At 70.0% G+C, this 57,671-nt stretch carries 48 protein-coding genes (2 of these 48 only partly in view); 16 read left to right on the forward strand and 32 right to left on the reverse strand.

Going from position 1 to position 57,671, the window contains the following annotated elements; translation table 11 throughout:
- Window positions 1-720: the 3' portion of a DUF4097 family beta strand repeat protein gene (locus IPL89_08315; protein MBK9063184.1), read on the forward strand. 180 nt of this gene lie to the left of the window's left edge; only the last 720 of its 900 coding nucleotides appear in the window; its start codon lies beyond the left edge, outside the window; the stop codon is at window positions 718-720.
- A 16-nt stretch (window positions 721-736) separates the two neighbouring features.
- On the opposite strand, the gene IPL89_08320 is transcribed toward IPL89_08315, so the two are convergent.
- On the reverse strand, window positions 737-1,510 hold the full coding sequence (locus tag IPL89_08320; GenBank protein ID MBK9063185.1) for an ABC transporter substrate-binding protein: 774 nt from the start codon (window positions 1,508-1,510) through the stop codon (window positions 737-739).
- A gap of 79 nt (window positions 1,511-1,589) precedes the next feature.
- Between IPL89_08320 and IPL89_08325 the strand changes: the two genes are divergently transcribed.
- Genes IPL89_08325 through IPL89_08340 form a run of 4 tightly spaced genes read left to right on the forward strand, consistent with a single transcriptional unit; the run spans window position 1,590 to window position 5,259 of the window.
- A complete protein-coding gene (locus IPL89_08325) occupies window positions 1,590-3,461 on the forward strand; it encodes a 2-oxoacid:acceptor oxidoreductase subunit alpha (GenBank protein MBK9063186.1) in 1,872 nt (623 codons plus the stop codon).
- A gap of 4 nt (window positions 3,462-3,465) precedes the next feature.
- Window positions 3,466-4,494 (forward strand): 2-oxoacid:ferredoxin oxidoreductase subunit beta, encoded by a 1,029-nt coding sequence (locus IPL89_08330; GenBank protein ID MBK9063187.1) that lies wholly within the window; start codon window positions 3,466-3,468, stop codon window positions 4,492-4,494.
- Window positions 4,491-4,844 (forward strand): hypothetical protein, encoded by a 354-nt coding sequence (locus tag IPL89_08335; protein MBK9063188.1) that lies wholly within the window; start codon window positions 4,491-4,493, stop codon window positions 4,842-4,844. Before IPL89_08330 ends, IPL89_08335 begins: the two co-directional genes overlap by 4 nt.
- A gap of 16 nt (window positions 4,845-4,860) precedes the next feature.
- The gene (locus IPL89_08340; GenBank protein ID MBK9063189.1) at window positions 4,861-5,259 is read left to right on the forward strand and encodes a DUF488 family protein; all 399 of its coding nucleotides are present in this window, start codon (window positions 4,861-4,863) and stop codon (window positions 5,257-5,259) included.
- Here IPL89_08340 and IPL89_08345 read toward each other — a convergent pair.
- The 3 genes from IPL89_08345 to IPL89_08355 all read right to left on the reverse strand — a co-directional run bounded on the left by IPL89_08345 (window position 5,256) and on the right by IPL89_08355 (window position 8,766).
- Window positions 5,256-7,253, reverse strand: coding sequence for a hypothetical protein (locus IPL89_08345; GenBank protein ID MBK9063190.1), 1,998 nt, complete (start codon window positions 7,251-7,253; stop codon window positions 5,256-5,258). The two genes, IPL89_08340 and IPL89_08345, sit on opposite strands and share 4 nt — an antisense overlap.
- Window positions 7,254-7,348: 95 nt before the next feature.
- Window positions 7,349-8,227, reverse strand: coding sequence for a pirin family protein (locus IPL89_08350; protein ID MBK9063191.1), 879 nt, complete (start codon window positions 8,225-8,227; stop codon window positions 7,349-7,351).
- A gap of 29 nt (window positions 8,228-8,256) precedes the next feature.
- Window positions 8,257-8,766: a DoxX family protein gene (locus IPL89_08355; GenBank protein ID MBK9063192.1), complete on the reverse strand. Its 510-nt coding sequence runs from the start codon at window positions 8,764-8,766 to the stop codon at window positions 8,257-8,259.
- 126 nt (window positions 8,767-8,892) lie between these two features.
- Between IPL89_08355 and IPL89_08360 the strand changes: the two genes are divergently transcribed.
- Window positions 8,893-9,255 (forward strand): helix-turn-helix transcriptional regulator, encoded by a 363-nt coding sequence (locus tag IPL89_08360; GenBank protein ID MBK9063193.1) that lies wholly within the window; start codon window positions 8,893-8,895, stop codon window positions 9,253-9,255.
- Window positions 9,256-9,269: 14 nt separating this feature from the next.
- On the opposite strand, the gene IPL89_08365 is transcribed toward IPL89_08360, so the two are convergent.
- Genes IPL89_08365 through IPL89_08400 form a run of 8 tightly spaced genes read right to left on the reverse strand, consistent with a single transcriptional unit; the run spans window position 9,270 to window position 22,254 of the window.
- A complete protein-coding gene (locus IPL89_08365; GenBank protein ID MBK9063194.1) occupies window positions 9,270-11,945 on the reverse strand; it encodes a protein kinase in 2,676 nt (891 codons plus the stop codon).
- A 47-nt stretch (window positions 11,946-11,992) separates the two neighbouring features.
- Window positions 11,993-12,166, reverse strand: coding sequence for a hypothetical protein (locus IPL89_08370; GenBank protein ID MBK9063195.1), 174 nt, complete (start codon window positions 12,164-12,166; stop codon window positions 11,993-11,995).
- A 29-nt stretch (window positions 12,167-12,195) separates the two neighbouring features.
- A complete protein-coding gene (locus IPL89_08375; GenBank protein MBK9063196.1) occupies window positions 12,196-14,751 on the reverse strand; it encodes a DUF3516 domain-containing protein in 2,556 nt (851 codons plus the stop codon).
- Window positions 14,752-14,755: 4 nt separating this feature from the next.
- Entirely contained in the window at window positions 14,756-16,090 is a 1,335-nt protein-coding gene (locus IPL89_08380) for a pyridoxamine 5'-phosphate oxidase family protein (protein ID MBK9063197.1), read from the reverse strand.
- 26 nt (window positions 16,091-16,116) lie between these two features.
- Window positions 16,117-19,800, reverse strand: coding sequence for a multifunctional oxoglutarate decarboxylase/oxoglutarate dehydrogenase thiamine pyrophosphate-binding subunit/dihydrolipoyllysine-residue succinyltransferase subunit (locus IPL89_08385; protein MBK9063198.1), 3,684 nt, complete (start codon window positions 19,798-19,800; stop codon window positions 16,117-16,119).
- A gap of 31 nt (window positions 19,801-19,831) precedes the next feature.
- Entirely contained in the window at window positions 19,832-20,836 is a 1,005-nt protein-coding gene (locus tag IPL89_08390; protein MBK9063199.1) for an ABC transporter permease, read from the reverse strand.
- Window positions 20,837-20,855: 19 nt separating this feature from the next.
- Entirely contained in the window at window positions 20,856-21,590 is a 735-nt protein-coding gene (locus IPL89_08395; protein MBK9063200.1) for an ABC transporter ATP-binding protein, read from the reverse strand.
- A gap of 40 nt (window positions 21,591-21,630) precedes the next feature.
- Window positions 21,631-22,254 carry a hypothetical protein gene (locus IPL89_08400; GenBank protein ID MBK9063201.1) on the reverse strand — a complete coding sequence of 208 codons (624 nt, stop codon included), beginning with the start codon at window positions 22,252-22,254 and terminating at the stop codon, window positions 21,631-21,633.
- Between the two features lie 51 nt (window positions 22,255-22,305).
- Between IPL89_08400 and IPL89_08405 the strand changes: the two genes are divergently transcribed.
- From IPL89_08405 to IPL89_08425, 5 genes are read left to right on the forward strand one after another with little or no spacing between them, the layout of a single operon-like run.
- Window positions 22,306-23,139, forward strand: a complete 834-nt coding sequence (locus IPL89_08405; GenBank protein ID MBK9063202.1) for a hypothetical protein — start codon at window positions 22,306-22,308, stop codon at window positions 23,137-23,139.
- Window positions 23,136-23,996 (forward strand): hypothetical protein, encoded by an 861-nt coding sequence (locus tag IPL89_08410; protein MBK9063203.1) that lies wholly within the window; start codon window positions 23,136-23,138, stop codon window positions 23,994-23,996. Before IPL89_08405 ends, IPL89_08410 begins: the two co-directional genes overlap by 4 nt.
- Complete coding sequence (locus IPL89_08415; GenBank protein MBK9063204.1) at window positions 23,993-24,769, forward strand: SDR family oxidoreductase; 777 nt, start codon at window positions 23,993-23,995, stop codon at window positions 24,767-24,769. The genes IPL89_08410 and IPL89_08415 overlap by 4 nt, the downstream gene beginning before the upstream one ends.
- A gap of 48 nt (window positions 24,770-24,817) precedes the next feature.
- Window positions 24,818-25,225, forward strand: a complete 408-nt coding sequence (locus tag IPL89_08420) for a hypothetical protein (GenBank protein ID MBK9063205.1) — start codon at window positions 24,818-24,820, stop codon at window positions 25,223-25,225.
- An 18-nt stretch (window positions 25,226-25,243) separates the two neighbouring features.
- Window positions 25,244-26,980: a VWA domain-containing protein gene (locus tag IPL89_08425; protein ID MBK9063206.1), complete on the forward strand. Its 1,737-nt coding sequence runs from the start codon at window positions 25,244-25,246 to the stop codon at window positions 26,978-26,980.
- 29 nt (window positions 26,981-27,009) lie between these two features.
- Here IPL89_08425 and IPL89_08430 read toward each other — a convergent pair whose 3' ends face one another.
- Entirely contained in the window at window positions 27,010-27,480 is a 471-nt protein-coding gene (locus IPL89_08430; protein ID MBK9063207.1) for a hypothetical protein, read from the reverse strand.
- Window positions 27,477-27,767, reverse strand: coding sequence for a DUF2277 domain-containing protein (locus IPL89_08435; GenBank protein ID MBK9063208.1), 291 nt, complete (start codon window positions 27,765-27,767; stop codon window positions 27,477-27,479). The genes IPL89_08430 and IPL89_08435 overlap by 4 nt, the downstream gene beginning before the upstream one ends.
- A gap of 81 nt (window positions 27,768-27,848) precedes the next feature.
- Between IPL89_08435 and IPL89_08440 the strand changes: the two genes are divergently transcribed.
- The gene (locus tag IPL89_08440) at window positions 27,849-28,706 is read left to right on the forward strand and encodes a DUF1003 domain-containing protein (GenBank protein MBK9063209.1); all 858 of its coding nucleotides are present in this window, start codon (window positions 27,849-27,851) and stop codon (window positions 28,704-28,706) included.
- Here IPL89_08440 and IPL89_08445 read toward each other — a convergent pair.
- The 13 genes from IPL89_08445 to IPL89_08505 form a co-directional block, all read right to left on the reverse strand.
- A complete protein-coding gene (locus tag IPL89_08445) occupies window positions 28,703-29,308 on the reverse strand; it encodes a GNAT family N-acetyltransferase (GenBank protein ID MBK9063210.1) in 606 nt (201 codons plus the stop codon). The two genes, IPL89_08440 and IPL89_08445, sit on opposite strands and share 4 nt — an antisense overlap.
- The gene (locus tag IPL89_08450; protein ID MBK9063211.1) at window positions 29,305-29,907 is read right to left on the reverse strand and encodes a DUF2238 domain-containing protein; all 603 of its coding nucleotides are present in this window, start codon (window positions 29,905-29,907) and stop codon (window positions 29,305-29,307) included. Before IPL89_08450 ends, IPL89_08445 begins: the two co-directional genes overlap by 4 nt.
- Window positions 29,908-29,975: 68 nt before the next feature.
- Window positions 29,976-30,335, reverse strand: a complete 360-nt coding sequence (locus IPL89_08455) for a DUF3617 family protein (protein ID MBK9063212.1) — start codon at window positions 30,333-30,335, stop codon at window positions 29,976-29,978.
- 107 nt (window positions 30,336-30,442) lie between these two features.
- Entirely contained in the window at window positions 30,443-31,123 is a 681-nt protein-coding gene (locus tag IPL89_08460; GenBank protein MBK9063213.1) for an NADH-quinone oxidoreductase subunit I, read from the reverse strand.
- A complete protein-coding gene (locus IPL89_08465) occupies window positions 31,123-32,457 on the reverse strand; it encodes an NADH-quinone oxidoreductase subunit D (GenBank protein ID MBK9063214.1) in 1,335 nt (444 codons plus the stop codon). Before IPL89_08465 ends, IPL89_08460 begins: the two co-directional genes overlap by 1 nt.
- 398 nt (window positions 32,458-32,855) lie before the next feature.
- Window positions 32,856-33,596: an NADH-quinone oxidoreductase subunit B gene (locus tag IPL89_08470; protein ID MBK9063215.1), complete on the reverse strand. Its 741-nt coding sequence runs from the start codon at window positions 33,594-33,596 to the stop codon at window positions 32,856-32,858.
- Between the two features lie 89 nt (window positions 33,597-33,685).
- A complete protein-coding gene (locus tag IPL89_08475) occupies window positions 33,686-36,418 on the reverse strand; it encodes a hypothetical protein (protein MBK9063216.1) in 2,733 nt (910 codons plus the stop codon).
- A gap of 67 nt (window positions 36,419-36,485) precedes the next feature.
- The gene (locus tag IPL89_08480) at window positions 36,486-39,323 is read right to left on the reverse strand and encodes a tail fiber domain-containing protein (protein ID MBK9063217.1); all 2,838 of its coding nucleotides are present in this window, start codon (window positions 39,321-39,323) and stop codon (window positions 36,486-36,488) included.
- A 45-nt stretch (window positions 39,324-39,368) separates the two neighbouring features.
- Window positions 39,369-41,987: a GAF domain-containing sensor histidine kinase gene (locus IPL89_08485; GenBank protein MBK9063218.1), complete on the reverse strand. Its 2,619-nt coding sequence runs from the start codon at window positions 41,985-41,987 to the stop codon at window positions 39,369-39,371.
- A gap of 15 nt (window positions 41,988-42,002) precedes the next feature.
- A complete protein-coding gene (locus IPL89_08490) occupies window positions 42,003-43,229 on the reverse strand; it encodes an ABC transporter permease (GenBank protein MBK9063219.1) in 1,227 nt (408 codons plus the stop codon).
- Window positions 43,226-43,909: an ABC transporter ATP-binding protein gene (locus IPL89_08495; GenBank protein MBK9063220.1), complete on the reverse strand. Its 684-nt coding sequence runs from the start codon at window positions 43,907-43,909 to the stop codon at window positions 43,226-43,228. Before IPL89_08495 ends, IPL89_08490 begins: the two co-directional genes overlap by 4 nt.
- A gap of 62 nt (window positions 43,910-43,971) precedes the next feature.
- Window positions 43,972-45,339, reverse strand: coding sequence for an efflux RND transporter periplasmic adaptor subunit (locus IPL89_08500; GenBank protein MBK9063221.1), 1,368 nt, complete (start codon window positions 45,337-45,339; stop codon window positions 43,972-43,974).
- Between the two features lie 55 nt (window positions 45,340-45,394).
- Window positions 45,395-46,438 carry a hypothetical protein gene (locus tag IPL89_08505; protein MBK9063222.1) on the reverse strand — a complete coding sequence of 348 codons (1,044 nt, stop codon included), beginning with the start codon at window positions 46,436-46,438 and terminating at the stop codon, window positions 45,395-45,397.
- A gap of 38 nt (window positions 46,439-46,476) precedes the next feature.
- Here IPL89_08505 and IPL89_08510 point away from each other — a divergent pair, with 38 nt between their 5' ends.
- Window positions 46,477-47,760 (forward strand): insulinase family protein, encoded by a 1,284-nt coding sequence (locus tag IPL89_08510; GenBank protein ID MBK9063223.1) that lies wholly within the window; start codon window positions 46,477-46,479, stop codon window positions 47,758-47,760.
- Entirely contained in the window at window positions 47,757-49,118 is a 1,362-nt protein-coding gene (locus IPL89_08515; GenBank protein MBK9063224.1) for an insulinase family protein, read from the forward strand. Before IPL89_08510 ends, IPL89_08515 begins: the two co-directional genes overlap by 4 nt.
- A gap of 7 nt (window positions 49,119-49,125) precedes the next feature.
- Here the strand turns inward: IPL89_08515 and IPL89_08520 are convergent, their stop codons facing one another.
- The 5 genes from IPL89_08520 to asnS all read right to left on the reverse strand — a co-directional run bounded on the left by IPL89_08520 (window position 49,126) and on the right by asnS (window position 55,240).
- Entirely contained in the window at window positions 49,126-50,019 is an 894-nt protein-coding gene (locus IPL89_08520) for a hypothetical protein (protein ID MBK9063225.1), read from the reverse strand.
- The gene (locus tag IPL89_08525; protein MBK9063226.1) at window positions 50,016-50,963 is read right to left on the reverse strand and encodes a bifunctional riboflavin kinase/FAD synthetase; all 948 of its coding nucleotides are present in this window, start codon (window positions 50,961-50,963) and stop codon (window positions 50,016-50,018) included. The genes IPL89_08520 and IPL89_08525 overlap by 4 nt, the downstream gene beginning before the upstream one ends.
- A 12-nt stretch (window positions 50,964-50,975) precedes the next feature.
- Window positions 50,976-52,340 carry a 30S ribosomal protein S12 methylthiotransferase RimO gene (rimO, locus tag IPL89_08530; protein MBK9063227.1) on the reverse strand — a complete coding sequence of 455 codons (1,365 nt, stop codon included), beginning with the start codon at window positions 52,338-52,340 and terminating at the stop codon, window positions 50,976-50,978.
- A 115-nt stretch (window positions 52,341-52,455) separates the two neighbouring features.
- On the reverse strand, window positions 52,456-53,586 hold the full coding sequence (locus IPL89_08535) for a hypothetical protein (protein MBK9063228.1): 1,131 nt from the start codon (window positions 53,584-53,586) through the stop codon (window positions 52,456-52,458).
- 25 nt (window positions 53,587-53,611) lie between these two features.
- Window positions 53,612-55,240, reverse strand: coding sequence for an asparagine--tRNA ligase (gene asnS, locus IPL89_08540; GenBank protein ID MBK9063229.1), 1,629 nt, complete (start codon window positions 55,238-55,240; stop codon window positions 53,612-53,614).
- On the opposite strand from asnS, the gene IPL89_08545 reads away from it, so the two are divergent.
- Window positions 55,239-56,387, forward strand: coding sequence for an acyl-CoA dehydrogenase family protein (locus IPL89_08545; GenBank protein ID MBK9063230.1), 1,149 nt, complete (start codon window positions 55,239-55,241; stop codon window positions 56,385-56,387). The two genes, asnS and IPL89_08545, sit on opposite strands and share 2 nt — an antisense overlap.
- A gap of 40 nt (window positions 56,388-56,427) precedes the next feature.
- On the forward strand, window positions 56,428-57,671 hold the 5' portion of the coding sequence (locus tag IPL89_08550) for a DUF4388 domain-containing protein (GenBank protein MBK9063231.1). Its footprint extends 97 nt past the window's final position; the window shows 1,244 of its 1,341 coding nt (coding positions 1-1,244); the start codon lies at window positions 56,428-56,430; its stop codon lies off the right edge, out of view.

A 57,671-nucleotide genomic window follows, 5' to 3' on the forward strand; every position in this document is an offset into this window, starting at 1 on the left:
CTCTCCCGGGCGGAAGCGAAGGGACTCGTCCTCGAGGGGTCCCGGCACGGCGGCGTGACGGTGCGCGGCGGCGACGCCAACACCTTCACCGTGACGGCGTGCAAGGCCGCCGCCGGCGCCGACGAAGCCTCGGCCGGGGCCGTCCTCTCGAAGATCGCGCTGCGCTCCTCGGGAGGCCGCATCACGCTCGAGGGCCCCCCGGGCGAGAGCTGGAACGGGTTTCTCGTCGTGACCGCCCCCCGCGACGCCGACTTCTCGGTCGAGGCTTCGAACGGTCCCGTTTCCCTCTCGAACCTCTCCGGGACGCTGGCCGTGACGACCGCGAACGGTCCCGTCTCCCTCGCGGGCCTCACGGGCGTCGTCACCGTAGACGCCGCGAACGGCCCCGTCTCGCTCAAGAACTCCTCGGGCGACGTGAAGATCCACGCCGTCAACGGCCCGCTCACGATCGCCCTCGCGGGCACGCGCTGGGAAGGCAAGGGCCTCGACGCCGACGCGAAGAACGGCCCGCTCACGCTGAAGGTCCCCGACGACTTCGCGTCCGGCGTGAGGGTCGAGACGTCCAGCCACGCGCCGTTCTCCTGCCGCGCCGCGGCGTGCGGCTCGGCTCGCCGCGAGGACGGGAACCGCACGCGCCTCGTCGAGTTCGGCGGGGACGCCTCGATCCGCCTCACGTCCTCGAACGGCCCCGTGTCGATCGTCGGCCCGAACCGCTCCTAGAGTCCGACGGCCGGCGTCACGCGGGGCGGCTCGAGAGCTGGCGCGCGAGCCGCCCCGCGGCGGCGAGGCCCCGAAGCGTGCGGACGCCGTGCCAGCAGAAGTCGTCGCCGGAGACGGGGACGACGTGACAGGCCGCCGGCAGGCGCTCGCGCCAGAACGCCACGTCCTTCCCGGCGAACGGATACGGCTCGTCGGGGAGGATCACGACGTCGGGGCGCGAGAGCAGGATCGCGTTCTCCGACGCCACCGGATAGTCGTGGACGTCGGTGTTCGAGGATTCTTCGAGTGAAAGGGAGCCTCCGACCCGGCGAAGCAGGTCCGCCACGTACGTGCGCGGCCCGACCGTCATCCAGGGGTCCTTCCAGATGAGATAGACGAAGCGAAAGCGCAATCCCGTGAGCCGCGCCTCCTCCTCGGCGCTCTCCAGCGCCTCTTCCACCTTCAAAGAAATCTTCTCCGATTCCTCTCTCTTCCCGACGACGCCCCCGAAGTGCCGCAGAAGGCCCGGAATCTCCGCGACCGTCCGCGGATGCGACACGTCCACGGCGAACTCGCGGCGGAGCGCCTCGACGTCCTCCGCGCGGTTCTCTTCCGCGTTGCAGAAGACGAGATCGGGCCTCGCGGCGCGGATGGCCGCGAAATCCGGGTTCTTCGTTCCGCCCACGCGCGGGACGTCCCTCAGCGCCTCTTTCGGGTGGATGCAGTAGCGCGTCGCCCCGACGAGGTCGCCGGCCGCCCCGAACGCCGCGAGGCTCTCCGTGATCGACGGGCAGAGGGACACAAGGCGCACGAACCCAGATTCTTCCACGCCCGGCCTCCGGCGGGTAACATCCCCCGGCCGCGGCCGGTCCGCGGGAGGAGTTTCGTCCATGTCCAGCGTCCTGACCGAGACCACCGCCGGGGCAGGTTCGTCCTCCGGCGTCGTCGTCAACGACTTCTCTTTGCAGGTTGCCACTGCGAACGGGTCCGGCTCGCAGACGGCGAACAGCGTCCTGATGCGCTCCATCTTTCAGATGGGCGTCCCGGTGTCCGGCAAGAACCTCTTTCCGTCGAACATCCAGGGCCTGCCGACGTGGTTCACGATCCGCGCGAGCAGGCACGGCTACATCGGCCGCAAGCGCGAGATCGACGTCCTCGTCTGCATGAACCCCGAGACGGCCGAGGAAGACGTCCGCGAGGCGCGGGCGGGCACGCACGTCGTCTACGAGAAGAAGCTCGGCCTCGAGAACCCGGGGAAGAAGCGCGACGACGTCACGTATTACCCCGTGCCGTTCGCCGAGCTCGTCGTGAAGATCACGGCGGCCCCCGAGCACGCGAAGCTCCGCAAGCTCATCGTGAACATGATCTACGTGGGCGTCGTCGCGGACCTCATGGGGATCGACCCCGCCGAGTCCGAGATCGCCATCGCCAAGCAGCTCAAGGGCAAGAAGAAGGCGATCGACCTCAACGTCTCGGCCGTGAAGCTCGGCCTCGACTACGCGGCCGCGAACTTCCCGGTCAAGATCCCCTACCGCGTCGAGCGCATGGACGCCACGAAGGGCAAGATCATCGTCGAGGGAAACGCGGCCGCCGCGCTCGGCTGCGTGTTCGCGGGCGCGACGGTGTGCGCGTGGTACCCGATCACGCCGTCCTCCTCTCTCTGCGAGTCCTTCATCGACTTCTGCGACGACCTCCGTGTCGACCCCGCGACCGGGAAGAAGAACGTCGCCGTCATCCAGGCCGAGGACGAGATCGCTTCGATCGGCATGGTCCTCGGCGCCGGCTGGGCGGGCGCGCGCGCGTTCACGTCCACGTCGGGCCCCGGCATCTCGCTGATGTCGGAGATCATCGGGCTCGGGTACTACACCGAGATCCCCGCGGTGATTTTCGACGTCCAGCGCGTCGGCCCTTCGACGGGGCTGCCGACCCGGACGATGCAGGGAGACATCCTGCTCTGCTACTTCAACTCCCACGGCGACGCCAAGCACCCCGTGCTCTTCCCGGCCTCGCCCGAGGAGTGCTTCTCGATGGCCGGCGAGGCCTTCGACCTCGCCGAGCGGCTCCAGACGCCGGTCTTCGTCCTGACGGACCTCGACCTCGGCATGAACAACTGGATGTCGGACGCGTTCCCCTATCCCACGGCGCCGCTCGACCGCGGCAAGGTCCTCGACGCCGCGGCGATCGAGAAGGTCAAGGACACGTGGGGACGCTACAAGGACGTGGACGGCGACGCGATCCCGTACCGCACGCTGCCCGGGACGAACTCCCCGGCCGGCGCGTTCTTCACGCGCGGCTCGGGACACAACGAGAAAGCGCAGTACTCCGAGAAGGCCGTCGACTACGTCAACAACGTCGACCGCCTCTCGCGCAAGTTCGACACCGCGCGGACGCTCGTGCCGAAGCCGGAGATCCAGGACCGCCCCGGCGCCGTGGCTGGCGTCCTCGCCTACGGCACGTCGCACTACGGCACCGCCGAGGGACGCGACAAGCTGGCCGCCGAGTTCGGCGTGCCCCTCGACTACTGCCGCCTCCGGGCGCTGCCCGTCGGCCCCGAGACGGCCGCGTGGATCCGGCGCCACGAGCGCATCTACGTCGTCGAGCAGAACCGCGACAGCCAGCTCGTGACGATCCTCCGCGACGAGTTCCCCGAGATCGCGGCGCGCTTCGTCCCGATCCGCCAGTACAACGGCCTCCCGCTCGACGCGACGACCGTCGTCGAGGGCGTCCTCTCGGACCGCAAGACGTCCGGGAAGAAGGGTTGAAAAGATGAGTGCCATTCCGAAGACGAACCGCCTCGGCCTGCCGAAGGCCGAGTACGAGGGCGGCAAGTCCACGCTCTGCCTCGGCTGCGGGCACGACGTCATCACGAAGCAGGTCATCAACGCCTTCTACGAGATGGGCGTCCCGCCCTACCAGGTCGCGAAGTTCTCCGGCATCGGATGCTCCTCGAAGACGCCCGCGTACTTCCTGAACCGCGCCTGGGGCTTCAACGGCGTCCACGGCCGCATGCCGTCGGCCGCGACGGGCGCGCTCGTCGCGAACCCCGAGCTCGTCGGCATCGGCGTCTCCGGCGACGGCGACACGGCCTCGATCGGCATTGGCCAGTTCGTCCACCTCGTGCGGCGCAACCTGCCGCTCGTCTACATCGTCGAGGACAACGGCGTCTACGGCCTCACGAAGGGCCAGTTCTCCGCGACGGCCGACGTGGGCGCCACACGCAAGAAGGGCGACGTGAACGAGTTCGTCCCGATCGATCTGTGCTCGCTCGCGATCGAGCTCGGCGGCACGTTCGTCGCGCGCTCGTTCTCCGGCGACATGAAGCAGCTCCAGACGATCCTCGAGGCCGCGATCGCCCACAAGGGCACGTCCATCATCGACGTCATCTCACCCTGCGTGACGTTCAACGACCACGAGGGCTCGACGAAGAGCTACAAGTACGCCAAGGAGCACGAGACGCCCGTCCACGACGTCGGCTTCGTCCCGTACTTCGAGGACACGCTCGCCGAGATCCCCGCGGGCGACACGAAGGACGTGGCCTTCCCCGACGGCAGCGTCCTGCGCTTCCGCGGCGTCGGCCGGGACTACGACCCGACCGACAAGGAGAAGGCGCTCCGGTCGATCCACGAGAGCCACGGCAAGCAGGAGATCCTCACGGGCATCCTGTACCTGAATCCCGCCAAGCCCGGGTTCTCGGAGGTCCTCGGCGCCACCGGCAAGTCGCTCGTGAACCTGCCGCTCGACGTCGTCAGACCCAGCCGCGAGGCCCTCGATCGGGTCATGGAGTCCATGCGATGAACGCGGCAACGACGAGCATCCGCGTCTTCGGGGTCTACCTCGTCATCCTCGGCGCCGCCCTCATCGTGGCGCCGAACGCCGTGCTCGCTCCCTTCGGAGTCCCGCCGACGTCCGAGGTCTGGGTCCGCGTGGTGGGCGTCCTCGCGACCGCCCTCGGCTTCTACTACGGCCACGCAGCGCGTTGCGGGCTCGTCCCGTTCTACCGGGCCACGATCGTCGCGCGCGCCTTCGTCTTCGTCTGCTTCGGCGCGTTCGTCCTCCTCGGCTTCGCGCCGCCGGCCCTCGCCCTGTTCGGCGCCGTGGACCTCGCGGGAGCGGCCTGGACGGCCGCGGCCCTCAAGAAGGGCTGAGCCCGGCGGCGGCGCCATGCCGATCCGGATCGTCAGGCTCGGCAGCCCACGCAGCCCCGGCGAGGGGCTGCGGATCGGCACCGTGCGCCGCCCGCCGCGCGGAGTGCCGAAGGCGGACTTTGCGAAGCGCGACTTCTACGACGTCTGGCTGCCGAACCTCGCGCCCAGCGAGGAGCTCCTGAAGGCGGGTCAGGCCGCGCAGGATGACGCGGCCCGATGGAAGGCGTTCGTCCGGCGCTACCGCGGCGAGATGAAACAGCCCGACGCCAGCCGCGTCCTCGATCTCCTCGCCGCGCTCTCGCACCAAACGAGCTTCTCGGTCGGCTGCTACTGCCCCGACGAGAGCCGCTGCCACCGGTCGGTGCTTCGCGAGCTGCTGGAAGCGCGGGGCGCCGATTTCGCCGCAGCCGGCTAGTCCTTCTTCTCCTTCTTGTCCTTGTCCTGCTTCGGCTCGTCCTTCTGTACCGACTTCTGCCCGTTCTTCGGCGCCTCGTTCCCGCGAGCCGGAGCGACGTTCCGCTCCTGCTTCACCTCGGGCTTCGCCTCATGCTTTGGCTCGGGTCTCGGCTCGGGCCGCACGGGCGCTGCCTCGTGCGCGATCGGGTCGGGCCCGGGCTCCACGACGCGTCGTGGCGGGCGGCTGAACGGCTGAGCCTGGGGCCGCGGCGCAGGCGCGGCCTGAGCGGCCTGAGCGGCCGGGGGAGGCGGCGGAGCCAGAGGCGCCGGCTGCGGCTGAGCCACGGGGCGGGCCTGAGGCGCCGGTTTCTCGCTCTCGACGCGCACGGGCGCCCTCTCCTGGGGCTTTGCCTGCGGTTTCGCCTCGGGCATCGCGAGCTCCCGCGAGCGCGCGCGGATCGGATCCGGGGGCGGCGCGCCCTCGGCGTCCTTGCGGGGCGCGAGCTGGACCTTGCGGTCCGGCAACACGACGGGACGGACTGCGACCGCCGGTCGCGCGGCCGCGCCCGGCTGAGCGGCGAGGCGGGAGGCGGACTCGGGAGTCAGCGGGGCCCCGCGGCCCTCGCGGATGGCCTCGACCTTCCTGTCGAACGCAGGCGGAGCCGCCGGCGGCGCGAGGCGGACGGCGACCGGGCGCGCGAGGACCGCATCGGGCGGGCGCTGGGCCGCGACCGTCGTCGACCGGAGCGATTCCCGGGTCGGGAGGACCGGCAGTGGCCCCTGCACGACGGGCGCGCTCTGGAGCTGTCGCACGATGGCGGCGTCGCGCACCACGACCGTCTGCGCAGGGCGGGAGCTGACGAAGGCGGAGCGCTCCATGACCGTCGCATACGCGCGGTTCGTGTAAACGACGTTCCGGGACACCGGGCTGCTCGGCTGACGGCCCCACCACGGGCGGAACGGATCGCGCGGCCCGAGGGGGAACCAGCCGACGTACCCTCCCCCACCCCCGCCCACACTCACGGTCAGGGACCAGCCCGGTCCGCCGCCCACGAACGCGACGAGGGCCGGTGCGTAGGCCACGTGGCGCACGTTCGGGGCCACCGGCACCCAGCACCAGCGCCTCGAGACGACGACCCATCGGCCGTAGTGATACGGCGCCCAGCCCCACGGCTCGGACGACACCCACGTCCAGCCCCACGGGTCCTGCCAGATCCAGTGCCCCACTCGGTAGGGGGTCCAGCCCGCGGCGACGGAGCGGGGCCTCCAGACGCGGCCGTACTGCGGCACGGAGTCCCAGTCGCCGTAGGCGTCGAGGTCCTCGGCGCCGAGGACGTCGTGGCTCGTGTAATCGTACGAAACGACTTCGTGCCGGCGCAGCTCGCGTGAGGTCACCCAGCGGTCCCACGAGTCGGCGAACGGAATCGCGACGACGTCGTACTCGGGGTCGTCGATCCCGGTCACGATCATCTCCTCGCCGGTGCGGAGCGACACCTCGCCGCCGGCAGCCGACACCCGGGCCTCCCCGAGCCGGACCGCGAAGCGCGTGTTGCCGGCCGCGTCGACGTAGACGCGGTAGAGGCCCGGGCGCTCGAGCGAGATGGCCGCGTTCGGCGTGTCGATCTCGAACTCGTCCTCGTCGTCCATCGAGATGACGCGGAAGCTCGCGGTGCCCTGCGAGACCGAGTACTGCTGGACGTCTTCCGTCAGGTTCAACGCGGTCAGGTCCGTGCGCGGCGCCACGAACGCCCTGAAGCCCGGGGCCTGGAGCTCGAGGCGCCCCGACGCGCCCGTCCACACCCGGTCGCCGATCGTCATCGGCACGTTGACCGCGAGCGGCTGCCAGCTGCCGGGATCGTCGCCCCGCTGCAGGGACCCCTCGCCCTGCACGAACGCGACGCGCGCGACGGTCTGGCGGAAGTCGCCCTGTGCGCGGGCCGCCGGAGCGGCGGCAATTGTGGCGAAGAGGGCGGAAAGAATTACAGCGAAGCCACGGGGGCTCGAGTGTTTCATCACATGCCTCTCGTTTCGGGCCCCTTGAGCGGGACCTTCACGAGCGGAAGAGCAAGCGACGTACCACGCGCGGGGGCCGGCCCGCGCGCGCCTTCTCAGCCGAGGTGCCCCATGAGCCCGCTGCGGTAGTCCGCGATCGCCTGCCGGATCTCGTTCTCGGTGTTCATGACGAACGGCCCATAGCCGACAACCGGCTCGTCGATCGGCGCTCCCGAGAGGAGCAGGATCGTGGAGTCCGCCGCGGCCTCGATCGAGAGCGTCTCGCCGTCACGTGCGAGAACCGCAAGCCCGCCCTCGTCCACCGACTTCTCGCCGTTGACGCGCCCGCCGCCGTGCAGGAAGAGGAGGGCCGTGGACTGGCCCGCCGGAACGTTCAGCTTCGCGGTCTTCCCGGCCCGGAGCCTCAGGTCCCACAGCTCGATCGGCGTGAACGTCCGCGCGGGGCCCTTCGCCTTCTCGAACTCGCCCGCGATCACGCGCACGGATCCGGCATCGCCCGGGAGGGTGACGACGGGAGTCCGGCTGCCGACGACGTCCTGATAGCCGGGCGGCGCCTTCTTGAACTTCGCGGGCAGGTTCACCCAGAGCTGCACCATCTCGAGCGTGCCACCCTTCTTCGTGAACTCCTTCCCGTGCATCTCCTCGTGGACGATGCCCGAGGCGGCGGTCATCCACTGGACGTCGCCGGGCCCGATCGAGCCCTTGTGCCCCGCCGAGTCGCGATGGTCGATCTCGCCCTGATAGGCGATCGTGACGGTCTCGAAGCCGCGGTGCGGGTGCTCCCCCACGCCGCGCGGGGCGAGGGCCGGCTTGAATTCCGCCGGAGCCGCGTAGTCGAGAAGGATGAACGGACTGAGGTATGGGGCGGAGTCGTACGAGAACATCGAGCTGACGGGGAATCCGTCCCCGACCCAGTGCTTCGGCGGCGCCTGCTCGATCCCGAGAACGCCTTTCGAACGATTCAGTGTCGCCATGGAGAAAATCCTTTCCGGGAGAGACCTGTTTACGCCGCGACCGGAGCCGGGGCGGGTTTGTGCCTGAGGGCCAGGTTGCCGGCGCCGCCGAGGATACCGGCGACGAGGACGGCCCAGCTGACGACCGGGGTCCAGTAATTCGAGAGGCCGAGGAGTGCGTCGAGAGAGTAGCTTCCGGGCCCGGTGAGGGCGAGCGCCGCGCCGCCGATGCCGTAAAGAAGGGGCATCTCGATCCCGTTCGACGCCGCGAAGAGGCCGTTCGCCCCGTGAACGCTGACCGCGGCCACGACCATGACGGAGACCATGAGGGCCGGGCCGACGGGCCCGAGGAGGCCCAGCGCGATCAGAAGTCCGCTCCCCATCTCGGTGGTCGCGGCGGCGGCCGCGAAGACGCGCCCGGGGCGGAACCCGAGTCCCTCGAAGAAGCCGCCGGTGCCGGCCAGGCCGTGACCGCCGAACCACCCGAAGAGTTTCTGGGCGCCGTGAGCGGCCATGAGAGAGCCCAGAACGATTCGAAGGACGAGAATTCCTGAGTCCATGTGTCGATCTCCTTTCCGGGGCCGAGGTCCCCGGCGAGAAGAACTATATTAAGTATAGTGACTACTTGTCAAGTAGCTGCTTGTCATTCGGGCGGCGGCCGGGGTATCCTCCTGTCCGTGAGACAGATGCGAGGCTCCCGCGCCCCCGACCTGGCCCTTTGCGGCCGGTATCACCGGGCGATCGAGCTGGTCGGACGCCGCTGGACGGGCGCGATCGTCTACCTGCTGCTCCGCTCCCGCTGCCACTTCGCGACGCTGCGCGACGCCATCCCGGACATCACGGACCGGATGCTGAGCGAGCGGCTGAAGGAGCTGGAAGAGGAGAAGATCGTCGAGCGCACGGTCGTCCCGGCAACCCCGGTCCGCGTCGAGTACGCGCTGACGAAAAAGGGCCGCGATCTGGCCTCCGCGATCGACGCGATGGCCGCCTGGGCCGAGCGCTGGGTCGAGCCCGAGACGCGCCGCGCGCCGCACCGCTCTTCGCGGTAAGCGATCGGCGCCCGCTACTTCCCCGCCACCAGCTTCTGAAAGCTCGGGTTCTGGCGCAGCGCGTCCCAGCGCGGGTCGAGCTTCAGGAGGGGAGCCGAGATCCAGGACGGGTGCGACAACAGGAACTCGAGCTCCCGGGTCGCGGCTTCCTGATTCCCCACCATCGCCTGGATGCGCGCCATGTCTTCTACCCTGCTCACGCCCCGGAAGGCGTCGCGTGTCGGAGGCATCAGCTCGACGCCGCGTTCACCCGCCCGAACGGCCTCGGCGTTCTGGCCGAGCCCGGCGAGGGCGATTCCGAGCGAGGAGTGGAGGCGTCCATCCTCCGGAGTCTCCTTGACCTTCGCCCGCAGAACGCCCGCGGCTTCGGCATACGCGGCTCGGGCCGCGTCGCGCCGGCCCATGTCGTCGAGGACCTCGGCGCGGAGCAGCGAGACGGGGATGTACTGCAGCTGATCCGTAATGGCCTCTCGCCTGGTCGCGTCGAGACGACGTTGAGCCCGTTCCCAATCCCTTCTGCAGATCGCAATTCGCACGGACATGGAGTCCAGTCGGCCGCCCGGATCCTGAAGGCCGGCGACCCGGGCCGCCGCCTCGAGGGCACGATCGGCCGCAGCGACGTCGCCGCGCCAGAGCAGCTGCGTCAGGGCCGCGTAGAAGTAGCCGTCCGCGTAGCCGGGGTTCAGCGACGCCGACGCTTCGAGGCTCCGAGCGGCCTCGGCGTACTTGCGCGCGAGGATCTGGGTTTCGCCGAGGTTGAAGTAGAAGGTGCCGTTCCCGGGATCGAGATCGATCCCCTTGCGGATACCGGCCTCCGCATCCTCCATCTTGCCCTGTCGTCGATGGACGGCGCCGATGACGAACTGCACGGCGGCGTCGTTCGGCCGGAGCGCGAGGGCCTTCTTGAAGTCCACGAGGGCGGCCTCGTAGTCGAGCAGCACCTGGTACTTGTAGGAGCCGTACGCCATGTGCGTCTCGGCGGAGTCGGGTCGCAGGGCGACGGCCCGCTCTGCTTCGGTTCGGGCCCGTTCGAGCTCCGACGGCCTCCGGTCGTAGAAGAGCCAGTAATTGATGATCCGCGCCCTGGCGAGAAGGGAGAGCGCCTCGGCGAACTGCGGGTCCCGTTCGACCGCGGCTTCGGCGAGCTTGATCTGCTCGGCGAGGACGGACGCCTCCTGCCGGCGCCTCTCCAGCGCGAGCGCTCGCAGGTAGAAGTCGTAGGCCGCGAGATCGCGGGTGGGCGCCTCGTGCGGGGCGGCCGCATCGGCGGGCGTGAGCGCCAGGTCGAGCGCCCGGACGACGCCGCTGGCCACCTCGGTCTGGATGGCGAAGACGTCCGCCAGCTGGCGGTCGTAGCGGTCGGTCCAGAGATGCGTGTCGTCGGAAACCCGGATGAGCTGGGGGGTGATGCGGACCCGGCCCGTGCCGCCGCCGCTCCTGTCCCATCGGACCGAACCTTCGAGGACGTAGCCCACGCCAAGGTCCTTCCCGATCTGCTCGACCGTCTTCCCTTTCCGGTCGTACTGCGTGGCCGTCGTGCGGGAGAGGACCGCGAGATTGCGGACGCCGGCAAGCCGGCTCGTGATCTCCTCCGTCATTCCGCTGGCGAAGTAAGCATCCTCGGGAGAGCCGAGATTCTCGAACGGCAGGACCACGATGCGTTTGGGGCCGGCGGCCGCCGGCGCGGACTTGTTCGAACGGCGAAGAAGAAGAATTCCTGCGAATGCGAGGAGCGCGACGGCGGCCACGGCGACAACCGCCATCGTCTTGCCGGATGGCGGCGTTGGTGCCTTTGCCCCGCCGGCCGCCGTCGTCGCACCCGACGCCTCCGACAGCGCGAACATGACGTCCTTCGCGGACTGGAAACGGTCGTTCCTCTCCTTCTCCAGGCAGTGCTTCACCACGTGGTCGAGGGCGGGCGGGATGTTGCGGCCGGACTCCGAGAGCTCCGGCGGCTCTTCCTTCAGGATCGCCGACATCGTGTCGGCGGGCGTCTCCCTCTTGAACGCTCTCTTCCCCGAAAGCAGCTCGTAGAGGATCGCCCCGAACGAGAAGACGTCCGACCTGTGGTCGACCGGCAGGCCGCGCACCTGCTCGGGCGACATGTACCCCACCGTCCCCATCACGACGCCCGGCTCGGTGTGCCGGGACTCCGTCGGCGCGTTCGATTTCTCGCCGCCCGGACCCTCTTCCGTCCTCTTGGCAAGACCGAAGTCGAGGATCTTCAGGTGGCCGTCTTTCGAGACGAAGAGGTTCTCGGGCTTCAGGTCGCGGTGGACGATGCCCTTCTCGTGAGCGGCGGACAGGCCTTTGGCGATTTGGAGGGCGTAGTCGACCGCCTGCTTCGGTGGGACCGGGCCGGAGTCGAGCTTCTCGCGCAGCGTCGCGCCTTCGAGAAGCTCCATGACGAGGATGTGGCGGGACGAGGACGAGGGAGAAGGACCGGGAATTTCTTCGAATGAATAGAGAACGGCGATGTTTGGATGGTTGAGGCTCGCCAGCGAGCGCGCCTCCCGCTCGAACCGGGCCCTGCTCTCTTCGCCTTCCAGGAACTCTTCAGGCAGCACCTTCAGGGCGACTGGCCTGTCGATGCGCGTGTCCCTCGCCCGGTAGACCTCCCCCATCCCGCCAGCACCGATGGGCGAGAGGATCTCGTAGGCGCCGAGACGGGTGCCTGCCTGGATCGTCACGAAACCCCCGGGTGATTCTATTGGTCGGGCGAGGCCGCCCGGATCAGTCAGCGCCGGCCGCGAATCGCGGCCTGGACGCTCTGGGCGCTTCGAACCGCGTTGTTGCGGGCCTTGCTCGCCGCCGAGGCGCGCTTCGAGTCGCGGGCCGACCGAGCGCGGAAGTACCAGATCCCGAGGGCGCCGAGAACGAGGACGAGGCCGAGGAGAAACGGAGTAGACACGGGCACCACCTGACGCAGGATAGGCCCTTTCACGTTCCGATGCGCCGGATCCGCAGGATCGGGCCGTCGGGCGCCGCCGCGTCCGTCAGGTCGATCTCCGCGAAGACCGCCCACGTGTGGTCGCTCTTCGGGTCGAGAAGCGTCTGCGCGACTTCCCACTTTCTCGAACCGGCAGACTTCAACTTCGTCAGGTGGTGAAGGCGGGCCTCGGCGCCCGAGAGCAGCTCTCCGTATTCCTCGAAGAACGGCGCGAGCGCCGCCTCGAACCGCGCGGCGTCCCAGGAGTCCGAGGCGTCCGCGCACACGCGCTCAGCAGCTTCTTCCCAGTCCTTCCGCGCGAGCGCACGCACGAGGAGCTGCGCCTCCGCGCGGACGCGCGCCGCGAAGACGCGAGGGTTCGCGAGGAGCTCCGTGATCCAGGAAGCCTCCGCCTTCTTCGCCGGCGCGGCCGGCGCGGCCCGCTCCGCGAGGAGGAGCTCTGGATGGCGCATCCGCTCCCATTCCTCGAGGAGACTCGCGTCGGTCTCCCCCACGAGCGACCGGAAGAAGCCCAGAACGTCCCACACCGTGTCGGTCTTCGCGGGCTCCGGCACGGTCTGGTCGAGCGTCCGGTAGAGCTGGGACAGGTAACGGAGAAGAACGCCCTCGCTGCGCTCGAGGCCGTAGCTCTTCACGTAGTCCGAGAAGCCGGAGAAGGTCTCGAACATCTCGCGTCCGATCGACTTCGGGCTCACGTCCGAGCCCGCGGTCCACGGATGAGCGGCGCGGAACGCGTTGAAGGAGGCGTACAGAAAGTCCGCCAGAGGTTTCGGGTGCGTGACCTCTTCGAGGCGCTCCATGCGCTCCTCGTACGGGACGCCCTCTTCCTTCAGCTCGGCCACGAGGCGGCCCTTCGCCCGGTCCACCTGCCGCCGCAGGATCACGTCCGGGTCCTCGAGGATCGATTCGACGACGCTCAGCACGTCGATCGCATACGTCGGGGAGGCGGCATCGAGCTCCTCGAGCGCCGAGAGCGCGAAGAGCGAGAGCGCCTGGTGGAGCGAGAAGTCGAACTGGAGGTCCCGGGCGACCGCGACCCGGTACGGCCGCTCGCCCGTCAGGACGAGGATTCCCGCCCGGTAGAGCGAGCGCACGAGAACGGCCGCCTGCTTCACGAGGCGGCGCTTGACGCCCTCGTCCTCGTGACAGCGCGCGACGAGGTCCCGGAGCGACGCGAAATTGCGGGCCGGCGCTTCGGCCTCATCCCGCTGCAGGAGCGACAGCACCATCCCGTGCGTGAGCCGGAAACGGGAGACGAGCGTCTCGGGCGGCCGCGAGATCAGCTTCTGGAACGTCTCGACCGTCCACGAGACCTCGCCCTTGGGCGGCCCCTTGACCGTGCGCGCTTTCTTCCCCGAGGCTTCGGACTTCCTTTCGGCCTGCCGCTTCTCGACGATGTGTTCGGGGGCCTGCGCGACCACGCTGCCCTGCGTGTCGAACCCGCGCCGCCCCGCGCGCCCGGCGATCTGCTTGAAGTCGCGGACGGAGAGGAGACCCACCTTCGTCCCGTCGTACTTAGCGAGCTTCGTGAAGAGGACGGTCCGGATCGGGATGTTCACGCCGACGCCCAGCGTGTCGGTCCCGCAGACGACGTGGAGGAGGCCCTTCTGGGCCAGCTGCTCGACGAGAAGGCGGTATTTCGGGAGGAGGCCGGCATGGTGGACGCCGATCCCGAACGACAGGAACCTCCGGAACTCCTTGCCGTAAGGCGTCGCGAGGCGGACGCCCGCGGCGATCTTCCGGATCTCGTCGCGCTCCTCCTTCGTCCCGATCTTCACGCTCGTGAGGGACTGCGCAAGCTCGGCGCACTCCCTCTGCGTGAAGTTCACGACGTAGATCGGGCTCTTCTTCGCGGCGAGAAGCTCCTCGATCGTCTCGTGGAGCGGCGTCTCGCGGTACTCCCAGTCGAGCGGGACGGGACGCTCGTCGGACGTCACGTGCGCGACCTCGCGGCCCGTGTCGCGCTGGAGACGCTCGGCGATTGCGCGTGTGTCGCCGAGCGTCGCGGACATGAGGAGGAACTGCGTGGACGGCAGGACGAGAAGCGGCACCTGCCAGGCCACGCCCCGCTCCTTGTCGGCGTAGTAGTGAAACTCGTCCATCACGACGTACGGGACGTCGAGCGCCGGGCCCAGCCGCAGCGCCATGTTCGACAGGACCTCGGCCGTGCAGCAGACGACGCTCGCGTCGGGGTTGATGCTCGCGTCCCCCGTCCGCATCCCGACGTTTTCGGGCCCGAGGTCGTTGCAGAGCGAGAAGAACTTCTCGCTCGCGAGCGCCTTGATCGGGCTCGTGTAGACGGACATCTTCCCCTCGCAGGCCGCCTTGAAGTGCAGGCCCAGGGCGACGAGCGATTTTCCGGACCCGGTCGGCGTTCCGAGGATGACGTGCTTGCCCGCCATGATCTCCAGAAGCGCCTCTTCCTGCGCCGGGTAGAGCGTCAGGCCCGTGGAGGAGACCCACTCGAGGAAGAGGCCGAGGATCTCGTCGGGATCGCTCGTCCCGCGCGGCGGGATCCGGTCCGCGAGCGGCGCGACGTCCGGCATCCGGTCAGGGCGTCTTCGCGGAGAATTCGACGGAGACCGGCCGCCACGTCTTCGGGTCGTTCACGAGCCCGTGCGCCTGGCTGACGACCTCCAGACGCTTCGGGACGAACTTGAAGAGCGCGAAGTCCGCGCCGCGGGACTTGTCCTTGTAGAACGGCCCCCAGTCGTCCTTCCAGTGAAGGGCCTTGACTTCAGGGTCCGCGACGAGACTCGCGGTCCCGACAAGCGTGACGTAAGCCGGAAGAGATGCTTCGAAGAACTGAAGAGTGGCCCGCGGGTCTCGCGCGAGGTCGGCCACCTTGCGTGTCGCGGGGTTCGTCGCGATCCACACCGTGAAGTCCTCGTCCGGCCCAAGTGCATCCACGACGCGTGACTGAGGCTGGCCGTCGGGGCCGATCGTGACGAGCGTCGCGTAGCGGGCCTTCAGCGCGATCTCCCGCGCGGCCTTCAGGACCGCCTTGGGTTCGGCCACCGGCATCGGCGCGGCAGGAGATGCGGCGACGGCGGCCGGAAGCGCCGTCGCGAGCGCGGCCGCCTCGGCCGGGCAGTCGCGATCGGGCACGGCGTTCTTCGCGCGCACCGCGGCGAGCTCCTTCTTCGCGGCGGCGAGATCGGCGAGGAACGCCGCGTCCGCGTGGAGCCGCGCGACGGTCGCGGCGCCGAGAATGCGCCCCTCGTTGACGTCCGCCTGCCAGTGGACGTTGCACACGACGCGGCTCTGCCCGAACGCACGGCCGCGCTCGACGACCGCCTCGGCGCGGTCCGGCGCGACCTCGGCGAGGACGAGAGCCCAGGCCCACCCGGCGGCGGCGTGGCCGGAGGGATACGACCCCTGCTTCGCGAGGTCCTTCTCGTCGGCGGGGGTGCACGTCGGCTCGCCGTTCACGAGGAAGGGCCGCTTCCTCATGTACTTGTTCTTGGCGGCGCCCGTCGAGTACCCCGCGTCGGAGAGGACGCGCCGGAGGAGAACGTAGAGGTGCGGCGTGTCCTGCTCCGTGATCGGCGCGCCGACGGCGCACGCGAGAGAGCCGGCCGCGCCCGGGAACGTGAGGTTCGCGTCCTCGGTCGCCTGCGCGAAGCGCGGCGTTCCGCGCAACGCACGGCCCGCGCGATTCGCCTCTTCGTCGGCCGAGAGTGCGCCCGAGCCGGGCGCAGGCGGCGGCGGGACGAGCGCGAGGCTGTCGGGGACCTCTTCCTTCGTCAGGTAGCCCGCGATCGAGCCGGGCCAGAGCTGCGGGACCGTCCCGCGCGCCTCGGGCGGCGGCGGCGCCGTCGCGCATCCGGCGGCGAGAGCGAGACAGACGAGGAGGGCGGGGATGCGCATCCGGATGTTCTTCATGCGCGAAAGTATGGCCTACCCGGACGTTAAACCGCCGCCGTCTCCCGCGCGCCCACGCGAAGCGCCTCGGCGACGAGCGCCTCCTGCTCGTGCGCGAACGCGTGGTGCGAGCCGGGGGCGGGGCTCGCGAGCTCGCGCCTTCCGATGTAGCGGAGCACGCGGCCAGCCGCGAGACCTTCGACCTTGCCGTCCAGGAACTGCTCGCGCACGAAGCGCCATGCGCCCATGTTGCGCGGCTCTTCCTGCACCCAGACGAGCTCGGCGTCCTGCGGGTAGCGCTGGAGGATCGCCCCGATCTCGCGCCCCGGGAACGGGTAGTACTGCTCGAGGCGCACGATCGCGACGTCGGTCTTGTCGGCTTTCTCGCGTGCCGCGATGAGATCCCACGCGACCTTGCCGCTCGCGAGGATCACCCGGCGCGCCCGCGAGGGCCCGGCCGGGTCGTCGAGGACGGGGTGGAACGCGCCGTCGGCCAGCTCGTCGATCGTCGAGACGGCCTTCGGGTGGCGCAGCAGGCTCTTCGGCGTCATGACGACGAGGGGCTTCCTCTCGTCGCCCGCCATCTGGCGGAGCAGCAGGTGGTAGTACTGCGCGGGCGTCGTCACGTTCGCGACGCGCATGTTGTCCTCGGCGCAGAGCGTCAGGAACCGCTCGAGCCGCGCCGACGAGTGCTCGGGGCCCTGCCCTTCCTGCCCGTGCGGCAGCAGCAGCACGAGGCCGCAGCGCTGGTTCCACTTCTGCTCGGAGCCCGAGATGAACTGGTCGATGATGACCTGCGCGCCGTTCGCGAAGTCGCCGAACTGCCCTTCCCACAGGACGAGCGTCGACGGGTCCGCGACCGCGTAGCCGAACTCGAAGCCCATGACGGCGTTCTCCGAGAGAAGGCTGTCGATGACCTCGAACGCGGCCTGCTCCGGCGCGATCGTGTTGAGCGGCGTCCACTCCGCCCCGGTTACCGCGTCGGCGAGGACGGCGTGGCGCTGGCTGAACGTGCCGCGCCCCGAGTCCTGGCCGGAGAGGCGCACGGGCGTGCCGTCCAGGAGCAGCATCCCGAACGCGAGCATCTCGCCGCCCGCCCAGTCGATCTCGGGCCGGCCGCTCGCATACTCGGACCGCTTCTTGAGGATGGACTTGAGCTTCGGGTGGACCTCGAAGCCCTCCGGCACGGCCGAGACGGCGCGCGCGACCTCGGCGAGGCGCTCGCGGACCGTGCCCTTCGGCTTCAGGCGCTTCGCGGGCGTCGCGATCAGAGAGTCGAAGCCGGACTTCGCGCCGCCGCGCGCCTCGTCGTAGGCGCGGTCGAGGGCGGTCTTCGCCTCGGCCCACATCTGGTCGACCTCGCCCTGCGAGAAGACGCCCTGCTTGACGAGCGCGGCGCCGTAGAGGCGCGCGACCGACGTGTGCGCCTTGATCTTCACGTACATGAGGGGCTGCGTGTAGCTCGGCTCGTCGCCCTCGTTGTGGCCGTAGCGGCGGTAGCAGACGAGGTCGATCACGACGTCGCGCCGGAACGCGTTGCGGTACTCGCTCGCGACGTCCACCGTGTGGACGACGGCCTCGGGATCGTCGCCGTTCACGTGGAAGACGGGCGCCTGCACCATCTTCGCGACGTCGGTGCAGTACGGCGACGACCGCGCGTCCGCGGGGTTCGTCGTGAAGCCGATCTGGTTGTTCACGACGACGTGCACCGTGCCGCCCGTCCGGTAGCCGTGCAGCTGCGACATGTTGAGAGTCTCGGCCACGATGCCCTGCCCCGCGAACGCCGCGTCGCCGTGGAGGAGGATCGGGAGCACCTTCGCGTGCTCGCGGTGGTCGCCCAGCGACGTCTGCTTGGCGCGAACCATGCCCTCCACGACGGGGTCCACGAACTCGAGGTGGCTCGGGTTCGGCGCGAGCGCGACGCCGAGCTTCTGGCCGGCCGGCGCGAGGTGCGTCCCGACGGCGCCGAGGTGGTACTTCACGTCGCCGGAGCCCTGCACGGTTCCGGGATCGACCTGCCCCTCGAACTCCGCGAAGATCTGCCCGGCGGGCTTCCCCACCGTGTTCACGAGGACGGTCAGGCGCCCGCGGTGGGACATCCCGATGACGGCCTCGCCGAGGTCCGCCTCGGCGGCACGGTCGAGGAGGCGGTCGAGGAGCGCGATGGCGGCCTCGCCGCCCTCGAGGGAGAAGCGCTTCTGGCCCACGTACTTCGTGTGAAGGAACTTCTCGAACGCCTCCGCCTTCACGAGCGCGTTCAGGATCCGCCGCCGGTCCTCGCGTGAGAGGTTCGCGCGGTTGCGCGACCCTTCCATCCTCTCGATGAGCCACTGCTTCTGCGCGGTGTCCTGGTTGTACATGAACTCCGCGCCGATCTTTCCGCAGTACGTCTGGCGGAGGACCTCGAGGATCTCGCGCAGAGTCGCGCGGTCGCGGCCGGCGAGCCCGTTCGTGATGAACGGCCGGTCGAGATCCCACAGCGTGAAGCCGTACGTCGCGGGGTCGAGGTCCGGGTGGTACGGCACCGCGTCGACGCCGAGCGGGTTCACGTCCGCGACGAGGTGGCCGCGCACGCGGTACGCGTTGATGAGCTGGAGGACGCGCGCCTGCTTCTCGACGGCCTCGAGGCGGTTCGTTCCGCCGAAGAACGGCGAGCTTGCGTCCTTCTCCCAGCGCATGGGCCGGTGCGGGACCTTCAGGTCCTCGAAGATGCGGTCGTAGAAGCGGTCGTTGCCGAGGAGAAGGTCCTGGAGCGTCGCGACGAACCCTCCGGACTCGGCGCCCTGGATGATCCGGTGGTCGTAGGTCGACGAGACGTTCATGACCCGCGACACGCCGAGCGCCGACATGACGTCGTCCGGCATGGCCTGGAACTCGGCCGGGTAGCCCATCGCGCCCGTCGCGATGATGGCGCCCTGCCCCGGCATGAGGCGCGGCAGCGAGGACGTCGTCCCGATCGTGCCGGGGTTCGTGAGCGAGATCGTCGTGCCGGCGAACGCGTCGGGCTCGATCGCGCCCTTTCGCGCCCTGGAAACGAGCGTGTCGAAGGCCGCCAGGAACTCGCCGAACGCCATCTTCCCGGCATCCTTGATGTTCGGGACGAGGAGCGACCGCGAGCCGTCCTTCTTGGTGATGTCGATCGCGATGCCGAGGTTCACGGCGGGCTTCTTGATGCGGGCGGGCTTTCCGTCGGCCTCGCCGAACGCGTCGTTCATCCCCGGGTGCTTTTCGAGCGCGCGCACGATGGCCCACGCGACGAAGTGCGTGAAGGAGACTTTCGAGAGGCCGAGCGCCTCGCGGTGGCGGTTCAGGATCCGCCGGTTCTCCTCCATGTTCTTCACGGGGACGACGCGGTTCGTCGTGGCGGTGGGGACGCCGAGCGACGCCTCCATGTTCCGGGCGATCGTCGCGGCGCCGCCCGCGATCGGCACGGCCTGTTCGCCGGCGCGCGCGGTCACGGGAGCGGGGCGCGGGGCCGGCGCGGCGGACTGCGGCGCCGGAGGCGCGGCGGGCTCGGGCAGCAGAAGCGGCTCGGGAGCGATCGCCCGGGCCGGGACGCTCATCGCAAAGGGAACGCGGTCCTCCAGCGCCCGGAACGCCCGGCGCCAGTCCTCGTCGACGAGGGCCGGGTCGAGGCGGTAGAGGGCGTAGAGCTCCTGGGCGAACGGCGCGTTGTCGCCGAACTCCTCGAGCATGGCGTTGAGAACGAGGGCGGAGGACGAGTCGCTCATGAAGGGGTCAATTGTAGCCGCCGGGGCCGGTTCAGGCCGTGACGTCGCGCCGCGTGAAAACCGCGAACGCCGCGGCCGTCGCGGCCACGGCCCAGCCCGCAAGCACCCACGCCGAGAACGCCAGCGTCATCCCTTCGAAGGGCGCCGGCATCCCCGCGTAGAACTCCGGCAGCGGCAGGTTCGTGACGAAGAACCACTTCGCCCCGTCCCAGTCCGAGGCGATGCGCGAGAGGATCGTTCCGGCCACGAGCGTCGCCATCATCGTGCCCATCGCGGCCGCCGCCGACCGGAAGAGGACGGACAGGAGAAGCGTCACGCACCCGACGGCGAGCGCCGACAGCCACGCGAGCCCCCAGAGCGCGAGCGCATCCTGCCAGAGAGGCAGGATCCTGACGGCGGACAGGTCGAACCCGCCGGCGGCGCCCGGGCCGAGCCGGAAGCCGGTGAGCATGGGCGCTCCCCAGCCGCTCCACCCGAACGCGACGCCCGAGATTCCCCACGCGAGGACGAACGCCGCGAGAAGCGTGAGCGTCGTGAAGAGGACCATCGCGATCAGCTTCGAGAGCAGCACCTTCCAGCGCGCGACGGGGCGCGTGAGGAGCAGCGTGACGGTGCCCTCGGCGAACTCCGACGAGACGAGGTCGGCCCCGAAGACGGCGATGAGGAGGGGGATGAGGAGGACGCTCCCGACTCCGGCGAACGTGCGCGTGAAGACGGGACCAGTCAGGGAATTCGGATCAAGATTCTTAGAAAGGTAATAACGCAATCTCCCCGACTCGTACTTCATCCAGCGTTTCCACTGCTCCGGGATGCCCCGCCTCTGGTTCATCTGGCGTTCGAGGTCGCCCGCTCGCTTCTCGACCTGCGCCCGCCAGTCGCGCTCCGGGTGTTCCTTGCGCTGGTTCTGCTGCTGCCGGTTCTGGGCGAAAACGACCAGGCACAGAAGCGCGGCCAGAACGATCAGGATGAGCCTGAATCTCTTCCTTCTGAGAATCTTCAGACACTCGTTCTCGACGAGTCCCACCATCACAGGCATCGCACTCTCCGAACCCGGCTCACACCGTCTCCCCGCCCGTCAGCTCGAGGAAGAGGTCCTCGAGGCCGCGCTTGCCGCCGTCCGTCAGCTCGGAGAGCGTGCCTTTCGCGAGCGTGCGCCCGCGGTGGACGATCGCGATGCGGTCGACCATCTTCTCGACCTCCGAGAGGAGGTGGCTCGAGACGAAGACGGCGAGGCCGTGCTCTCCCGCGAGACGCCTCACGAGCTCGCGCATCTCGCGGATGCCCGCCGGGTCGAGGCCGTTCGTGGGCTCGTCGAGGATGAGGACCGACGGATCCGAAAGAAGAGCCTGCGCGATCCCCACGCGCTGGCGCATGCCGAGGGAGTACGTCCTCACGAGGCCGTCGAGCCGCTCGCCCATGTGGACGAGGCGAGCAAGCTCGTCGATCCGGCCCGCGGCGCCGTTCCCGATCATCCGGGCGAAGTGCTCGAGGTTCTCGCGGCCGGTCAGGAACTTGTAGAGGTCGGGCGTCTCGACGATGCAGCCCACCTTGCGCATCGCGGCCTCGAACTCCGTCGCGAGATCGTGCCCGTCGATGACGACGCGCCCGCGCGTGGGACGAACCAGGCCGACGAGCATCCGAATCGTCGTCGTTTTCCCCGCCCCGTTCGGGCCGAGGAACCCGAACACCTCGCCCCGGTGAAGCTCGAAGGAGGCGTCCGTCACGACCTCGCGGTCGCCGTAGCGCTTCGCGAGACCCTCGGCGGACAGGACGACGGGCGAGGCGCTCACGGCAGACGTTTTACGCCATCCGTCAAGCGGCGGTTTCCTCTCAGCGCTCGACAGGTCCCTCGCTGACCCGCTGCGCGAGCGCCCAAAGGCGCCCGTACTCGTCCCGGACGCTCGGGTGGAGCTTCTCTCCGAGCTCTTTCGGCAGCTTCAGCGCCTCGATCGTCCGCTGGACGTCGGCGAGGTCGACGAGTCGGCGGTGCTCGGCCGAAAGGCCGGACGCGATCTTCAGCTCGAGGAGCGTCTCCAGCGGGACGACGCGGAGCCCGCCCTTCTCGACCGACACGCTAGCCGGCGCGGGAAAGACGACATCCTTCGGCTTGCCGTCGCCCGGAAAGTCCCCGGCGGCGATTACGTCGATCCGGACGCCGGTCTCGGCGTCCTTAAAGCTCTTCAGCGCCCCCGCGAATGCGGGAACGTATCCCCTGCCGACGAGGCGCTCCCGGAATCTCTCGAGGGACTCCCGGGTGAGCAGCACATCCACGTCCACGGTCTCCCGGACGAACCCGTGAATGTTCAGCGCCATCCCTCCAAGAATCGCGTACGGGATGCCCTCGGCGTCGAGCCGCGCCGCGAGCGACCGGAGCGTCCTGTGCACGGCCCCGCGCCCCCCGAAGAAGGCCTCGGACTCGCGCAGAACCGAGTCGACGTCGCGCGCCTCGCTCACGAAATGATCTTAGACCCGGAACCGCACCGACTTCCGGCACAATACGCGGCCGTGACGCTCCGCACCCGTCGCCTCCTCCTCTGGTTCGCGCCCTCCGCGCTCGGGCTCCTCACCGCCGGCGTCCTGGCTGGAGGTGCTGCCGCGGGCTTGTCCGGCCGCCTCGGCGAGCGCGTGGGAGAGGGACCGCTCGCGCTCCCGACGCCCGCCGCGGCGCCGGCCGTTCCCGCAAGCGGCACGTTCCGGATCGTCGCGCTCGGCGACTCGCTCACGCGCGGCACCGGCGACGCGGCGGGCGGAGGCGGCTACCCCGAGCGCGTCGCGGCAGCGCTGCGGAAGGCGGGCCTCACGGTGACGGTCGACAACCTCGCGGTCGATGGTTCCGAGACCGGGGATTTTCTTAGAAAGGTGGAAGAGGCGGCGGTGAAGGAACGGATCGCCGGCGCGAACCTCATCCTGCTGTCCATCGGGGGCAACGATCTGAGCCACTCCCTGCCTTCGATGACGGCGCCAGGCGCGGGCGCCGAGTCCGATCCCACCGCGCCCGCGCTGCGCATTGCCTCTTCCAACCTTCAAAGAATTCTTTCTCTTCTCCGAGCCTCGAATCCCTCCGCTCCGATCCGGATCCTCGGCCTCTACGATCCCTTCCCGGAGGGCTTCGACCGGAAGATGGCTCGCGCGACTCTCCTGAAGTGGAACGTGGCGCTGGAGGAAGCGAGCTTCGGCGTCGAGAACGCGCTCGTCGTGCCGACCGCGGACGTTTTCGACGGCCGGCCCGACCGCCTCTCGCCCGACCGTTTCCACCCGGGAGCGGACGGCTACTCGGAAATCGCCGCGCGCGTCTTCCAGACGCTGCGCGTTCCCGCACGCGAGGGGCGCACGTCGTGACCGAGATCCGCGAGGAGGCGGGCGTCGACATCGGCGCGACGCTCGCCAAGGCGGTCGTCGTCCCGGTGGGAGCCAGCCTCGAGACGTTCGAGTCCTTCGTCTGCCCCTCGGGTGACCTCCCCGCGCTCGCGGCATTCCTGACGGCCCGCTCGGGCCTGCGCCTCGCGGCCACGGGCGCGGGCGCGCATCGCCTCAGGAGCCTCGTGCCGTCGGCCGGCCCCCCGGTCCTCACCGACGAGTTCGAGGCCTGGGGCGAGGGCGAGAAGATCCTCATCCGCAAGGCCGATTTCACGCCGACGACTCCGCACTACCTCGTCAGCCTCGGGACGGGCACGTCGATTCTGCGCATCGGGCAGGAAGGGCGCGTCTCGCGCGCGGGTGGCACCGGCCTCGGCGGCGGCACGCTGCGCGGCTTCGGCCAGCTGCTGCTCGGGCAGGTCGACCACGACGCCCTCACGGCCCTCGCGTTCCAGGGCGACCGGCGCCGCGTGGATCTCCTCGTGCGAGACCTGTACCCCTCGGGCGAGATCGCGCTCCAGGGCGACCTCACGGCCTCGAACCTCGGACGCATCGCGTCGCGCGACTCGCGCGACGTCGCGAACGCGATCACCGGCCTCGTCGGCGAGAACATCGGCCTGCTCGCGGCGGCCCTCTCGAAGCAGGAGGCCGTCCCCTTCCCGCTCGACATCGTCTACGCGGGCGCCACGCTGCGGCAGAACGTCGCGCTGCGCGACGTTCTCGCCTTTGCCACGTCCATCGGCGGCGCGCGCGCGCGGTTCCTCCCGAACGGAGAGTTCGTGGGCGCGGTCGGCGCGCTCGCCCGGGCGCGGAAGCTCGCCGAAGGAGGCCCCCGGTGAAACCCACGTTCGACCTCGAAGGCCGCGTCGCCCTCGTGACCGGCGCTTCCCGCGGGATCGGCGCCGACATCGCCCGCACGCTCGCGGCCGCGAACGCGCGCGTCGCCCTGCACTACGGGTCCTCGCACGAGGCCGCGCGCGCCGTCGCGGATTCCATCGCGGCCGCCGGCCACGCCCGCCCGCTGCTCGTCTCCGCCGACGCCGCCGACGCGGACGCCCGGCGCCGCGCGATGGCCGAGGTCGTGAAGGGCCTCGGCGCGCCCGGGATCCTCGTGAACAACGCCGGCTTCTACAAGCCGAACCCCTTCGAGGGGACGGACGACGCCGCGTTCCTGACGCGCTGGCGGGCCACGATGGCCGTGAACCTCGAGGCCTCGGCGCACTTCTCGTTCCTCGCGCTCCCGGCGATGCGCGAGCGGAAATGGGGGCGCATCGTCATGATCGCCTCGCGCTCGGCCTTCCGGGCCGAGACGGACCACCCGGACTACGCCGTCTCGAAGGCCGGCATGGTGAACCTCGCCCGCTGCCTCGCCCGCAACGAGGGGCCGCGGGGCGTCACGGCGAACTCCGTCTGCCCGGGCTGGGTCCGGACGGAGGCCGTCCGCGAGGCCCTCGACGGTCCGCAGGCGGCCGAGGTCCTCTCCCAGATTCCGCTCGGACGCGTCGCCTCGACGGACGACGTCGCGCACGCGGTCCTGTACCTCGTGTCGCCGCTGGGCTCGTACGCGAACGGAATCGCGATCCCCCTTAACGGCGGCTCGTACCTCCACTGAATCACTTGCGCCCGGGGCGGGAAACGGGCGGATAATTCGCTCAGGACCATGCGCAAGGGCAACTGCGTCCTCGTCGCGCTCATGCTCGCCGGCGCGGCCGCCGCCGCGGAGGATGCCGTCGCGCCCCTCCGCCTCCCGCCCATCGAGACCTTCAAGCTGTTCCCGCAGGCCGCGCCCGAGCCACGCGTCGAACTGTCGGGCGCCCTGGAGGACCGCCGGCTCTTCCATCAGCCGGGGGACCCGGACTCGCAGTTCACGCTCGGCAAGCCGTCCCCGCAGGGCGAGGTGCGCGTTCTCGCGGTAGTCGACGTGAACGAGATCTTCCTGAAGGCGATCGCGCCCGACCCGCTCGTCTCCTCGAGCGACACGCGCCCGCGGGCGGCCGGGAGCTTCCTGCCCGTCGACGGCCAGGGGCGGCCGTACCAGCTCCGTCTCGGAGCCCGCCTCGTCTGGTAAGTGGTAGCCTGCCGATCGATGAGACGTGTTCTCTCGCTCGCCCTCGCGTTCGCGCTTGCCCTTCCCGCCTTCTCGGCCCAGACGACGTCCGGGGTCTCGAAGTCGGTCGAAGTCTCCGTCACGAACCTCGACGTCGTGGTGACCGACGCGAACGGCAAGCCGATCGCGGACCTCACCGCCGCGGACTTCGAGGTGAAGCAGGACGGCGTCGTCCAGCCCCTCACGAACTTCTCCTTCATCCGCAACGGCCCGGCCGCCGCGCCGGCCCAGGCCGCGGAGCCCGCCCCCCAGGCCGCGCCGGCCCCCGCGCTGCCCGCGTACGAGCCCCCGCAGGCCGCCCGGGCCCACCTCGTCGTCTTCGTGGACGAGCTCCACCTGACGGCCGTCAACAAGAACCGCGCCCTCAAGAGCCTGCGCAAGTACCTGCCGACCGTCGTCGGCCCGAACGTCGAGGTCCAGTTCGTGACGTGGGACCGCGCGCTGCGCATCCGCGGCCCGTTCACGAGCGACATGGCGATCCTCTCCTCGCTCATGGACTCTCTCGAGCACGAGACGACGATCGGCGAGGTCACCAAGCGCGAGCACGACCAGATCGTCCGGGAGATCGACTCCGCGGTCATGGCGGGCGCGACCGCCGGCCCCACTCTCCTGAGCAACGCGATCCTGAACCTCCGCTCCTGGTGCGACCAGCAGGCCGCTCTCGTGGACACGACGCTCGAGGCCCTGCACGCCTCGTTCGCGGCCGTGTCCGGCGTCGAGGGACGCAAGGTCCTCTTTCTCGTGACCGAAAAGTTCACCCCGGCGCCGGGGCGCGACATCTGGGACTACCTCCTGTACGGGACCACACGCGCCGGCACGGTGACGTCCATCGCCTCCTCGCGCCGTGGCGGCGGAAACTCGGACGTGAACGACCTCTCGTGGACGGCCTGGGACCGGGGCCCCGCGTTCCGGGCCCTCACGCCCCGCGCGAACGCGGCCGGGATCTCGATCGTCACGATCGACAGCGCGGGCCTCACGACGGACGAAATGCTCTCCGCGGAGAACGCCGCGGCCGTCGGACGGATGGACGAGGGGATCAGCCAGATCGACATGCAGATGGCGATGGGCCTGCTCGCGGACGAGACCGGCGGCAAGACGATCACGGGCCGCAACGACCTCGCCGTCGCCCTGAAAGACCTCGAGGCCGACTGGACCGCGTACTACTCGCTCGGCTACGAGAGCCCGAGCGCGAAGCCCGGCGTGCCGCGCGCCGTCAAGGTGTCCGTGAAGCGCCCCGGAGCCAGCGTCCGCTCCCGGAAGGCCGTCATCGAGCGCACGCCCGAGGAGAAGGTCTCAGACGCGGTTCTCACCGGCGTCCACATTCCGCGCACGAGCAACCCGCTCCGCGCGTCGCTCACGATCGGGACCCCGAAACCGTCCGGGAAGATGTGGCTCGTCCCGCTCGAGTTCAAGATCCCGTTCGACAAGCTCACGCTCGTGCCGCAGGGCGGGCGCGCGAAGGGGGCCGTCCTCTTCACCGCCGTCTCGGCGACGCCCGACGGGCGCATCTCCCCCGTCACGACGGAGCGGGCCCCGATCGACGTGCCCGAGAACGAGCTCGCGGGCCTGTCGGGGAAGGCGTTCACGTACTCGGCGACGCTCAAGGTCCGGCCCGGCCCGCAGATCTTCTCGACGGGTCTCACGGACGAGGTCTCGCGCCTCACGAGCTACGTCCAGCCCCACGTCCTCATCGGCGACAAGCCCGGGAAGCGCTGAGAATCCCGCGGCGGCAAATCCACCATGGGTCAGCCGTATGCGTACGACAGGAAAAGGCACGCTTCTTCCGCCCCATCGGCGTGGAAGAGGACGAGAAATTCGAACGCTCGCCCGCTCTTCAACCGGAGGCTCGCCGGCCGGCCGGCGGCGCCCGACGCCGGAACGCCGCGGGCCCCGCAGCGGCCCGGCGCGAGCGCGACGAGGCGGAACAGAGGCGATCGGGAGTCCGCGGCGAGATCGACCTGCTCGAGAGCCAGCGCGCGAGCCAGCGCCTCTACTTCGGCCGCGGGCGCCCGAAACGAGCACGAGGCGTCGCGCGTCGTCCCCTCCATCCGGCAGTCGAGGTTTCTCGGCGTCACGCCGTGGGCGGCGAGGAGCGCCGTGACGTCCGACAGCAAGCCGGCGCGATTGCCGAAGTCCCACGCGCGCGCACAGCCGACGAGCGCGCCCAGCGCGAGCGCCGCGACGGCGGCCGGCCGCGACCGGATGAGGCCCCTCATCGGGCCGGTTTGCCGGGCCGCGTGCCGAACCTCGCCGCGTTCCTCTCTCTGGCCTTCACAGCCTCCGTCTCACGGTCTCTCGGCCCGGCGTTCGTCACGAGCGAGTCGATGAGGCGCCGCGCGGCCGCCTCGACCTGATCCACGGCGCGGTCGAACGCGGCCTCGTTGGCCTGCGACGGCTTGTTGAAGCCGCTCAGCTTGCGCACGAACTGGAGCGACGAGGCCCGGATCTCCTCGCGCGTCGCCGGCGGCTCGAAGTTGAAGAGCGTCCTGATGTTCCGGCACATCGTCCCTCCCGTCTTTGCGACGATACCGCTCACGGCGCCCGCCGGCCTCCCGTAAACTCGCCCGTCCCCTCAGGAGGCCGAATGCCGAGCACCCCGGAATCGCTGGAAGGCGTCCATCTCTTCGAGCACCTGAGCGCCGCCGACCGCTCGGGGCTGGCGGAGGCCGTCGACCAGCGCGCGCTCGCGGCCGGCGAGACGCTGTTCTCGACGGGCGACCCCGGCGAGTCGCTCTTCGTCGTGAAGTCCGGCCAGGTGGAGCTGTTCCTCAAGGACACTGCCGGCCAGAAGATCGTCCTCTCGGTCGCGGGGCCCGGCGACATCTTCGGCGAGCTCGCGCTCCTAGACGGCGGCGCGCGCTCGGCCACGGCCGCGGCCCTCGACGCGGCCGAGCTCCTCGAGCTGAACCGCGTGCACCTTCTTCCGCTCTTCCAGAAGAGCCCGGGCGTGGCGCTGCGACTGCTCGGCGCCATGGCGCACATGACGCGCCAGGCCGACGACCTCCTCAAGGCCCGCGTCTCGCGCAACGCGAACGTCGAGGCCGAGGCGCACCTCAGCGGCCTGCAGAAAATCGCCGACGTGATCAGCGACTTCAGCGGCCGGATGCCGTTCCTCATCCTGAACGCGCTCTGGTTCGGGGTCTGGATCGCCGTCAACACCCTGCCGCTCGGCCTGCCCGCGTTCGACCCCTACCCGTTCGGCCTCCTCACGATGATCGTCTCGCTCGAGGCGATCTTCCTGTCGTGCTTCGTCCTCATCAGCCAGAACCGGCAGGCCGAGAAGGACCACGTGCGCGCCGACATCGAGTACGACGTGAACATCAAGGCCGAGCTCGAGGTCGCCCACCTGCACGAGAAGACCGACCGCCTTCGCGCCGAGATGCTCGAGCGCTTCATGCGAATCGAGAAGGCGCTCGCGGGCGGCGCGCCGAACGGCCGCTAGGAGTCCGGGGGCGCGTGGCGGGCCAGCCGGCCCGCGAGGTGCCGCTTCACGTCCGGCCACTCCGCCACGAGGATGCTGTACATCACGCTGTCGCGGACGGTGCCGTCGCGGCGGGCCTGATGGTGGCGGAGAACCCCGTCCTTCTTCGCGCCCAGAGCCTCGATCGCACGCTGGCTCGCGAAGTTGAAGTTGTCGGTCCGGAGGCCCACGACCGCGCAGCCGAGCGCCTCGAACGCGTGCGCGAGGAGCAGCAGCTTGCACGCGGTGTTCACGTGACTCTTCTGCCAGCGCGCCGCGTACCACGTGTACCCGATCTCGACGCGGTCGATCGCGGCGACGATGTCGTGGTAGCGCGTCGTCCCGACGATCGCGCCCGAGCCCGTCTCGCGCACCGCCCACGGCAGCATCTGGCCGGCCTGTTGCCCCGCGAGCGCGTCGGCCACGTACTTTGCGGTCTGCCCCGGCTCCGGCACCGACGTGAACCAGAGCTCCCAGAGCTTCCCGTCCGCTGCTGCGGCGGCGAGGCCCGCCTCGTGTCCGGCCCCGAGCGGCTCCAGGCGGACGCCGATTCCTTCGAGAGTGACCGGGCCGGGGTTGATCACACGGCCTCCTGTTTCGGCGGGGCGTCGGGCGTCCGGGGAAGGGCGCTGATCTGCCGATCGTGGACGCGCGACAACGTCAGCAGCGCGAGCGTGCCGCCCACGAGGGCGAAGAACATGTCCGACTGCGTGTCCCACGGGTCGCCCTGGGTCCCGAGGAACTCGTCGGCGCCCTGCCCGAGCGCGAGCGCCGCGCCCCACTCGAAAAGCTCGTAGCTCGCGCTGATCGCAAGGACGATCGAAAGAACGACGAACGCGAGCATCTTCCGGCCGCGGACGTAGCCGCCGCGGAGCAGGATCTCCCGCGCCGCGATCGCCGGGACGAAGCCCTGCGCGAAGTGGCCGATCTTGTCGTAGGGATTTCGGTGCAGCGAGAACAGCTCCTCGAGGCGGAACCCCAGCGGAACGCGCGCGTACGTCCAGTGGCCGCCGGCTATGAGAATCAGGGCGTGCAGAAAGATCAGGACATAGAGGAGGGTCGTCAGCGGGGTGCGCCCGCGGGTCGCAAACAGCAAGGGCAGGACGACGAGAACCGGCAGGACTTCGAGGAACCACGTCAGCCGGTCGTACGGGCGCACGCCGGACGCCGCCAGGATCAGCATCAGGACGGCGGCCGCCGCCGCGAGGAGCGCGGAGCGGCTCACAGGGGCCGCGGGACTCTCGCCGGCCTTCACCGCGGGCAGTCGCCGGTGCGCTTGGCCCGGAGCACCTCGTGCGTCTTCTTGCCCCCGAAGTCCGACTCGACCCGGATCTCGAATGCGCCGTCGCCCTGGACCGTGAGCACGCTCTTCGATGTTCCGGAGGCACCCTGCATCGTGCACGTTGCGGAAAACGTGTAGGTATTCCCGGCGCGGACGACCGGGGAGAACTTGCAGCCCGCCTTCGTCAGCATGTCGTTCTGTTTCTTCATGTCGTCCGTGGGGTTCGTGCAGTCCTTCTTCTGGATGGTCCTGAGGCTTGCCCGACGCGCCGGGGGTCTCGATGGTGCGGCTGAACTCCCACATCCCGGCGCGCAGCACCGGCCAGTCATCGGCTGCAACCCGGCCCGTGACCAGGGTCGCGGCAAGCAACACGGCGAACCGGGCCAGCGCGAGGACAGGCACTTTCGGATGCCTATCTCTGCACATATTTGCGGCCTCAGCCCGCCTTTGCCACGGGAGCAGGCGCGGGCGGTTTCGGCGGCGGGGGCGGCGGCATGCGGTTGATCGCCAGGCCGCGCTCGGCGAGCGCCGGAAGCAGCGGGAGGCCGGAGGGCTCGAACTGCCCCGCCTTCTTCATCGGGCTCGCGCCCTCGTACGGCCGGTAGCCGTAGCCCGGGCCGCCAGCGGCCGTGTCGGTCGGCTTCTCGGCCAGCTCGGGGATGCCGAGGACGGCGCTCTTCCTGTCGAAGAACGACAGCTCGTAGTCGCGCGTCATCCAGATCGCGTCCTTCGGGCACGCGTCCACGCAGTAGCCGCAGTAGACGCAGCGCAGGAGGTCGATCTCGAAGACGGTCGGGTACTTCTCGTACGCGAGCACCGGGTGCTCGCCCGCCTCGATGTGGATGCACTCGGCCGGGCAGGCCGTCTCGCACATGTAGCACGCGACGCACTTGAGCGTGTCGTCCTCGCGCTTCTTCAGGATGTGCCGGCCGCGGAAGCGCGCCGAGTACTTCCGGAGCATCTCCGGGTACTGGATCGTCGGCAGACCCTTCATGTTCGTGAGGTTCTTCCAGAAGTGCCCGAACGTGCGGGCGAGCCCCTTCGCGATCTCGACGAGGTAGATGCTTTCGGCAAGCGTGGTCTCGGGCACCTTGAGGGTGACGACTTTGGCGGCCATCAGCGGTCCAGCTCCCCGGCGATGATGTTGAGGAGGCCCAGCGTCGCGACGGCGTCCGCGACGGGGTGCCCCTTGATGATCTTCTCGAACGAGGCGAAGAGCGGGAAGCACGGCGGCCGCACCTTGAGGCGGTACGGGAACCCGCTCCCGTCGGAGACGACGGAGAAGCCGAGCTCGCCGTTCGCGCCCTCGGTCGCGGAGTAGATCTCGCCCGGCGGCACCTTCACCCCTTCGAAGACGAGCTTGAAGTGGTAGATGAGGGCTTCCATCTCGTTGTAGACCATTTCCTTCGGCGGCAGGATCACGCGGTAGTCGTCCGAGCGAACGGGCCCGCCGGGCAGCTTGTCGAGGATCTGCTCGATGATGCGCAGCGACTGCTTCATCTCCTCGATGCGCACGAGGTAGCGGGCGTAGTTGTCGCCCTCCGTCATGATCGGCACGTCGAAGTCGACCTCGCCGTACCACTCGTACGGCTGGTCCTTGCGCAGGTCGAACGGCACGCCCGACGCCCTCAGGCACGGCCCCGTCCAGCCCCACGCGAGCGCCTGCTCCTTCGTGACGACGCCGGTGTCGCGGAAGCGTTTCCAGACGATCTTGTTCCGCGTGACGAGCGTCTCGACGTCGGCGATGCGCGCGCGCGTGCCCTTGATGATCTCGCGGGACCACGGGACGAAGTTCTCGGGAACGTCGTTCGCGAGTCCGCCGACGCGGCCGTAGGAGACCGTCAGGCGCGCGCCGCTGCAGGCCTCGAGAAGCGCGTAGATCTCCTCGCGGGGCTGGAACGCGTACCAGAAGTTCGTGAGGCCGCCGATGTCGACGAGGTTCGCGGCGAGGCACACGAGGTGGTCCATCACGCGGCTGAACTCGCCGAGGATCGTGCGCACCGCGAGCGCGCGCGGCGGCGGCGTGACGCCGAGCATGGACTCGATGGCCCGCGCGTAGCCGTTGTTGTTCAGCATCGGCGAGCAGTAGTTCAGGCGGTCCGTGTACGGGAACACCTGCGAGTAGGTGTGCGCCTCGGACATCTTCTCGAAGCAGCGGTGCAGGTACCCGCACTCGCTCTCGGCGCCGACGATCGTCTCGCCGTCCAGCCTCATGACGATGCGCAGCGTCCCGTGCGTCGCGGGCTGCGACGGGCCGAAGTTCAGAGTCATCGTCTCGAACATGTCCTCGGGGCGGTCCGTCTGCGCCGCGAGCTCCGTCTGGAGGAGATCCTCCTCGGTGCAGAGCCAGCGCTGCCTGGCGTCGTAGTCCTTGCGCAGCGCGTGGCCCACGAAGCCGCCGTGCGTGAGGAGCCGCCTCTGGTTCGGGTGGCCCGCGAAGTCGATCCCCATGAGGTCCCAGGCCTCGCGCTCGAACCAGTTCGCCGCGGGCCAGACGTCCGTGAGTGTCGGGACGGAGGGGTTCTTCTCGGGCAGGTTCACCTTGAGGCGGAGGTGGGCGTTCCTCTTCGTCGAGTAGAGGATGTAGTTCGCCTGGAACCGCTCCCCCGCCTTCGGGGCCTGCGGGCCGGGCAGACGGGACAGGTCGGCCGAGGCGAGGTCGAGGAAGAGGTCGTACGCGGCGGCAGGGTCGTCGCGCAGGAAACGCGCGGTCTCGTGCAGCGACGCGGCATCCGTGACGATCGTCGGAACGTCGGCCGCGAGGCCCTCGAGCGCGGTCACCTTCTCGCCGAACTTCTTCTCGAGGACCGGCAGGAACTCGAGGCCCTTCGGGGGCGCCACGGTCGCGCTCACGGGTTCTCCCTTCCGCGCGCCGCGGCGATCCCGGCGTCCACCTCGCGGCCGCCCGCGGGCGTGGCCTCGGCCTCGGCCGACGCGGGCATCCCGGGCAGGGCGTGCCGGCCCGGGAGGTTCGCCATGACCGCGTGCGAGTACGCGGGGATCGCCGTGACGGGGTCTTCGCCGACGCGGATCGGGACGTACGTCTTGGCCTCGCGGTGGCGCGCGAGCTCGCCGGACTGGATCTTCGCCTGCAGCATCATGATCCCGTGGATGAGGTTCTCCGGCGTGGGCGGGCAGCCCGCGACGTAGACGTCCACGGGCACGATCTCGTCGACGCCCTGCACGACGTGGTACGCGCGGTAGAAGCCGCCCGTGCACGCGCAGACGCCCATCGAGATGACCCACTTCGGCTCGGCCATCTGGTCGTAGATCTTCTTGAGGACCGGCGCGAGCTTGTCGACGACGGTGCCCGCGATGATCAGGAGGTCCGACTGCCTCGGGGAGAACCGGACGACTTCCGCTCCGAAACGCGAGAGGTCGTAGTGCGACGAGACGACCGACATGAACTCGATCGCGCAGCACGCGGTGCCGAACGGCATCGGCCAGAGCGAGTTCGACTGGGCCCATTGCACGGCGAAGTCGAGCGTCGTAGTGAGGAAGTCGGCGCCGCCCGTGGAGGGGACGCCCGGCGCGATCGGGGGCGCGATCTTCCCCGGCGCGATCGGGAGACTGGGTCCAGTGATCTTCATCCGGCTCTCCGGGCGCTTGTGAAAAGCGTCACGAGCCGGGATTCTACGTCAGGCTGGAAGGCGGGCGTGCCCCGTCGCCGCACGCCCGCTCAGGGCGTGTCGATCGATATGATTCGGTGACGGTGTGTGGTCAGGGCGAGGATGGGCGGATAGGCGTCGACCCACGTCCCTTCCTGGAACGGGCGGATCGAGAGGCTCCAGCTGGCCGAGAAGGCCTGGTCCCCGACCGGGAGGGGGCTCACGGAAGGGCCCGTGAGGACGGCCCCGCCGGCCGAGAACTCCGACGAGCCGAGGATCTCGATCGTTCCGGTTTCGGGGTCAAAGAAGGCGATCTCTGTATCTCCGATGGTCTGAAACTTCACGTCCACCTCGGTCTGGTTCTGGTTCGGCGTGATCGTCGTGAAGCCATGGGGAATTGCGTCGCAGATTCCCCACTTCGGAGTCCCGGTCTGGGCCGTCGCGGCGAAGTTCTTCGTGATCCGGAACTTCCCCTCGGCGTCGGGGTCGGCGATCCGGAACGATCCCTGCTCGTTCCAGAACATGTCCAGCGTGTAGAACGCGAGGCACGGCTGCTGGAGCCGCACCTCAGTTTCGATCCTCCAGTCCCGCCGCACGATCACAACATTGATCGGGACGAAGAATTGCTCGACGCCGTCCCTGCGGAAGGCGACGCGAAATTCGGCGCGAGCGGCGGGCCCGCCGATCCTGTGAGGCGCGGTGTACCTCGCCGATTGTCCTTGCACGACGATCGAGCCGATTCTCGGGCGTAACCAGCGGCGTGTGACGGTCAGAAGGTCGTCGAGCGAGAGGCTGAGTCGAAACCCCGGCGGCCGGATTCCCGCGGACGGCGGCCACTTGAGAATGACCTGGAGATCTACGGAACCGTCCGTGAGGACGAACGGCTCGGCCGGCACGAGGGCCATGGCGCTGAGAGGCACGATGAGCGTGGGTGCCTCGTCCAGGGAACGCTGAGAGGCGACCGCCGCGCGCGAGGCGGCCGCCGAGGGATTTGTCGACACGATCGGCACCGAGAGCGTCCCTGCGGCCGGATCGATCCGGCCGCCCACGGCCGCGAACGTGCCCGCCGGCGTGCGGACGCCGAGCGTGACGCTCGCGAGGTTGGATCCGGGAGCCCCGCTCGCGGGGCGGAAAACGAGAAGGAGAGGCTTCGACGGTGATAACGAAGGCGGTGTCAGCGCGTAGGCCGAGCCGAGCGCTTCCGCGTCCGCGACGGCCTGCGGAGCGAGCGAGACCGCCACGGGCGCGACGAGGGCGCCCGCCGGGATCTTCAGCGTCATCCGACCGTCGTCCGAACGGACCGAGCCTCCCGCAGGCCCGATCGTCGCGAACGACTGGATGGCGACGGGCAACGGCATGATGGGGGTGACGACCGGGTCGCCAGAGGCGTTGTCGATCGAGGAGTCGAAGACGTCCACGCTCCCCGTGGTGACCTTCACCTGCAACGTCGCGTCGTCGGGGATCGTCGCGTTCGGAAAGAGGTCCTGGACGTTCGGTTGCGTCCAGCCGAAGGCTCCGAGGGAGCCGGTCGCGGTCGCGACGGTCGCACCGGACGAGCTCTTCAGCGTGAGTGTGTAGTCGGCCCCGTCGGCCCCAGCGGCAAAGCCGACGTTCGTCCGAAACGCCGCGCCCTGCCGGATTCCCGTGATCACGGCGCCCGCGTCGGCCGACATCAGGAACGAGAGGAGAGGGTTGGGCCTCTGCTGGGCGCCAAACGTCCCGGGAACGACACCAAATGGATCGACGTTGCTCGTGCGGCAGAGGATGCCTACCGAGGCGTCGGTCTCGAACCGGACGGCGCCGGCCGACCCGACCGGCAGGCCGAGGAGCGTGTCGAGTACGTCGACGACGTCGAGAATGCGTCCGGCCCCTACCGTGAACGTGCGAGAGACCGGGGCGGGGTTGGAGGGGCCCGAAGCGTGGAACGACGCCTTCACGGTCGCGTCTTCGTCCGTCGGGTTGAAGAACCGCCCGTCCGTCCGGAAGAACGTGCCGTTGCGCCCGTTCGCGCGGGCGACGCCGTTCACGACGACGTCCTGATATCCCGAGGGAAGCTCCTCGAACGAGAAGAGCGAGCTGTCCCCCGTCACGTTGTCCACCACGACGGAGTAGCCGGCCGCCCGGCCGCGCGTGACTTGCACCTCCGCGCGCGCGACGGCCACCCCGCCCGCGAAACTGCCCACGCCGAACTGCTGGAATCCCGCCGCATCGAGCGCGTAGTCCTGCGAGCCGGCTTCGTTGCCACCCGCGTCGTAGACCGTGACCGTCGCCGCTCCACCGCCGGCGTCCGGGAAGGCCACGGCGATGTTCGTCCGATAGCCGGAGCTTCCGTCTGCCGACTGGCTGACCCAGAGGCTGTGGGCCGTCAGGCCGGGAACGAGCAGCCGGTCGTCCGCGAGGACCGGAAGCGCCACCCCGTACGTGCCCGACGCCGCGGTGTTGTATGTGCGGGCCCGGATGAGGATCGGAACGTCGCTTGTGACCTGCGTGGCCCCGGCGCCCTGTACACCCCACACGCGGTCGAGGACGTTTCGGTAGACGACCGTCGCCCCCGCGGCCAGCGTGACCGGACTCGGCGCCGTGCCGTTCGCGGGAACGAGCGCGATCGTGATCCGGGCCGGGACGCCACCCGGATTCGTCACGGCGAGGTCCGAGACGAACCGGGTGTTGTTCAGGCCCCCGGCGTTGACGGTGCCGGGAATCGTCCAGACCGAGGACGGGTTCTGTGCCGCGGCGACCGATCCCAGGGCGAGCGCTCCGAGCACCGAAACGAAGGTCCGCAGCGTAAGCCAGGACGTGGGCATCGGCGCCTCCCCCTGAGATGAAGTCTCCCTCTCAGAAGTGTACGCCCTGGCGCCGCTTCTCGAGGTGTCACCGCCCCGGCGCTCCACCGGGCGCCGGGCCCGTGACGAGCCCGCGCTGATTCCGGGTCACCGACGGCGGCGTCCGCGTCACCTCGACGAGGATCGCCTCGAGGCGCGCGAGGCGCGCGTTCAGGTCGACGATCTCCCGGCGGCTCTTCTGCACCTCGTTCAGGAGCATCGCGTTCACGAGGTGGTACCGGACGGTCTCCGGCTGGCTGTCCTTCCAGACGACGAGGTCCGGCGCGATCTGCGCAACCTCCTCCGCGATGAGCCCGTACTGACGCGTCCGCGTCTCGTCGAGGTCGGCCCTGTAGAGAAACGACACGGGCCGCAGCTTCATGACGACGTCGCTGTCGCCCGCCATGTCCTGGATGTCGTCCTTGTAACGGCGCGACGAGGTGATCGTCCCGAGCTTGCCGGCGCCGTCGACGTACACCGCGGCCCCGCCGGCCACCGTGGAGCCAAACACGCCGGCCAGATACGCGTTCTTGTGGGTCCCCGGTGTGCCGACGCGGATCGTGCCCGACTCGCTCCCGGCGACGTCCGCGCCGATGAGGATCTCGTCGTTCCCCGAGGTGAGACTGATCCCGGCGCCCCAACCGAGGAGGATGTTGTACGCACCCTTAACGAGGGTGGTTCCCGCCACGCTCCCCAAGGCGACGTTTCCGTCCCCGGCGCCGGAACTTGCGTTCACCTGAAAGAGTGCGCCCCGTCCCATCGCGACGTTGTCGGACGCGTCGATCGCCTGGCCGAGAGCCCCGGTGCCGACCGCGACGTTCGAGCCGCCCGACACGTTGTCGTTCAGGGCGTTCACGCCGACGCCGACGTTTCCCGAACCTCCCAGGTTCGAGCGGAGCGCGGTCGCCCCGAGGGCCGTGTTGTTGATTCCGGTCGTATTCGTGGAGAGCGCGCCCGATCCGACTCCCGTGTTCGAGGCGCCAGAGGTCGTCGCCGTCAGGGCCCGTGAGCCGAGGCCCGTGTTCGCGTCGCCGGTCGTCACCGAAGCGAGGGCCTTCCAGCCGATGCCCGTGTTGCCGGTCGCGGCGCCTGCGTCGAGCGTGAAGTTGCCCGAGTCGCCTCCCAGGAAGGTGTTCGCGCCGCCGTAGGCGTGGAGGAAGCGCGAGGCCGCGAACGTCACGACGCCCGCCGTCCCGCCGACGGCCGTAGCCGGGAGGCCGAGGTTGTATCCGACGGAGACGGAACCGTCGAACGTGCCGGCTGTCCCGCCCCCGGCGGCAAAAGCTTTCACCGGACCGTTCACGTCGAGCGTCCCGGCGGCCGGGTTGCTCTTGTTGATCCCGATGCCGCCCGAGGCGCGGACCAGAAACTGATTGGGGCCCGTGGAGACGAAATCCGCATCCTGGGAGTCGGCCCAGACGAACGAACCTTCGTCTCCGTTCGCATCACCGGATTCCGTGTACCGACGGGTCTTCGCGCGGCGGCCGGCCGCGAAGCTGTAGTCGCCTCCGGCGATGTTCGAGTATCCGCCGGGAACCGCGGCGTAGGCCCCGGCCGCCCAGTTGCCCTTCCCGCCGCCGATGAACGCCCAGTCGGCGGGCGAGGGCCTCGATCCATCGCCGACAGAGTTCAATGTCCCGCCTGCCACCGCACTCCACTGGCCGGCGACGAGGTTGTTACACCCCCCGGCGATCGAACCACACGTCGCGGCGACCAGAACCGTGTTGCTGGCCCCGCCTCCGATCACCGACGCGCCGCCGAGCGCCTTGTTCCCGCTGCCCCCGGCGACCGTGGCGCTCGCCGTGAGGCTGCTGCCCGCGAGGCTGCTGCCCGCGACGTTGTACGCACCGCCTCCAATCGACCCAAGGTGGCTCTCCACCCGATTCGAGCCATACGCGTCGCCCGGCAAATCTGTGTAGAGCACGCCGCCTCCGGCGATCGTGGCCGCTCCGACGCCGGCCGCGACGCTGTTCAAAGGGCTCCCGGCGATCACGTTCGATCCGTAAACGTTGATCGCGGTCGTCGCGTGAAGCGGCTCGTACCGCGCGATGCGCTCGCCGTTCACCTTGAGCTCCAGCGCCTGGTTGTCCGTCGTGCCGAGGAAGTTCGTACCCGGCGTCGTGGCGGCGTTGCCCGTCAGCGCCCAGCCGTCGGGCCCGGGCGGGCCCGGCGGCCCGATCGGCCCCGTCGGTCCGGCGGGTCCCTGTGCCCCCGCTGCCGCGATCGTGAGCGTGTTGCCCGACGGCGTGAGCGTCACGTTCGTGCCCGCCGCGAGCGTGACGTCACCGTTGAGCGTGTTCAGGCTCGTGACCGTCGGCGTCGGCGCGTAGTAGCCGTTCACGTCCAGGATCACGTCCCCGCCCGAGACGCCCAGTGCCATCGAGATCCCGCCCGAGACGCTGATCGGCACCACCGCCGCGTTGACGATCACGTCGTTCCCGAGGAAGTTCAGCGTCGACACCGGAGGGAACGCCCCGCCCTGCGGGTACAGCGTCAGGAAACCGGGGCCGGTCGGGTGCACGACCACGGCGTTCAGCGACAGCGCCTGCGCGCTCGCCGGGATGCCGCAGACGCCCGTGACCGTGTAGCTGCGCACCGTGGCCGGAGGCAGGAACCCGCCCGTCAACGGCGCGTTGCCCCGCGTGTCGATCACACGGCACGGCGGCAGCGCGATGAACGGCAGCGCCGTGGGGCCGCCCGCCAGCGCCGCCCGGCCCGCGAGGGCCTCACGCCCCGGCTCGGCCGAAGGCTGCCGCCAGTAGGGAGGCGCCTCCCAGTGGCGTACGGGCGGGTCGCCCTCTCCCCCTTCCCCCACCGACCAACCGGCCCCGAATGCCCTCAGACTCGCCACCAGGGCGATCGCCACCGCCATCCCGACCTTCCGCATGGGTGTCCCCCTGACACTTCAAGCGCGGAAGGGGCGGATTTCCCCTCAGACGGCCGGAGGAAGCTGGGGTCCCGTGTTCCCAGTCGAGGCCGCTCGCGGGATCTGGACGTGGAACGCCGTGCCTTTGCCGGGCTGGCTTTCCACGGTGATCGTGCCGCCGTGGAGCTCGACGTAGGCCTTCGCGAGGGCCAGTCCGATCCCCATGCCGCGGTACGCGCGCGTGGCCGAGCCGTCCACCTGCCGGAAGCGCTCGAAGATGTACGGGAGGTCCTTCGCGTCGACACCGACGCCGTTGTCGACGACCGAGAACGCGACGCCCGCGTCGCCGGCGGACGCTTCCACGCGGATGCGCCCGCCTTTCGGCGTGAACTTCACGGCATTGTGGACGAGGTTCCAGAGGACCTGCCGCATCCGCATGGGGTCGAGGCGCACCGGCGTCGGCTCCGCGGGAGTCTCCACGGACATCGCGATGCCCTTCGCCTCCGCCATGACGGATACCGGCTCCACCGCGCCCGCGACGAGCGGCCCAAGGTCGACGACCTCGGGCTCGAGGCGCGTGCGGCCCTCTTCGTAGCGCGAGAGGTCGAGAAGGTCCGAAATGAGCGCGAGCAGGAACTGCGCCGAGCGGTTGATCTGGTCGACCGCGATCTTGACGGTCTCCTTGTCGGGCCGGTCCTCCGCGAGGACCTCGCTCCAGCCGAGGATGGCGGTGAGCGGCGTCCGCAGCTCGTGGTTCACGTTCTGGAGGAAGTAGTCGCGGTTCCGCTGGGCGTCGCGCAGGCGCTCGTAGCTCTTCTGGAGCTCCTCGTAGAGCCGCGCGTTGCGCAGGAGCAGGGCGGCCTGGTCCGCGTAGCCCTCGATCGCGGCCTGGTCCTCGGCGTCGAAGCCGCCGGGCTTGTCCGCCACACCGAGGACGCCGAGGATCCCCGATTCGGCCTTCAGCGGCGCGAGCACGTAGTTCTGGCGGACGTCCAACCGCGCGACGAACGCCCGCGACAGGCGCGGGTCGCTCAGATCGTTCCCGGAGACCGTCTCGCCGGTGCGGAAGACGATTACCGCGAGGGTGGGATCGTCGAGGCCGGCGCGCACGCCGCGCAGCGCGTCCTCGGGGATGCCGTAGCCGGGCGGGGCTCCGACCAGGGTCCGCGTGTCCGGGTCCCACAGAACGAGCCACGCCTTCGTCGCGCCGACGAGCTGCGCGATCTGCCGGGCGAGCTGGGCCAGCGTCTCGTCCGGCCGCGTCATGAGCGCCGCGGTCTGCGCGAGGCGATGGACGCCGTCCATGGACGCCATCCGCCAGCGCATGCGGCGCTCGAGGTTCCGGAGCGCGCGCGCGAGGCGGCCGACCTCGTCGGCGCGGCCGAGGCCCGGAGCGTCGCCCATCGGCCGGCCCGCGGCGAGCGCGTCCGCCGCGCGCGCGACGCGCCGCACCGGGGCGAGAGCGCCGCTGGTCACGGCGACGAGGCCCGCCGCGAGAGCGAGAATGACGGCGAGGTAGAGGAGCCGCAGCTCTGCGCGGTGCCTGCGGCCCGCCGCGAAGATCGGGTCCAGCTGGGCGCGGACCCCCCTTTCGAGCGCGGAGCGCGGCGAGACCTTCACGTAGATCCAGCGCGGCTCGGAAAGGCGGCGCACCGCGACGAGAAAGCGACGGCCCGCGATCTCGGCCTCGCGGTCCGCGGCGCCGCTCTTCCGGACGGTGTCGCCGAGGGCGCGGAGATCGGCGTCCGCGACGCGGCCGGGGGGCGCCGCGAGGAGCAGCGCCCCGTCTTCCGAAAAGAGGATCTCCGCGTCGTCGGGCCGCGTCGGATCCGGCGGCGACTCGAACAGGCGCGTGAAGACCCAGTCAACTCCGACCTCGGCCAGGGGCCGTCCGTCGCCTCCGCGCACGAGCGTCGCCGCCGTCACGATCTTCCCGGACTGCCCGAAGAGGTCGTCGTAGACGGCGGACCACGCGACCGGCGCGGGGCCCTCCGGCGCCGGAGCGGCGGCGAGCGCGCGCGTATCTTCGGAGGGGAACGTGAAATCCGGCTCGACGACGTTCGCGCCGCTCACCCGCAGCGGCCGCCCCGGAACCGCGCGCAGGACGCCCGACGCCGTCCGCACGGCGATCGCCGAGACGTCGACCGGCCCGAGGCCGAGGCCGACGAACGGCGCCTCGAGACGGCGGGTCGCGGCAAGGTCGCGGCGCGTCTGGGCGGTCAGGCCGGCCTTGCGGCTCACCATCGCGATGCTGACGCCGGGGCGCGCCGACCTGAGGGGGCCGCCCGGCTCGTCCAGGAGCTCCTCCGCGGGCCGGTCGGGATCGGGCCCCGCCTCGAGGGCGCGCGCCGTTTCGACGCCCGCCCGGCGGACCATCGTCTCGAGTTTCCGCGCGAAGTCGCCGATCGCCCGCGCGGCGGCGTCGGCCTCGTCGTGGAGGACATGCGCCTCCTGCCGGTGGGCGTCCGCGAGGAGCGTGTCGAGAAGCTCCTGCTCGTTCCGCCCCCTCTGGCGGTCGACGACGATCCAGTAGACGAGCGCCGGCAGGACGGCAACCGGGAGGAGATACAGGACGAGCCGCGCCCCGAGCGAGCGCCGAGGGTTCCACGTGGCGCCGGCCCCGTGCGCCTCCTCGCGGGCGGGAAGATCGCCCGAGTCCTCGATTTCCGGCTTCTCCGCGTTCACCCGGGAAGGTTAACGCTACTCGTAACGGAGGGCCTCGATGGGATCCAGCCGGCTCGCCTTGAGAGCCGGATAGAACCCGAACGTGATCCCGACGACGGCCGAGAACGCGAACGCGAGCCCGATCGCGGTCGGCTCGAGCGCAACGGGCCAGCCCGCGACCTTGGCGACGAACCGCTGGATCCCGAGCCCGAGGCCGATCCCAACGGTGCCGCCCGCGAGCGAGAGCGCGACGGCCTCCACGAGGAACTGGGCGCGGATGTCGCCGCCCTTGGCGCCGATCGCCATGCGAACGCCGATCTCGCGCGTCCGCTCCGTGACCGAGACGAGCATGATGTTCATGATCCCGATCCCGCCGACGAGGAGCGAGACTCCCGCGATCGACCAGAGAAGCGTCGACATCGTCCGGCTCTGCGCCTCGGCCTGCGCGAGCATCTCGGTCTGGGTGCGCATCATGAAGTCGTCGTCCTGCCCCGCCGCCTTGTTGATGCGGTGGCGTTGGCGGAGGAGGGCCGTGATCTCGTCCTGGGCGATCGCGACCTGCTCGTTCGACGCCGCCGACGCGAGGATCGCGCCGACCGCCGTCGTGCCCATGAGCTTCTTGCGCACCGTCTCGTAGGGCGCAATCACGATGTCGTCCTGGTCCTGGCCCATCATCGAGCCGCCCTTGGACTCGAGGACGCCCGTGACGCGGAACGGGATGTTCTTGATCCGGATCATCTTGCCGACCGGGTCCTCGTCGCCGAACAGGTTCGTCGCGACGGTCTTGCCGAGCACGGCGACCTTCGACGAGGAGCGGTTGTCCTGGTCCGTGAAGAACTGCCCCGTCGCCACGTTCCACGAGCGGATCAGCGGCCAGTCGACCTCGCCGCCCTGGATGGAGGTGGACCAGTTCTGGTTCCCGTAGATGACCTGGGCCACGGTGCGGATCGTCGCGGAGACGTAGGCCACCGACCCGACCTCGCGCCGGATCGCGTCCACGTCGTCCTGCGAGAGCTTCGAGTTGCTCCCCGAGCCCGAACGGGCGCCGGAGGACGTCGTCGTGCCGGGGAAGATCATGAGGAAGTTCGTCCCGAGGGACTTGAGCTGGTTTTCCGTCTGGAGGCGCGCGCCCTCGCCGATTCCGATCGTCGCGATGACGCACGCGACGCCGATGATGATCCCGAGCGCGGTGAGCAGGGACCGCAGCTTGTTGCGCGTGAGAGCGCGGAACGCGACCTTGAGGATGTTGCCGGACTTCTTCATGCGGGTTTCCCTCCGGCGGCGCGCTTGCGGTCCTTCACGGCCACGTCGCTCAGGACCTTGCCGTCGCGAAACGTGACGATGCGCCGGGCGAACTGCGCGATGTCGGGCTCGTGCGTGATGAGGATGACGGTCTTCCCTTCGTCGTTCAAAGCCTGGAAGATCGCCATGACCTCCTCGGACGTCCTCGAATCGAGGTTGCCGGTCGGCTCGTCCGCGAGGAGGATCGCGGGCTCGTTCACGAGGCTCCGCGCGATGGCGACCCGCTGCTGCTGCCCCCCCGAGAGCTGCGCCGACGTGTGGTCCCAGCGGTCCTTGAGGCCCACGCGCTCGAGGCAGCGCATCGCCTGCGCGCGCGACGCCTCGTCCGTGAGCTTCGACTTCTTCGAGTAGAGGAGCGGAAGCTCCACGTTCTCGAGCGCCGACGTGCGCGACAGGAGGTTGAAGTTCTGGAAGACGAAACCGATCTTGTCGTTCCGGATCTCGGCGCGCGCGTCGCGACCGAGTGACGAGACGTCGACGCCCTCGAGGACGTAACGGCCGCCCGTCGGCCGGTCGAGGCAGCCGACGATGTTCATGAACGTCGACTTCCCCGAGCCCGACGGGCCCATGACGGCGAGGAACTCTCCGGCCTCGACCGCGAGCGTCACGCCGTCGAGGGCGCGCACCTCGGTCTCACCCATCTGGTAGACGCGCGTGAGGTTCTCGAGCTCGAGGACGGGAGGCGCCACGGCCGGCCGCCCGCTCAGAAGGGCCGCCGCCCGCCGCCGCCCGGGCCGCCGCCCCCTGCGGGGCTTCCGGAGCCGGAGCTGCTCGCGCGCGCGGTGGCGAGACCGAGGATGATCTCGTCGCCTTCCTTGACGTCGGCGCTTTCGATCGCCGTCATGTTGCCGTCCGTGATGAGCGTCCGGACCGTGACGGCCTTGAGCTTGCCCTTGCCGTTCGGAACCTCGACGTAGAGCGTGCCGGAGCGCGAGGCCGCGGGACGGCCGGCGCCGCCTGCCCCGCCCGACCACGCGCCGCGGCCTCCGCCGCCTCCCGGTCCGCCGCGGCCACCAGCGCCCCGGCTGCCGGCCTGCGGTGCGCCCGTTTGCGGAGCGGGGGCCCCCGTGGCTGCCGAGGACGACGCGGGGGCCGGCGCTGCCGAGGAGGCCGCGCCCGCCGTGACGCCCTTGGTCTTGTCGGCGCCCGCGACGTCCGCGGGATCGGGCCGGAAACGCAGCGCCGCGTTCGGGACGCGCAGGACGTCGCGGCGGGCGTCGACGGGAATCTGGACGTTGGCCGTCATGCCGGGCTTGAGCTTCAGGTCCTGGTTCGGCACGTCGAGGATGACGGGGTACGTCACGACGTTCTGGACGGTCTGGGGCGAGAGGCGGATCTGCGAGACGGAGCCCTTGAACGACTGCTCGGGAAACGCGTCCACGGAGAAGCTCGCGACCTGCTCCACGCGCACGCGGCCGACGTCGGCTTCGTCGATGTTCGTGAGGACCTGCATCTTCGTGAGGTCCTGCGCGATCGTGAAGATGACGGGCGCCTGGAAGGAAGCCGCGACCGTCTGGCCGACGTCGTACTGGCGGTCCACGACGACGCCGTCGATCGGCGACGCGATCTTCGCGTACGAGAGGTTCGTGAGCGCCTGCTTGAGCGACGCCTCGCTCTGCGCGACGGCCGCGGCCGCCGCGTCGCGGTTCGTCTGGGCCGCGTCGAGCTCGGACTGCGCGAGGAGCTGCTGCTTCGTGAGGTTTTTCGCGCGCGTGAGGGAGAGCTCGGTGTTCCTGAGCTCCACCTTCGCCTTGTCGAGGTCGGCGCGCCGCTGCTCGACGCTGACCAGGAACGGCGTCGGGTCGAGCTCGGCCAGCAGCTGGCCCTTCTTCACCGTCGAATTGAAGTCGACGTAGAGCTTCGCGATGATGCCGGAAACCTGGCTGCCGACCTTGACGGTCGTGACGGCGGACAGGCTGCCCGTGGCCGTCACGGTCGAGACGACGTCGCCCTTGTCGAGCTTCGCTTTCCGGTACTTCGGCTCCGCGGAGCCCTTGCGGGCGACCACGAACCAGGCGCCTCCCGCGATCACGACGACGGCCGCGAGCACGGCCAGGATTCTGTTCTTCATGCAGTCCTCAAACGGCGTTGGACGCCGGGAATCACCAAGGGGTTGACCGGAGCGTTCAGAAAGATGCCGCCAGACCCAGCTGGAACGCCTTGACGGTGCCCGAACCGGCGAGCGTCCGCAGGTGCCTCGCACTGTACTCGATCGAGGCCGAAATGCCCTTCACCGGGACCCAGACGGCCCCGGGCATGTGGATCTCCTCGACCGCCCCGGCTCCGAGGTAGTGCCAGCGCGACCAGGTGTAGCGCCAGGTCACGGACGGGAACTCGGCCTTGAGGCCCGCGAGGACCGAACGGGAGTCGTCGTAGCCGTAGCGGCACGGGGCGCCCGGCGCGCAGGGCCGGCCCGAACTCCGCCAGAAACCCTCCACGAAGAGAGAGAGCGGCCCGAACGCGACCGTGAGGTCGGCCGCGAAGTCGCTCCTCCGGAACTCGTCCGAGCCGTCCTTCGGGACGAGCCGCGCCGTCGCGGCCGAGACGCCGGGCCTGACCCACCAGAGGACCTTGCTCAACGTGTACGAGGTCCGGGCGGAGAGGCCGTCGCGCAGGACCCGCGCCTCATCGGACTCGACGTCGCGCCCCTCCTCCTCCCAGCCCACGTGGTCGTTCTCGCCGATGAAGGCCGCCGACCACCCGAGCGTGTCGAGGCCCCAGCGCGCCTCGCCGTCCAGCTGCGCGCCCCAGCCGGGGTTGCGCGTGACGCCATTGAGCGAGAAGAGGGTCCCCGGGAACGTCTCGTCGGGAAGGCCGACGAGGGGCGCGACCTTGCCCACCCGGACGCCGCCCGCGGGGGTTCGCACCGCCACCCAGCCTTCCTCGAGCCAGAAGCTGCCGGCAAAATAAGGCCGGAAGGTCCCCTCCGTCGCGCGGGCCTCGGCGTGCGCCGAGAAGGCGCCTCGGGTCCAGTCCGCCGTCACGCCGGCCCAGTAGAGCTCGGCGACGCGCGTGTCGCGGTTCTCGAGCGGCTCGTAGTCGTGGAGCACGGCCTCGAAGCGGAACTTCGGCAGGGACGCGCCGTCCTTCGGGGGGTCATCCGCGGCCGCGGAGGCCGCCGGGAGACCGACGAGGACGGCCGCGAGCGCGGCGAGGAGGAGACCTTTCAAGACAGCCGCGTATATTACGGGGCCCGCGAGCGGCGGGATTGCCTGGAGGTCCCATTTCCTTCGAACTCGAAATCCCCGCACACGTCGAACACCTCGCGAACGGCCTGACCGTCGTCGTCTCGCCCCAGCGCGGCATCCCCCTCGTCACGGTCGACGTCACGTACGACGTCGGCAGCCGCGTCGAGCTCCCCGGAAAGACGGGCTTCGCCCACCTCTTCGAGCACCTCATGTTCGAGGGCTCCGAGAACGTCGGGAAGGGCGAGCATTTCCGGCTCGTGGCCTCCGCCGGCGGCACGATGAACGGCACGACGTCCGAGGACCGGACGAACTACTACGAGACGCTCCCGGCGGAGTGTCTCGACCTCGGCCTCTTTCTCGAGTCCGACCGGATGCGCGCCCTCGTCCTCACGCAGGAGAAGCTCGACAACCAGCGCGAGGCCGTGAAGGAAGAGAAGCGCCTGCGCATCGACAACCAGCCGTACGCGCCGTCCTTCGAGACGGCCGACGCGCTCGCCTACGACGCGTTCGCCTACAAGCACTCCGTGATCGGCTCGATGGACGATCTCGGCGCCGCGTCGCTCGACGACGCGCGCCGTTTCTACGAGACGTACTACGCCCCGGGAAACGCGCTCCTCGCGATCGCGGGCGACGTCGAGCCCGCCGAGGCGTTCCGGCGCGCCCGCGCGTTCTTCGACGACGTTCCGGCTCGCGGGAAGCCCGCGCCCTTCGCGGTCGTCGAGCCACCTCCGACCGCGGAGCGCCGCGCCGAGGTCTCCGATGCGCACGCGGCCGTGCCCGCGCTCCACCTGAACTTCAAGGTCGCCGACCGCCGCCACCCCGACCTCTTCGCGCTCTCGTACGCCGAGAAGGTCCTCGGCGCCGGAGAGAGCGGGCGCCTCTGGCGCCGCCTCGTGAAGGACGACGAGCTCGCCCTGTCCCTGACCGTCGCGCTCGACGAACGCCGCGGCCCGTCGCTCTTCCGGTTCTTCGCGATCGCGCGGCCGGGCGTCGCCCCCGAGCGCCTCGAGGCCGAGATCCTCGCGGACGTCGCGCGCCTCGCCGCCGAGGGCCCGACGCCGCGCGAGATGGAGCGCGTCCGGCGCGTCATCACCGCCGGAGCCATCCGGGCGACGCAGACGACGCAGGCCGTCGCCTTCCTTCTGTCCGAATACGGCGTCTACGACGGCGACCCGAACCTCTGGCGGCGGGACCTCGACGAGGTCCTCTCCGTGGAGGCCGAGCACGTGCGCGACGCCGTCCAGCGCTGGCTCGTCGCGGCGCGCCGTTCCGTCGTCGCCGTGCGCCCCGCGGAGGCCGCGTGAGCGCGGTCCGCGTCCCGCCGCCCCCCGGCCCGCCGCTGCCGTTCTCGCTGCCCCGCTTCGAGAGGACGGTCCTGCCGTCGGGCCTCGCCGTCGCCGCCGCGCGCTGGGGCAGCCGCCCCACCGTCGCGGCCGCGATCGTCTTTCCGGGCGCCGGCTCCACGGCCGACCCGCCGGGCCGCGACGGGACCGCCGACGTCACCGGAGACACCTTCCTCGGCGGCACGCGCACGAAGACGGCGCGACAGCTCGCCGAGGCTCTCGACGACCTCGCGGCCGTCGCGGACGTCTCGGCCGGCACCGACTCGACGGTCGCGCGCCTTTACGTCCTCGAGAGCGACCTCGACGCCGGGCTCGCGCTCTTCGCGGAGATCCTGACGGAGGCGACGTTTCCCGAGGAGGAGTTCGACAAGGGCCGCCGCCGGCTCATCGCGGCGCTCCAGGAACAGCGCTCCGAGCCCGACTTCCTCGCGCGCGAGCGCCTCTACGACCGGCTCTACCCCGGCCACCCCTACGGGACCGTCTCGCCCACCGAGAAAGGCCTCCTCGCGCTCACGCGCGACGACGTCGCGGACTTCGCGCGGCGCCGGCTGTCGTTCGCGGGCGCCACGCTCGTCCTCGCGGGCGCGGCCGATCCCGGAGCCCTCCTCGCCGCGGCGACGCGCGCCTTCGGCGGCCTGCCGGCGACGTCCGGCGAAAAGGGCTTCACCGTTCCTCCCCCGCCGCGTGTCGGGGGCTTTTCCATCCACCTCGTGAACCGTCCGGGTTCCGTCCAGACGAACCTCCTCTTCGCGCGGCCCGCGATCGCGCGCCGCAGCCCCCGGTTTCCGGCGGCCGTCGTGGCGAACCAGTCGCTCGGGGGCGGCGCGTCGTCGCGCCTCTTCCACGTCCTGCGCGAGGAGCGCGCCCTCACGTACGGCGCGTACTCGTCGCTCGCGACGCGCGTCCTCGCCGGGCATTTCGGGGCGTCGATCGACTGCCGCACCGAGGTGACCGCCGAGGCGCTCGGCGGCCTTCTCGACCTCATCCGCGCCTTCGCCGCCGAAGGGCCCCTCGCCGAGGAGCACGAGCGCTCGAAGAACTACCTCCTCGGCTCGTTCCCGATCCCGCGCGAGACGCCGGGCGGCGTCGTCCAGGACGAGCTCACGCGCCTCCTCCACGGGCTGCCCGAGGACGAGTTCACGACGTGGCGGGACCGGGTCCGCGCGGTCACGCGCGAGGAAGCGCGGGACGCGGCCGCGGAGCTGTTCGACCCGGCCACCGGCATCGTCGCGGCCGTGGGCGACGCCGGGAAGATCCGGCCGATCCTCGAGGCGCGCGGCGAGACGACCCTCTGGGACGCGGACGGCCCGCGGGCCTGAGGGCCGGCTAGCCCTCGGGAGGCGCGGCTTCCGGGGCGAACTCGGCCGCGTCGCCCGGCTCGAAGCGGGCCGCGCGGGCGTCCTGCGTTCGCCTGAGGCGCGTGCGGAACGTGAGGACCTCGAGCTGGCGCAGGCGCACCGCCTCGCCCGTCCGGTGGCGCTGCTGGTGGCGCGCGGCCGCGAGGAGAAGCGCGCTCTTGACGTACTCGCGCCGCTCGTCCGCCCGCCCGAAACGCTTTTCGAAACGGCGCGTCCACGGGAAGCGCAGCGCCTCGGCGTCCTCGGGAGGCAGGAGGCCGAGCCGGACCTCCTCCGCAAGCTCCGCCTTCACCCGTGCGCTCTCGGCGAGGATCGCGGGCGCCCACGCGAGAACGGCGGCCGCGAGGCCGCCCGCGAGCACCCAGCCGATCCGTCCGCGGCCTCCGGCTTCGAGAGCCGACGCGAAGCCCGCCGCCAGTCCGGCCGGCAGGGCGACGCCGAGCGCGCGCGCGAGCCCCTCGCGCCACCCGGCCTCGCCTCCGGCGCGGCAGCACTCCGCCGCGGCGGCCGAGACGGCGAGGACCACGAGCACCGCGAGGACGATCGCGCCGGCGGCCGGCAGGCGCCGCCCCGAGATCAGCGCCACGGCCGCGGCGCCAACCGCCGCGAGCGTCGCCGTGCGCGCCGCCTCCTCCGTGACGCTGGGGAATGCGCGCTTGGTCCCGAGCGCGAGGAGGAGTGCGATCCCGCCGGCGATCGCCGCGGCCTCGGCAGGATCCGGGACCGCCGTGCGCGCGGGGCCGAGCGCCGCGAACGCCGCGAGCGCACCGAAGACGACGGCCTCGACGCGGCGGCCCGCCCGGCCCGCGAGGAAGAGAGCGAGAGCCGCCGCCGCGGCGCGGAGGACGATCTCGACGGTCACGAGACCGGGTGCGCCATGAAGTAGCGGCGCGTCGCCTCGACGTCGAGGCGGATCTGGGCGGTGAGCTCGAGCATGGACGGGAAGGTCATCTCCTCGCGGACGCGGCCGAAGAACGACAGCCGCACGCGCTCTCCGTATACGTCCGACGAGAAGTCGAGGATGTAGGACTCGATCGTCGTCGCGTAGTCCTCGTAAACGGTGGGGCGGCGGCCGATGTTCGTGACGCACGCGAACGTGCGCTCGAACGACTCGATCCTCACGCTCGTGAAGTAGACGCCGTCCATCGGATACAGCTCGTTGCCCGGCATGAGGTTCATCGTCGGAAAGCCGATCTTGCGGCCCATCCGGTCGCCCTTCGCGATGATTCCGTCCATCGCGTAGGGCCGCCCGAGAAGGGCGTTCGCGACCGCAACGTCGCCGCCGGCCAGCGCGGCGCGGATCCGCGTGGACGAGATCGGCCCGGCCGAGTCCGACACGTCCGCGAGGCCGTGGACCGAGAAGCCCGCCTCGGTCCCGACCCGGCGGAGGAGCTCGAGGTCGCCGCCGCGCTCGCGCCCGAAGACGAAGCGGGCGCCGACGCACACCTCCCGCGCGTGGAGCCGCTTGCCGAGAAGCTCCCGGGCGAACTCCCCGGCGGGCATGAGCGAGAAGTCGCGCGTGAACGGCACGAGGACGAGGGCGTCGATCCCGCAGGCCTCGATCGCCTCTTCGCGCTGGCGCAGCGTCTGGATCATCTTCGGGGCGCGCTCGGGGTGGAGGACCTTCAGCGGATGCGGGTCGAACGTCACCACGACGGACGGCGCGCCGGCTTCGCGCGCGCGGGCCGCCACGTCCCGGAGCATCGCCTGGTGTCCCAGGTGCACGCCGTCGAAGTTGCCCACGGTGACGACGCCCCCGCGGGGCAGATCGACGTTGGAGCGGAGCGGATCGCGAAGGACCTGCAAGAAGCCCGGATCTTAAGCGACGATCCGGCCGACGAGGTCGTAAGCGTGCGCCTCGGTGATCTTCACGCGGACGATCTCGCCGACGCGCGGCGTCCAGCCGGAAGGGACGTCGTTGACGAGGACGCGGCCGTCGATCTCGGGCGCCTGGCCGGCGAGGCGCCCCTCCAACAGGAGGTCCGTATCGGAGGACGGCCCTTCGAGGATCATGTCGAAGGACTTGCCGCGCTTCGCGCGGTTCTTCGAGAGGGAGATCTTCTGCTGAACTTCCATCAGACGGTCGCGGCGCGAAGATTTTTCTTCGAGTGGAACAGGGTCGCCGAGAGGCTCGGCGCCCGAGCCAGGCTCGGGCGAGTACGTGAAGACGCCCGCGTTCTCGAAGCGGACGGCCTCGAGGAACTCTTTAACTTCTAAGAAATCTCTCTCTTCTTCCCCGGGGAACCCCACGATGAACGTCGAGCGCAGCGCGATCTCCGGCACGATTCTTCGGATTTCTTCGAATTGTCGAAGATAGCTCGCGGCGTCGCCTCCGCGTTTCATGGACGCGAGGATCTTCCGGCTCACGTGCTGGAGGGGCATGTCGACGTACGGCACGAAGCGCTTGTCCTTCGCCATGACCTCGAAGATTCCCGGGTGAAGCGTCTTCGGGTAGGCATACAGGAAGCGCACCCACGGGAAGCCGGTCTCCGCGAGGAGCGCCTTCACGAGGTCCGCGAGGCCGGTCCTTCCGAGGCCGAGGTCCTCGCCGTAGCGCGTCGTGTCCTGCGAGATCAGGACGAGCTCCTTCACGCCCTGCGCCTCGAGGGACTGCGCTTCCTTCACGAGCGACGCCACCGTGCGCGAGCGCATGAGGCCGCGCATCTGCGGGATCGTGCAGAACGTGCAGGGGTTGTTGCAGCCCTCGGCCACCTTGAGGTACGCGTAGCCCTTGCGGTGCGTGAGGACGCGCGGGGAGAGGTCGTCGTAGAGGCGCGTCGCGAGCGGCTTGTCCGTGAAGCGCGGGAGCGACGGCAGGCCCAGCGCCGCGGCCGGAGCCTTCTCGAGCTCGTCGAGGCCGATGAAGTGGTCCACCTCGGGAATCTCGGCGGCGAGATCCCGGCCGTACTTCTGGACCATGCAGCCCGCAACGACGACGCGGTCGATCTCCCCCGCCTCCTTGCGCGCCACCTCGCGGAGGATCGCGCCGACGGACTCCTCCTTCGCCGAGTCGATGAACCCGCACGTGTTCACGATGACGACGCGCGACTTCTCCGGGTCCGTCAGCGTCAGCCCTTCCCTCTGCAGGTGCCCCAGCATGACCTCGGTGTCGACGAGGTTCTTCGGGCAGCCGAGGGAGACGATGCCCACGGAGGGGAGCGACGGAAGAGGGGATTTCTTCATAGAAAGGAAGCGGACGCGTCGGCGCGCGCGAGCGAGGCCCGCGCTGCGACCGAGACCATTCTACAACGAAGGCAGCCGACGTTCCGCCCGCTCGAAATGTGGGCGAAACAGCTACTCATCGGACTAAGCCCTTAACACCCATGGCTCCCACCGCCGCGAGGAACAGGGCCAGAGCGATCCCTCCGCTTCTCGGGAGTGCCGGCACGTCGGAAGCCGAAGCGAGCGGCGCGACGACGACTCGGGCGACCTTCCCGACCCTGGCCTCGGTCACCCACAAGTCACCGCCGCACGCAGCCAGGAACTGCGGGAAGGCATCGGGTGTCGGGACGTCGTATTCGACGATCTTTCCGGTTGGAGGATCGAGCCGGCCGAGTTTGTTCAATCCGCTTTCGGTGAACCAGATGGCTCCGTCAGGGCCAGTCGCAATGGCCTGCGGGAAGCTCATCGGGGTCGGTATCGGAAACCCTGTAAAGCTCCCATCCAAGCCCACGCGTCCAATTTCGTTACTGGCCATCATGACGACCCAGATATTCCGGTCGGGCCCGGTTGTGAGCGCCGCCGCACCGCCCGGTAAGGCCCTGCTCGTGATGACACCCGACAGGGTCGCCTGGTCCAGCCGTGACTTGCTCAATTCTGTGAACCAGATGTGGCCATCAGGCCCCGAAATCAGCCCGCCGGAGTCGAGCCCGCCGCCGCCGATGGGAAAGAGATCGATCGACCCCGCACGCGAAAAGCGCGCGAGATATGGCATGTCGGGTCGGTTGAAGGCAAGCACCCATAGTGCTCCGTCAACGCCCAGCGCGAGGTCGCTGCCGATTTGAGGCAGCGGCAAGGGCAGGACGATCTCGCCTAGAAAGACTCCGCCGGCCGACACGCGTCCGACGGCGCCTCGAGGCCCGGCCGTGAACCAGAGGGCGCCGTCGGAGCCCCAGGCGAGTCCGAAAGGCTCGCGCGCGGGTGCTTTTGGAATGTCGAACCGGGTGACGGTCCCGGCACGGTCCACCCGATGGACTCCGGCGTTGAGCGGCTCCGCCACCCACACGCTTCCGTCCGGACCGCACGCCAACTGTCCCAACGAAGGTGCCACCGGGATCTCGAAAAATTGCAGGGCAGGGGCCGCCATCTGCACGCGGTCGGGACGTCCACTCAACGTCGACGGGTTAACGGACAGGACGCATACCGCCGCTATGGCAGCGTTGAGCAATGCGCGGTGGCTGGTCTCACCGCCCAGACCCCAACCGCTCATCTGTGGCTTCCCTTCCCCCGACGGGTTACGGATAGATCCTGTAGAGCATCCGCGGGTACGGGATGCACTCGCGCAGGTGTGGAACGCCGCACATCCAGGCGACGAACCGTTCGAGGCCCATGCCGAACCCGGAGTGCGGGAACGTGCCGTACTTCCTCACGTCGAGGTACCACTGGAACGCCTCGAGCGGCAGGTTGTGCTGCTGGATGCGCGAGAGGAGCAGGTCGTGGTCGTGGATGCGCTGCGACCCGCCGATGATCTCGCCGTAACCCTCGGGCGCGAGCATGTCGAGGCCGAGGACGACGTCGGGGTCGTTCGGGTCGGGCTGCATGTAGAACGCCTTGATGGACGTCGGGTAGCGCGTGACCATGACGGGCGTGTCGAAGCCCTCCGTGAGGGCCGTCTCCTCGTCGCCGCCGAGGTCGTCCCCGAACTGCACGGGGAAGCCCTTGGCTTTGAGGATGTCGACCGCCTCGCGGTACGAGATGCGCGGGAACCGCTTCGACGCGACGGGCTCGAGCTTCGTCACGTCGCGCTCGAGGCGCTTGAGGTCCTCGGCCCGGCGGTCGAGGACGCGCGCGGCGAGCTCCTTGACGAACTCCTCGGCGAGGTCCATCAGCCCGTCGACCTCGAGAAACGCGACCTCGGGCTCGACCATCCAGAACTCGCGCAGGTGGCGGCGCGTCTTGGACTTCTCGGCCCGGAACGTCGGCCCGAAGCAGTAGACCTTCCCGAGCGCGGCGGCCGCCGGCTCGAGGTAGAGCTGGCCGGACTGCGAGAGGTAGGCCTTCTCCTCCTCGGTGTACTGGGTCTCGAAGAGGTTCGACGTGCCCTCGCACGCGGCGGGCGTGAGGATCGGCGAATCCACGCGCGTGTACCCGCGCGTATAGAAAAAGTCGTGAATCGCGCTCTCGACCTCGCTCCGCACCTTGAGGACGGCGACCTGCTTCGACGACCGCAGCCACAGGTGCCTCTGCGACATCAGGAAGTCGACGCCGTGCTCCTTCGGCGTGATCGGGAAGTCGTGGCAGAGGTCGAGGACCTTCACGTCCGTGACGCCGAGCTCGACGCCCCCGGCCGACCGGGCGTCGGCCTTCACGACGCCCGAGATCTCGAGCGTGGATTCCTGGGTGGCGCTCGTCGCGGCCTCCCAGACGGACTCGGGCACGTCCGCCTTCGAGACGACGCACTGGAGATAGCCGCTCCCGTCCCGGAGGACGAGGAACCAGATCTTGCCGCCCTTCCTCCAGTGGTAGAGCCAGCCCTTGAGCGTCACGGTCTCGCCGACGTGGCGGGAGAGCCCGGAAATCGTCACTTCATCCTCGCTCTCCAGCTCTGCAGGACCACGTTCGCCTGGGAGAGCCGCAGCAGCCTCCGGCTGCGTTTCGCGCTCGCGTCCGCGTCGTCGATGGGAATGACCTGCGAGCGGGTGTCCCGCGTGATCTTCTCGAGCTCCTTCACGAGCGCGTCGACCTCGTGTTTCTCGTACTTCTTGAGAACCACGGGATTCAGCGAGACGTAGCCCTCCGCAATGTCCGCCGCCACCTTCCACGCGGGATTCGCCATGAAGGGACGTTACAACATCGGGTAATCTTCGGCCGCTGGGAGGAATCGTGAGCTTTTCCGGAGTGGATTTCCTGGGAATCGAAGACATGCTGTCCGAGGACGAGAGGGCCGTCCGCGACCTGGTCCGCGACTTCGTGGACGCCGAGGTCCTCCCGATCATCGAGGAGTGCGCCTACGAGGGACGCTTCCCGAAGGAGCTCATTCCGCAGATGGCGGCGATGAACCTCTTCGGGTCGACGATTCCCGAGTACGGCTTGCCGGGCCTGAACAACGTCGCCTACGGCCTCATCACGCAGGAGCTCGAGCGCGGCGACTCGGGTCTGCGCTCGTTCGTGTCCGTGCAGTCGGCCCTCGTCATGTACCCGATCTACACCTTCGGCTCGAAGGAGCAGAAGGACCGCTGGATCCCGGCCCTCGCGAAGGGCGAGGCGATCGGCTGCTTCGGCCTGACGGAGCCCGACTTCGGCTCGAACCCGGGCGGGATGCGCACCGTCGCGAAGAAGGACGGCAAGGACTGGATCCTGAACGGCGCCAAGGCGTGGATCACGAACGGCTCCATCGCGGACGTCGCGGTCGTGTGGGCGAAGGTCGGCGGGGCCGACGGCCCGATCCGCGGCTTCCTCGTCCCGAAGGGCACGAAGGGCTTCACGGCGCCCGAGCACCGGATGAAGATGTCGCTCCGGGCCTCCGTGACGTCCCAGCTCGCCTTCGAGGACGTCCGGCTGCCGGAAGACGCCGTGCTCCCCGGCGTCGAGGGCATCAAGGGGCCCCTCTCCTGCCTCACGCAGGCCCGGTACGGCATCGCCTGGGGCGGGCTCGGCTCGGCCATGGCGACGTACACGTGCGCGCTCGACTACGCGAAGTCGCGCAAGCAGTTCAAGGACCGCCCGATCGCGTCGCACCAGCTCGTCCAGCAGAAGCTCGCCTTCATGATCACGGAGATCACGAAGGGCCAGCTCCTCGCGCTCCGCCTCGGCCGGATGAAGGATGCGAAGACGATGAAGCCCGAGCACGTCTCGATGGCCAAACGCAACAACGTGTGGGTCGCCCGCGAATGCGCAAAGCTCGCGCGCGAGATCCTCGGCGCGAACGGCATCGTCGGTGAGTACCCGGTGTTCCGCCACCTCGCGAACATCGAGTCCGTCTTCACGTACGAGGGCACGCACGACATCCACACGCTGGTCCTCGGGCAGGCGGTGACGGGCATCCCGGCGTACAACCCGCCGATGGAGTAAACCCCCTCCCCTCAAATCGTTGCGGTTACAATGGCCTGCCATGGCCATCGCAGGAAATCTGCGGACGATGCAGTTGTCCGAGTTGCTGCAGTGGCTGTCCACCGGCCTGAAGTCGGGCACGCTCGTGGTCCGGGGCGCTCCGGGCGAGAAGCGGATCTACTTCGAGAACGGCCGCGTCACGTCCTCCTCGTCCACGCTCGAGCGCGAGCACCTCGGGCGTTTCCTCGTCGGATTCGGGTTCATCACCGAAGAGGAGCTGATCCGCGCCCTCGAGGTCCAGCAGGAGTCGAGGATCCTCCTCGGGAAGATCCTCGTCATGATCGGGGCCATCAAGGAAGCCGAGCTCGCGGACCTCGTCCGCCTCAAGGCCGCCGAGACGATCTACGACATCTTCCTCTGGACCGAGGGCTCGTTCGCGTTCATCGACGGCGAGATCCCCCAGCTTCCGATGGTCCCGATCTCGTCGGACGTCACCGGCATCGTGATGGAAGGCCTCCGCCGCTACGACGAGTGGCAGCGCATCAAGACGAAGATCGCTTCCATGCGGCAGATCCCGTCGCTCGCCGTCCCCGTCGAGGAAACGCTCGGCGAGCGCGAGAAGCTCATCCTCGGGGCGATCAACGGCCGCCGCGCGATCGACCAGATCGCGCTCGAGACGCACAATCCCGAATTCCACGTGGCGAAGCTCGTCTTCGACCTCATGCAGAGCGGGCACGTGAGCCTCGCAGGAGAGCGCGAAGACGCCGCCGCCGCTCCCGTCTTCGCCGACGCCGAGTCCGAGGCCGAGGCCGCGTCGGCCTTCGACCCGATCCTCGGGTCCACGGCGGACGACGCGTCGTTCGAGCCGCGCCCGCGCGTCGAGGAGTACCTGCTGTCGCCTCCCGGCCCGCGCACTCCTCCACCCACGGACTACGGGCGCTTCCTCAAGCGCGGCCCCGACTCGGACGTCACGCAGCGGCGCAGGACCGCGACGGGCGCCAGCAACGACACGCAGCCGGCCGTCAAGACCCCGCCACCGGTCATGCCGGCGATCGGCTCGTCCCTCGCGGCTCCGGCCGCCGCCCCCGCGCCGCCCGCCGCGGCGCCTCCCGCGGCGCCGGCGAAGCCGGCCGCTCCCGCGCCCGCCGCCGCCCCCGCGAAACACCCGCAGGCTCCCGCCGAGCCGGCGCCGAAGATCCCGCCCACGTCCATCCCGATCCTCACCAAGCCGATGGAGGAGCTCATGTCGTTCGCGTTCACGCCGAACGAGGCCTTCATCGTCTCGCGCATCAACGGGATGTGGGA

The sequence above is a fragment of the Acidobacteriota bacterium genome, assembly GCA_016716715.1.
Lineage (GTDB): Bacteria > Acidobacteriota > Thermoanaerobaculia > UBA5066 > UBA5066 > Fen-183.

What these genes read in the sequence shown, in the direction of transcription:
- IPL89_08355 (MBK9063192.1), bottom strand. Translation starts at nt 8,766, where the DNA reads ATGGACTCAGGAATTCTCGTCCTTCGAATCGTTCTGGGCTCTCTCATG.
- IPL89_08495 (MBK9063220.1), bottom strand. Translation starts at nt 43,909, where the DNA reads ATGGGTGAGACCGAGGTGCGCGCCCTCGACGGCGTGACGCTCGCGGTC.
- IPL89_08545 (MBK9063230.1), top strand. Translation starts at nt 55,239, where the DNA reads ATGCTGTCCGAGGACGAGAGGGCCGTCCGCGACCTGGTCCGCGACTTC.
- IPL89_08350 (MBK9063191.1), bottom strand. Translation starts at nt 8,227, where the DNA reads ATGGCGACACTGAATCGTTCGAAAGGCGTTCTCGGGATCGAGCAGGCG.
- IPL89_08470 (MBK9063215.1), bottom strand. Translation starts at nt 33,596, where the DNA reads ATGAAGATCACTGGACCCAGTCTCCCGATCGCGCCGGGGAAGATCGCG.
- IPL89_08330 (MBK9063187.1), top strand. Translation starts at nt 3,466, where the DNA reads ATGAGTGCCATTCCGAAGACGAACCGCCTCGGCCTGCCGAAGGCCGAG.
- IPL89_08435 (MBK9063208.1), bottom strand. Translation starts at nt 27,767, where the DNA reads ATGTGCCGGAACATCAGGACGCTCTTCAACTTCGAGCCGCCGGCGACG.
- IPL89_08475 (MBK9063216.1), bottom strand. Translation starts at nt 36,418, where the DNA reads ATGCCCACGTCCTGGCTTACGCTGCGGACCTTCGTTTCGGTGCTCGGA.
- IPL89_08460 (MBK9063213.1), bottom strand. Translation starts at nt 31,123, where the DNA reads ATGGCCGCCAAAGTCGTCACCCTCAAGGTGCCCGAGACCACGCTTGCC.
- IPL89_08480 (MBK9063217.1), bottom strand. Translation starts at nt 39,323, where the DNA reads ATGCGGAAGGTCGGGATGGCGGTGGCGATCGCCCTGGTGGCGAGTCTG.
- IPL89_08390 (MBK9063199.1), bottom strand. Translation starts at nt 20,836, where the DNA reads ATGCCTGTGATGGTGGGACTCGTCGAGAACGAGTGTCTGAAGATTCTC.
- IPL89_08360 (MBK9063193.1), top strand. Translation starts at nt 8,893, where the DNA reads ATGCGAGGCTCCCGCGCCCCCGACCTGGCCCTTTGCGGCCGGTATCAC.
- IPL89_08335 (MBK9063188.1), top strand. Translation starts at nt 4,491, where the DNA reads ATGAACGCGGCAACGACGAGCATCCGCGTCTTCGGGGTCTACCTCGTC.
- IPL89_08430 (MBK9063207.1), bottom strand. Translation starts at nt 27,480, where the DNA reads ATGAGGGGCCTCATCCGGTCGCGGCCGGCCGCCGTCGCGGCGCTCGCG.
- IPL89_08420 (MBK9063205.1), top strand. Translation starts at nt 24,818, where the DNA reads ATGCGCAAGGGCAACTGCGTCCTCGTCGCGCTCATGCTCGCCGGCGCG.
- IPL89_08385 (MBK9063198.1), bottom strand. Translation starts at nt 19,800, where the DNA reads ATGAGCGACTCGTCCTCCGCCCTCGTTCTCAACGCCATGCTCGAGGAG.
- IPL89_08375 (MBK9063196.1), bottom strand. Translation starts at nt 14,751, where the DNA reads ATGCCGGACGTCGCGCCGCTCGCGGACCGGATCCCGCCGCGCGGGACG.
- IPL89_08340 (MBK9063189.1), top strand. Translation starts at nt 4,861, where the DNA reads ATGCCGATCCGGATCGTCAGGCTCGGCAGCCCACGCAGCCCCGGCGAG.
- IPL89_08450 (MBK9063211.1), bottom strand. Translation starts at nt 29,907, where the DNA reads ATGCTGATCCTGGCGGCGTCCGGCGTGCGCCCGTACGACCGGCTGACG.
- IPL89_08425 (MBK9063206.1), top strand. Translation starts at nt 25,244, where the DNA reads ATGAGACGTGTTCTCTCGCTCGCCCTCGCGTTCGCGCTTGCCCTTCCC.
- IPL89_08325 (MBK9063186.1), top strand. Translation starts at nt 1,590, where the DNA reads ATGTCCAGCGTCCTGACCGAGACCACCGCCGGGGCAGGTTCGTCCTCC.
- IPL89_08440 (MBK9063209.1), top strand. Translation starts at nt 27,849, where the DNA reads ATGCCGAGCACCCCGGAATCGCTGGAAGGCGTCCATCTCTTCGAGCAC.
- rimO (MBK9063227.1), bottom strand. Translation starts at nt 52,340, where the DNA reads ATGAAGAAATCCCCTCTTCCGTCGCTCCCCTCCGTGGGCATCGTCTCC.
- IPL89_08380 (MBK9063197.1), bottom strand. Translation starts at nt 16,090, where the DNA reads ATGAAGAACATCCGGATGCGCATCCCCGCCCTCCTCGTCTGTCTCGCT.
- IPL89_08500 (MBK9063221.1), bottom strand. Translation starts at nt 45,339, where the DNA reads ATGAAGAACAGAATCCTGGCCGTGCTCGCGGCCGTCGTCGTGATCGCG.
- asnS (MBK9063229.1), bottom strand. Translation starts at nt 55,240, where the DNA reads ATGTCTTCGATTCCCAGGAAATCCACTCCGGAAAAGCTCACGATTCCT.
- IPL89_08345 (MBK9063190.1), bottom strand. Translation starts at nt 7,253, where the DNA reads ATGAAACACTCGAGCCCCCGTGGCTTCGCTGTAATTCTTTCCGCCCTC.
- IPL89_08465 (MBK9063214.1), bottom strand. Translation starts at nt 32,457, where the DNA reads ATGGGGATCGACTTCGCGGGCCACCCGAACCAGAGGCGGCTCCTCACG.
- IPL89_08455 (MBK9063212.1), bottom strand. Translation starts at nt 30,335, where the DNA reads ATGACTGGCCGGTGCTGCGCGCCGGGATGTGGGAGTTCAGCCGCACCA.
- IPL89_08535 (MBK9063228.1), bottom strand. Translation starts at nt 53,586, where the DNA reads ATGAGCGGTTGGGGTCTGGGCGGTGAGACCAGCCACCGCGCATTGCTC.
- IPL89_08490 (MBK9063219.1), bottom strand. Translation starts at nt 43,229, where the DNA reads ATGAAGAAGTCCGGCAACATCCTCAAGGTCGCGTTCCGCGCTCTCACG.